This window comes from Modestobacter sp. VKM Ac-2984 (assembly GCF_026967985.1).
Taxonomy (GTDB): domain Bacteria; phylum Actinomycetota; class Actinomycetes; order Mycobacteriales; family Geodermatophilaceae; genus Modestobacter.
In genome coordinates, this window is record NZ_JAPVBJ010000007.1 from 225976 (window position 1) to 282256 (window position 56281).

The 56281-nt window shown below is 74.4% G+C and carries 50 protein-coding genes and 2 tRNA genes (1 of these 52 cut by a window edge); 39 read left to right on the forward strand and 13 right to left on the reverse strand.

Annotation, left to right across the window (positions count from 1 at the left end; all coding sequences use genetic code 11):
• The 8 genes from O2W16_RS15750 to O2W16_RS15785 form a co-directional block, all read left to right on the forward strand.
• Positions 1-906: the end of a sodium-translocating pyrophosphatase gene (locus O2W16_RS15750; RefSeq protein WP_269159758.1), read on the forward strand. It extends 1356 nt beyond the left edge of the window; the window shows 906 of its 2262 coding nt (coding positions 1357-2262); the start codon falls outside the window, past its left edge; its stop codon occupies positions 904-906.
• A gap of 118 nt (positions 907-1024) precedes the next feature.
• A complete protein-coding gene (locus O2W16_RS15755; RefSeq protein WP_269159759.1) occupies positions 1025-1360 on the forward strand; it encodes a hypothetical protein in 336 nt (111 codons plus the stop codon).
• On the forward strand, positions 1357-2886 hold the full coding sequence (locus tag O2W16_RS15760; RefSeq protein WP_269159760.1) for an alpha/beta hydrolase: 1530 nt from the start codon (positions 1357-1359) through the stop codon (positions 2884-2886). The genes O2W16_RS15755 and O2W16_RS15760 overlap by 4 nt, the downstream gene beginning before the upstream one ends.
• 196 nt (positions 2887-3082) lie before the next feature.
• Complete coding sequence (gene topA / locus O2W16_RS15765; RefSeq protein ID WP_269159761.1) at positions 3083-5950, forward strand: type I DNA topoisomerase; 2868 nt, start codon at positions 3083-3085, stop codon at positions 5948-5950.
• Between the two features lie 32 nt (positions 5951-5982).
• On the forward strand, positions 5983-6726 hold the full coding sequence (locus O2W16_RS15770) for a class I SAM-dependent methyltransferase (protein ID WP_269159762.1): 744 nt from the start codon (positions 5983-5985) through the stop codon (positions 6724-6726).
• A gap of 293 nt (positions 6727-7019) precedes the next feature.
• Positions 7020-9239 (forward strand): dTMP kinase, encoded by a 2220-nt coding sequence (gene tmk / locus O2W16_RS15775; protein WP_269159763.1) that lies wholly within the window; start codon positions 7020-7022, stop codon positions 9237-9239.
• Between the two features lie 14 nt (positions 9240-9253).
• Complete coding sequence (locus O2W16_RS15780; protein WP_269159764.1) at positions 9254-10450, forward strand: DNA polymerase III subunit delta'; 1197 nt, start codon at positions 9254-9256, stop codon at positions 10448-10450.
• A gap of 82 nt (positions 10451-10532) precedes the next feature.
• Positions 10533-10605 (forward strand) — tRNA-Thr (locus O2W16_RS15785).
• 158 nt (positions 10606-10763) lie between these two features.
• On the opposite strand, the gene O2W16_RS15790 is transcribed toward O2W16_RS15785, so the two are convergent.
• Entirely contained in the window at positions 10764-11258 is a 495-nt protein-coding gene (locus tag O2W16_RS15790; protein WP_036334013.1) for an inorganic diphosphatase, read from the reverse strand.
• Positions 11259-11354: 96 nt separating this feature from the next.
• Here O2W16_RS15790 and dacB point away from each other — a divergent pair, with 96 nt between their 5' ends.
• The 10 genes from dacB (at position 11355) to O2W16_RS15840 (ending at position 21759) form a co-directional block, all read left to right on the forward strand.
• A complete protein-coding gene (dacB, locus tag O2W16_RS15795) occupies positions 11355-13778 on the forward strand; it encodes a D-alanyl-D-alanine carboxypeptidase/D-alanyl-D-alanine endopeptidase (RefSeq protein ID WP_269159765.1) in 2424 nt (807 codons plus the stop codon).
• A gap of 40 nt (positions 13779-13818) precedes the next feature.
• Positions 13819-14913 (forward strand): zinc-dependent metalloprotease, encoded by a 1095-nt coding sequence (locus tag O2W16_RS15800; RefSeq protein ID WP_269159766.1) that lies wholly within the window; start codon positions 13819-13821, stop codon positions 14911-14913.
• A 23-nt stretch (positions 14914-14936) separates the two neighbouring features.
• Positions 14937-15971, forward strand: coding sequence for a tRNA lysidine(34) synthetase TilS (tilS, locus tag O2W16_RS15805; protein ID WP_269159767.1), 1035 nt, complete (start codon positions 14937-14939; stop codon positions 15969-15971).
• A complete protein-coding gene (gene hpt / locus O2W16_RS15810; RefSeq protein ID WP_331253759.1) occupies positions 15968-16558 on the forward strand; it encodes a hypoxanthine phosphoribosyltransferase in 591 nt (196 codons plus the stop codon). Before tilS ends, hpt begins: the two co-directional genes overlap by 4 nt.
• Before the next feature lie 231 nt (positions 16559-16789).
• On the forward strand, positions 16790-18790 hold the full coding sequence (gene ftsH / locus O2W16_RS15815; RefSeq protein WP_269159768.1) for an ATP-dependent zinc metalloprotease FtsH: 2001 nt from the start codon (positions 16790-16792) through the stop codon (positions 18788-18790).
• Between the two features lie 65 nt (positions 18791-18855).
• Positions 18856-19527 carry a GTP cyclohydrolase I FolE gene (gene folE / locus O2W16_RS15820; RefSeq protein ID WP_269159769.1) on the forward strand — a complete coding sequence of 224 codons (672 nt, stop codon included), beginning with the start codon at positions 18856-18858 and terminating at the stop codon, positions 19525-19527.
• Positions 19528-19534: 7 nt separating this feature from the next.
• On the forward strand, positions 19535-20395 hold the full coding sequence (gene folP, locus O2W16_RS15825; RefSeq protein WP_269159770.1) for a dihydropteroate synthase: 861 nt from the start codon (positions 19535-19537) through the stop codon (positions 20393-20395).
• Entirely contained in the window at positions 20388-20759 is a 372-nt protein-coding gene (folB, locus tag O2W16_RS15830; RefSeq protein ID WP_269159771.1) for a dihydroneopterin aldolase, read from the forward strand. The genes folP and folB overlap by 8 nt, the downstream gene beginning before the upstream one ends.
• Positions 20759-21262 (forward strand): 2-amino-4-hydroxy-6-hydroxymethyldihydropteridine diphosphokinase, encoded by a 504-nt coding sequence (gene folK, locus O2W16_RS15835; RefSeq protein WP_269159772.1) that lies wholly within the window; start codon positions 20759-20761, stop codon positions 21260-21262. Before folB ends, folK begins: the two co-directional genes overlap by 1 nt.
• On the forward strand, positions 21259-21759 hold the full coding sequence (locus O2W16_RS15840; RefSeq protein WP_269159773.1) for a DUF3180 domain-containing protein: 501 nt from the start codon (positions 21259-21261) through the stop codon (positions 21757-21759). The genes folK and O2W16_RS15840 overlap by 4 nt, the downstream gene beginning before the upstream one ends.
• Positions 21760-21809: 50 nt before the next feature.
• Here O2W16_RS15840 and O2W16_RS15845 read toward each other — a convergent pair whose 3' ends face one another.
• From O2W16_RS15845 to O2W16_RS15860, 4 genes are all read right to left on the reverse strand, one after another.
• Positions 21810-22769 carry a glycine betaine ABC transporter substrate-binding protein gene (locus O2W16_RS15845; RefSeq protein WP_269159774.1) on the reverse strand — a complete coding sequence of 320 codons (960 nt, stop codon included), beginning with the start codon at positions 22767-22769 and terminating at the stop codon, positions 21810-21812.
• An 86-nt stretch (positions 22770-22855) separates the two neighbouring features.
• The gene (locus tag O2W16_RS15850; protein ID WP_269159775.1) at positions 22856-23698 is read right to left on the reverse strand and encodes an ABC transporter permease; all 843 of its coding nucleotides are present in this window, start codon (positions 23696-23698) and stop codon (positions 22856-22858) included.
• A complete protein-coding gene (locus O2W16_RS15855; RefSeq protein ID WP_269159776.1) occupies positions 23695-24387 on the reverse strand; it encodes an ABC transporter permease in 693 nt (230 codons plus the stop codon). The genes O2W16_RS15850 and O2W16_RS15855 overlap by 4 nt, the downstream gene beginning before the upstream one ends.
• Positions 24384-25520, reverse strand: coding sequence for an ATP-binding cassette domain-containing protein (locus tag O2W16_RS15860; RefSeq protein ID WP_269159777.1), 1137 nt, complete (start codon positions 25518-25520; stop codon positions 24384-24386). Before O2W16_RS15860 ends, O2W16_RS15855 begins: the two co-directional genes overlap by 4 nt.
• 360 nt (positions 25521-25880) lie before the next feature.
• On the opposite strand from O2W16_RS15860, the gene O2W16_RS15865 reads away from it, so the two are divergent.
• On the forward strand, positions 25881-27680 hold the full coding sequence (locus O2W16_RS15865) for a DUF6779 domain-containing protein (RefSeq protein ID WP_269159778.1): 1800 nt from the start codon (positions 25881-25883) through the stop codon (positions 27678-27680).
• Positions 27681-27713: 33 nt separating this feature from the next.
• Here the strand turns inward: O2W16_RS15865 and O2W16_RS15870 are convergent, their stop codons facing one another.
• Positions 27714-28466 (reverse strand): SDR family oxidoreductase, encoded by a 753-nt coding sequence (locus O2W16_RS15870; RefSeq protein ID WP_269159779.1) that lies wholly within the window; start codon positions 28464-28466, stop codon positions 27714-27716.
• 307 nt (positions 28467-28773) lie between these two features.
• On the opposite strand from O2W16_RS15870, the gene O2W16_RS15875 reads away from it, so the two are divergent.
• The 9 genes from O2W16_RS15875 to O2W16_RS15915 all read left to right on the forward strand — a co-directional run bounded on the left by O2W16_RS15875 (position 28774) and on the right by O2W16_RS15915 (position 39332).
• Positions 28774-29730 carry a Rossmann-like and DUF2520 domain-containing protein gene (locus tag O2W16_RS15875; protein WP_269159780.1) on the forward strand — a complete coding sequence of 319 codons (957 nt, stop codon included), beginning with the start codon at positions 28774-28776 and terminating at the stop codon, positions 29728-29730.
• Complete coding sequence (gene panC, locus O2W16_RS15880; protein WP_269159781.1) at positions 29727-30581, forward strand: pantoate--beta-alanine ligase; 855 nt, start codon at positions 29727-29729, stop codon at positions 30579-30581. The genes O2W16_RS15875 and panC overlap by 4 nt, the downstream gene beginning before the upstream one ends.
• An 11-nt stretch (positions 30582-30592) precedes the next feature.
• Positions 30593-31006, forward strand: coding sequence for an aspartate 1-decarboxylase (gene panD, locus O2W16_RS15885; RefSeq protein ID WP_269159782.1), 414 nt, complete (start codon positions 30593-30595; stop codon positions 31004-31006).
• A gap of 14 nt (positions 31007-31020) precedes the next feature.
• On the forward strand, positions 31021-32688 hold the full coding sequence (locus tag O2W16_RS15890; RefSeq protein WP_269159783.1) for an L-aspartate oxidase: 1668 nt from the start codon (positions 31021-31023) through the stop codon (positions 32686-32688).
• A gap of 14 nt (positions 32689-32702) precedes the next feature.
• Positions 32703-33653 (forward strand): carboxylating nicotinate-nucleotide diphosphorylase, encoded by a 951-nt coding sequence (gene nadC, locus O2W16_RS15895; protein WP_269159784.1) that lies wholly within the window; start codon positions 32703-32705, stop codon positions 33651-33653.
• Position 33654: 1 nt separating this feature from the next.
• Positions 33655-34479 carry a type III pantothenate kinase gene (locus tag O2W16_RS15900; RefSeq protein ID WP_269159785.1) on the forward strand — a complete coding sequence of 275 codons (825 nt, stop codon included), beginning with the start codon at positions 33655-33657 and terminating at the stop codon, positions 34477-34479.
• Between the two features lie 9 nt (positions 34480-34488).
• Positions 34489-35994, forward strand: coding sequence for a lysine--tRNA ligase (gene lysS / locus O2W16_RS15905; RefSeq protein WP_269159786.1), 1506 nt, complete (start codon positions 34489-34491; stop codon positions 35992-35994).
• A gap of 140 nt (positions 35995-36134) precedes the next feature.
• On the forward strand, positions 36135-36488 hold the full coding sequence (locus tag O2W16_RS15910; protein WP_269159787.1) for a histone-like nucleoid-structuring protein Lsr2: 354 nt from the start codon (positions 36135-36137) through the stop codon (positions 36486-36488).
• Between the two features lie 300 nt (positions 36489-36788).
• Complete coding sequence (locus O2W16_RS15915) at positions 36789-39332, forward strand: ATP-dependent Clp protease ATP-binding subunit (RefSeq protein ID WP_269159788.1); 2544 nt, start codon at positions 36789-36791, stop codon at positions 39330-39332.
• A 184-nt stretch (positions 39333-39516) separates the two neighbouring features.
• Here the strand turns inward: O2W16_RS15915 and O2W16_RS15920 are convergent, their stop codons facing one another.
• Positions 39517-40431, reverse strand: coding sequence for an A/G-specific adenine glycosylase (locus tag O2W16_RS15920; RefSeq protein WP_269159789.1), 915 nt, complete (start codon positions 40429-40431; stop codon positions 39517-39519).
• Between the two features lie 184 nt (positions 40432-40615).
• On the opposite strand from O2W16_RS15920, the gene O2W16_RS15925 reads away from it, so the two are divergent.
• A complete protein-coding gene (locus O2W16_RS15925; RefSeq protein ID WP_269159790.1) occupies positions 40616-41332 on the forward strand; it encodes a MucR family transcriptional regulator in 717 nt (238 codons plus the stop codon).
• A gap of 171 nt (positions 41333-41503) precedes the next feature.
• Here the strand turns inward: O2W16_RS15925 and disA are convergent, their stop codons facing one another.
• From disA to O2W16_RS15940, 3 genes are all read right to left on the reverse strand, one after another.
• Positions 41504-42586, reverse strand: coding sequence for a DNA integrity scanning diadenylate cyclase DisA (disA, locus tag O2W16_RS15930; protein ID WP_269159791.1), 1083 nt, complete (start codon positions 42584-42586; stop codon positions 41504-41506).
• A 127-nt stretch (positions 42587-42713) separates the two neighbouring features.
• The gene (radA, locus tag O2W16_RS15935) at positions 42714-44081 is read right to left on the reverse strand and encodes a DNA repair protein RadA (RefSeq protein WP_269159792.1); all 1368 of its coding nucleotides are present in this window, start codon (positions 44079-44081) and stop codon (positions 42714-42716) included.
• Between the two features lie 47 nt (positions 44082-44128).
• A complete protein-coding gene (locus O2W16_RS15940; protein WP_269159793.1) occupies positions 44129-44785 on the reverse strand; it encodes a copper chaperone PCu(A)C in 657 nt (218 codons plus the stop codon).
• 102 nt (positions 44786-44887) lie between these two features.
• Here O2W16_RS15940 and O2W16_RS15945 point away from each other — a divergent pair, with 102 nt between their 5' ends.
• Complete coding sequence (locus O2W16_RS15945; protein WP_269159794.1) at positions 44888-46453, forward strand: cryptochrome/photolyase family protein; 1566 nt, start codon at positions 44888-44890, stop codon at positions 46451-46453.
• A 46-nt stretch (positions 46454-46499) separates the two neighbouring features.
• On the opposite strand, the gene O2W16_RS15950 is transcribed toward O2W16_RS15945, so the two are convergent.
• On the reverse strand, positions 46500-47360 hold the full coding sequence (locus O2W16_RS15950) for a UbiA family prenyltransferase (protein ID WP_269159795.1): 861 nt from the start codon (positions 47358-47360) through the stop codon (positions 46500-46502).
• 130 nt (positions 47361-47490) lie between these two features.
• Here O2W16_RS15950 and O2W16_RS15955 point away from each other — a divergent pair, with 130 nt between their 5' ends.
• From O2W16_RS15955 to O2W16_RS15980, 6 genes are read left to right on the forward strand one after another with little or no spacing between them, the layout of a single operon-like run.
• Positions 47491-47973: a CarD family transcriptional regulator gene (locus tag O2W16_RS15955; RefSeq protein ID WP_166753741.1), complete on the forward strand. Its 483-nt coding sequence runs from the start codon at positions 47491-47493 to the stop codon at positions 47971-47973.
• A gap of 38 nt (positions 47974-48011) precedes the next feature.
• Entirely contained in the window at positions 48012-48698 is a 687-nt protein-coding gene (ispD, locus tag O2W16_RS15960; RefSeq protein WP_269159796.1) for a 2-C-methyl-D-erythritol 4-phosphate cytidylyltransferase, read from the forward strand.
• Positions 48695-49204, forward strand: a complete 510-nt coding sequence (gene ispF / locus O2W16_RS15965) for a 2-C-methyl-D-erythritol 2,4-cyclodiphosphate synthase (protein ID WP_269159797.1) — start codon at positions 48695-48697, stop codon at positions 49202-49204. Before ispD ends, ispF begins: the two co-directional genes overlap by 4 nt.
• On the forward strand, positions 49201-50601 hold the full coding sequence (gene cysS / locus O2W16_RS15970) for a cysteine--tRNA ligase (RefSeq protein WP_269159798.1): 1401 nt from the start codon (positions 49201-49203) through the stop codon (positions 50599-50601). Before ispF ends, cysS begins: the two co-directional genes overlap by 4 nt.
• Positions 50601-51563 (forward strand): 23S rRNA (guanosine(2251)-2'-O)-methyltransferase RlmB, encoded by a 963-nt coding sequence (gene rlmB, locus O2W16_RS15975; protein ID WP_269159799.1) that lies wholly within the window; start codon positions 50601-50603, stop codon positions 51561-51563. The genes cysS and rlmB overlap by 1 nt, the downstream gene beginning before the upstream one ends.
• Positions 51560-51976 (forward strand): cupin domain-containing protein, encoded by a 417-nt coding sequence (locus O2W16_RS15980; protein WP_269159800.1) that lies wholly within the window; start codon positions 51560-51562, stop codon positions 51974-51976. Before rlmB ends, O2W16_RS15980 begins: the two co-directional genes overlap by 4 nt.
• Before the next feature lie 9 nt (positions 51977-51985).
• Here O2W16_RS15980 and O2W16_RS15985 read toward each other — a convergent pair whose 3' ends face one another.
• Together O2W16_RS15985 and O2W16_RS15990 are read right to left on the reverse strand one after the other, a co-directional pair.
• The gene (locus O2W16_RS15985) at positions 51986-53266 is read right to left on the reverse strand and encodes a DUF445 domain-containing protein (protein ID WP_269159801.1); all 1281 of its coding nucleotides are present in this window, start codon (positions 53264-53266) and stop codon (positions 51986-51988) included.
• A gap of 153 nt (positions 53267-53419) precedes the next feature.
• Entirely contained in the window at positions 53420-54898 is a 1479-nt protein-coding gene (locus O2W16_RS15990; RefSeq protein WP_269159802.1) for a S1C family serine protease, read from the reverse strand.
• Between the two features lie 241 nt (positions 54899-55139).
• On the opposite strand from O2W16_RS15990, the gene O2W16_RS15995 reads away from it, so the two are divergent.
• From O2W16_RS15995 to O2W16_RS16005, 3 genes are all read left to right on the forward strand, one after another.
• Positions 55140-55787: a hypothetical protein gene (locus O2W16_RS15995; protein WP_269159803.1), complete on the forward strand. Its 648-nt coding sequence runs from the start codon at positions 55140-55142 to the stop codon at positions 55785-55787.
• 59 nt (positions 55788-55846) lie between these two features.
• Positions 55847-55921: transfer RNA gene (locus tag O2W16_RS16000), tRNA-Thr, on the forward strand.
• An 83-nt stretch (positions 55922-56004) separates the two neighbouring features.
• Positions 56005-56214, forward strand: coding sequence for a dodecin (locus O2W16_RS16005; protein ID WP_269159804.1), 210 nt, complete (start codon positions 56005-56007; stop codon positions 56212-56214).
• The last annotated feature ends 67 nt before the right edge of the window (positions 56215-56281 follow it).

A 56281-nucleotide genomic window follows, 5' to 3' on the forward strand; every position in this document is an offset into this window, starting at 1 on the left:
ATGTCCGGGGACATCGACGCCGAGGGCGCCCAGGTGCTCACCGACCTGGACGCGGTCGGCAACACCACCAAGGCGATCACCAAGGGCATCGCGATCGCCACCGCCGTGCTGGCGGCCACCGCCCTGTTCGGCTCCTACAACGCCAGCCTCATCGTGGCGCTGGACGAAGCCGGGTCCGGCCTCGGGAACGCACTCACCCTGGTCTCCCCGAACAACGTCGTCGGCGCCGTCGTCGGCGCCGCCGTCGTCTTCCTCTTCTCCGGGCTGGCGATCAACGCGGTGTCCCGTGCCGCCGGCCGGGTCGTGTTCGAGGTGCGCGAGCAGTTCCGCACGCACCCCGGGATCATGGACTACAGCGAGCGCCCCGACTACAGCCGCGTGGTCGACATCTGCACCCGGGACTCGCTGCGGGAACTGACCACCCCCGGCCTGCTCGCCGTCCTGGCGCCGGTCGCGGTCGGCTTCGGACTCGGGTTCGGCCCGCTGGCCGCCTACCTGGTCGGTGCGATCGCCACCGGCACCCTCATGGCGGTGTTCCTGGCCAACTCCGGCGGCGCCTGGGACAACGCCAAGAAGATGGTCGAGGACGGCGCGCACGGCGGGAAGGGCAGCCCGGCGCACGAGGCGACCATCATCGGCGACACCGTCGGCGACCCGTTCAAGGACACCGCCGGTCCGGCCATCAACCCGTTGCTGAAGGTGATGAACCTGGTCGCGCTGCTGATCGCCCCGGCCGTCGTCGGGCTGTCCGTGGGTGAGGACGCCAACACCGCGGCTCGGCTGGCGATCGCGATCGGCGCGACCCTGGTGATCGTGGTGGCCGTCGTGGTCAGCAAGCGGCGGTCCAGCGTCGTGGGCGGCGAGACCGACACCCCGGCCGAGGCGCTCGCCGAGAAGGCGTTCTGACCGGGTTGTGGAGAGCGGCACCGGGTGTGGACGACGCACCCCGGGAGGTGCGCCGAGCTCCCTAGCGTCCCTCCCGCCGGTCCCGTCCGGGGCCGTGGTCCGCCGCCGGGAGGCACGTGTGTCCGATCTGATCGACGTCCACCTCGACGCTCTCGGGGCACTGCTCGGTGAGCTGACCGCGCTCGGCGCAGAGCTCGGGGAGGAGGCGCGGCTGTGCGCCCCGGCGGAGCGGGCGCTGGGGACCGCGCTGGAGGGGGAGGTGGCGGAGTCGGCGGCTGCGACCGGGGCGGCGTGGACCGACCTGGTCACCACGCTGGCCGCACGCACCCTGGCCGTCGCCGCCACGCTGGCGACCGCGCTGGAGTCCTACCGGGCCGTCGACGTCGGCCTGGCCGGGCAGCTCGGTGGCGACGGCGGCGGTGCCGGCGGTGGCCGGGTCCGGGTGCCGCGGTGACGACGACGGCAGTCGTCGCCGGCTGGGACGTCCCGCAGCTGCGGGGAGCGGTGGTCACCCTCGGGGTGCTGACCGACCGGCTGGTGCCCTGGCGGAGCCGGCTGGACGAGCTGGGCCGTCAGCTCGGGGCCGCCGGGTCCTGGTCCGGTCCGGCCGGCACGGCGGCCGCTGCGGCGCTCGTCGAGCTCTCCACGATCACCTCCGGCGTCGGCGGGGCGCTGGCCGCCTCGCTGGCCGACCTGACCGGGCTGTCCGCCGCGGCGGACGAGGCGCAGGAGCTGGCCGCCGAGGCCCTCGCGGTCGCCGCGGCCGGCGGGTTCGCGCTGGACGGCGCCGGCCGGGCGGTCGGGGTCCCCGCCCCACCCCACCCGGCCATGGCACCGGACCAGCTGGCCGACGTGGAGGCCGCCCGGAGCGCCGCGGTGCTCGCCGAGGCCAGAGCCGAGGGGGCTCGTGTCGCGGCAGCTCGGGCGGGAGCGTGCGCCCGAGCCGCCGAGGAGCCGCTGCTCCGGCTCGGTGCGGTCGACGTCCCGGTGCCGGACCGCTTCGCCGACCTGGTGGACCGGTTGCCGCCGGCCCCGGCGCCGCAGGTCCCGGCCACCGCCGGCCCGCGGGGCGCCGCGGCCTGGTGGGCCGGTCTGACGGCGGCCGGGCAGCTGCAGGCGATCGACGGGCAGCCGAGGGCGGTCGGGGCCCTGGACGGTCTGCCCGCCTGGGCCCGCGACCGGGCGAACCGGGCCAACCTGGCCGCGGCGCTGCGGCACCTCCCGCCGGGGTCGGTCGGCCACGACACCGCCGGTGTGGTGCAGCGCACCCTGACCGAGCTGGTGGCCGCCGGCTCCGTGGCGCAGCTGCTGCAGTTCGACCCGGCGACCGGCCTGGTGGCCCTGTCCGTCGGCGACCTGGACACCGCTGCCGCCGTGGGTGTCCTGGTGCCTGGGGTCGAGACCACGGTCGTCGACGACCTGGCCGGGCTGGTCGGTGACGCCCGGGACGTCGCGGCGGCCGCTGCGGTGGCTGCCCCGGGGCTGGCCGTGGCCACGGTCGCCTGGCTGGGCTACCGGACACCCCGGTGGTTCACCTCGGTCTCCGAGCACGCCTCCCAGCGCGGGGGGCGCGACCTGGACCGTGCGCTGGACGGGCTGGCCGCCAGTCGTGCTGCCCGGGCCGCCGGGCCGGCGCCGCGGACGACCGTGCTGGCGCACAGCTACGGGACCGTCGTCACCGGGGAGGCCGCGCGAGCACCGGGCCTCCTGGCCACGGACGCCGTCGTCCTGCTGGGCAGCCCCGGCACGGGCACGGGGACGGCGGAGGGGCTGGAGGCGGCGGAGGTCTACGGCGCCTGGTCGGCGGCCGACCCGATCGCCTGGTCCGGCTGGTACGGAGCCGGCCCGTTCGACACGAGGTTCGGCGACGTCCCCCTGCCGACCGAGCCGACCCAGTGGCACACCCAGTACTACGACCGGGACCGCCCGACCCTGGCCGCCGTCGGCGCGGTCGTGGCCGGCCCGTGGGCGCCGCGATGACCTGCGGTCCGGTGCCGGGAACAGTGAGCGACGTCATCCGTTGGAGGTGGACCAGCCGGGGCGTCCCGGTTCACCGCTGGGCCTCCCGGTCCGGTGGTGGCCTACCGTGGCCTCGCCGAACGGGTACAGCCCGCTCTGCCCCGTGCGCCACCGGGTCCTCCCCGGCGATTGCACCAGCACCCTCGACAGGAGCACCGTGCCGCCCACCAAGACCACGAAGTCAGCCACCAGCACCGGCGACCGCGCGCCGCGCAAGCGTGCCGTCGCGGCCGGAGGCAAGCCCCTGGTCATCGTGGAGTCGCCGACCAAGGCGAACAAGATCGCGGGGTACCTCGGCAGTGACTACGTCGTCGAGGCCAGCGTCGGGCACATCCGTGACCTGCCGCGCAACGCCGCCGACGTGCCCGCCGCGCACAAGGGCGAGTCCTGGGCCCGGCTCGGTGTCGACGTCGACCACGGCTTCGCCCCGCTCTACGTGGTCAGCCCGGACCGGCGGCAGCAGGTGACCCGGTTGAAGCAGTTGGTCAAGGAAGCCAGCGAGATCTACCTCGCCACCGATGAGGACCGCGAGGGCGAGGCCATCGCCTGGCACCTGATCGACACGCTCAAGCCGACCGTGCCCATCCGCCGGATGGTGTTCCACGAGATCACCCGCGAGGCGATCGCCCGCGCCGTGGCGAACCCGCGGGAGCTGGACACCGCGCTGGTCGACGCCCAGGAGACCCGCCGCATCCTCGACCGGCTCTACGGCTACGAGGTCTCCCCGGTGCTGTGGAAGAAGGTGCTCCCCAAGCTGTCGGCCGGCCGGGTGCAGTCGGTCGCCACCCGCATCGTCGTGGAGCGCGAGCGGGCCCGGATGCGGTTCACCGCCGCGGACTACTGGAGCCTCGACGGCGTCTTCGAGGTCGCCGAGCAGCGCACCGCGACCGACGCGGGGGAGCCGACGACCCTGCGGGCCCGGCTGGTGACCGTGGACGACAGCCGGGTCGCCACCGGCCGTGACTTCGACGCCGACACCGGCACCGTGACCAGCGACGTCGTCCACCTGGACGAGGCCGGTGCCCGCGGCCTGGCGGCACGCCTGGAGGGCCGGCCGGTCTCGGTCAGCCGGGTCGACGAGCGGGACTACACCCGCAAGCCCTACGCCCCCTTCATCACCTCCAGCCTGCAGATGGAGGCCGGCCGGAAGCTCGGCTGGTCCTCCGCCCAGGTCATGCGGGTGGCCCAGCGGCTGTACGAGAACGGCCACATCACCTACATGCGGACCGACTCGACCAACCTGTCGAACGAGGCGATCACCGCCGCCCGCCGGCAGGCCGCCGAGCTGTACGGCGACGCCTACGTGCCGGCGGAGCCGCGCCGGTACGACAAGAAGGCCAAGGGCGCCCAGGAGGCGCACGAGGCGATCCGCCCGGCGGGTGACTCCTTCCGCACCCCCGGGCAGCTGGCCGGCCAGCTCGCCCGCGACGAGTTCCGGCTCTACGAGCTGATCTGGCAGCGCACCATCGCCTCCCAGATGGCCAACGCCGTCGGCAAGACGCTGAGCATCCGGCTCGTCGGCAGCTCCAGCACCGGCGAGGTCGTGGAGTTCACAGCCTCCGGGCGGACCATCACCTTCCCGGGCTTCCTGCGGGCCTACGTCGAGGGCAAGGACGAGGGCTCGGGCAACGACGACGCCGAGGCCGACGACAGCGAGCGCCGGCTGCCCCGGGTGGAGCAGGGGCAGCGGCTGGACACCCGTGAGCTGGACCCCAAGGGGCACACCACCAGCCCGCCGGCGCGCTACACCGAGCCGAGCCTCACCGCCCGGCTCCAGGAGCTGGAGATCGGCCGGCCCTCGACGTACGCGTCGATCATGCAGACGATCCAGGACCGCGGGTACGTCTGGAAGAAGGGCTCGGCGCTCGTGCCGTCCTTCGTCGCCTTCGCCGTGGTGAACCTGCTCGAACAGCACTTCGCCCAGCTGGTCGACTACGACTTCACCGCGTCGCTGGAACGCGAGCTCGACGAGATCGCCGCCGGGCAGCTGGGCCGGGTCGACTGGCTCACCGAGTTCTACTTCGGTGGCGAGGGCCGGCACGCCGGTGGCATCGGTGCGTCCGGTGGGCTGAAGTCCGTCGTCGGCCAGCGGCTGGAGGAGATCGACGCACGCGGCGTCAACTCCATCCCGTTGCGGGCGCTGGCGCCCGGCGGTGAGCCGGTGGTCGTGCGGGTCGGCCGGTACGGCCCCTACCTGCAGGCCGGCGGTGAGGACGGCGCGCGGGTGAGCCTCCCCGAGGACGTCGCGCCCGACGAGCTGACGACCGAGCGGGTCACCGAGCTGCTCAACGCCCCCTCCTCGGACCGGGAGCTGGGCACCGACCCGGAGTCCGGCTTCCCGGTGGCGGTGAAGGCGGGCCGCTACGGCCCCTACGTCACCACGGTCGTGCCCGAGGGCAGCAAGGAGGCCTCGCGGACCGCCAGCCTGTTCAAGACGATGACGCCGGAGACGGTCACCCTGGAGCAGGCGCTGCAGCTGCTCACCCTGCCGCGCACCATCGGCAAGGACGCCGAGGGCGCGGAGATCCAGGCGCTCAACGGCCGGTACGGGCCCTACATCAAGAAGGGCACCGACTCGCGCTCGCTGGAGAGCGAGGACGCGCTCTTCACGATCACCCTCGACGAGGCGCTGGCGATCTTCGCGCAGCCCAAGCAGCGGGGCCGGGCCGCGGCCAAGGCGCCGCTCAAGGAGCTGGGTGCGGACCCGGTCAGCCAGGGGCAGGTCACCGTGCGCGAGGGCCGCTTCGGCCCCTACGTCACCGACGGGGAGGTCAACGCCAGCCTGCGCAAGGGCGACGAGGTCGAGACGATCACCCTGGAGCGGGCGGCCGAGCTGCTCGCCGACCGCCGTGAGCGTGCGCCGGTGAAGAAGAAGGCGGCCAAGAAGACCGCTGCCAAGAAGGCACCGGCGAAGAAGGCCACCGCCAAGAAGGCCACCGCGAAGAAGACGACGGCGAAGAAGACGGCCGCCGAGCCAGCGCAGGCGGCCACGGAGGTCGAGGAGCGGGTCCCGGCCGGCAGCTGACGTACCGCCGGGCGGACGGGTCGGAGGGGCGGGTGGAGGGCTGGGAAGAGCGGCGGACGTCGTTCGGTGCGGTCGCGGCCGACTACGCCGCCCTCCGGCCCACCTACCCGCCCGACGTGGTCGGGTTCCTGCTCGGCGACGCCCCGCGCCGGGTGCTGGACCTGGGGGCCGGGACCGGCCTGCTCACCGACCGTCTGGTGGCCGCCGGGCACGAGGTGGTCGCCGTCGACCTGTCCGGGGAGATGCTGGCGCAGCTGCGTGAGCGGCTGCCCCGGGTGCGGGTGGCCACCGGGGGAGCGGAGTCGGTCCCGTTGCCCGACGCCCACGTGGACGCGGTCGTCGCCGGGCAGGCCGCGCACTGGTTCGACGTCGTCCCCGCGACCGCCGAACTGCGCCGGGTGCTCCGGCCGGGTGGGGTGGTCGGCCTGGTCTGGAACACCCGGGACGAGCGGGTGCGGTGGGTGCGCGCCCTCGGTGAGCTGCTCGCCGACGAGGCCCGAGACCACGAGGCCGACCAGACGGTGGTGGCCCGGTTCGCTGCCGAGCTGCCCGCCGAGGTGGCGGTGGCCGACTCCGCCGTCGCGCAGCGGGTGACCCCCGAGCAGGTCGTCGCCGGCATCGGCACCCGCAGCTACGTGGCGATGATGGACGATGCCCGGCGGGCGGAGTTCCTCGGTCAGGTGCGGGAGCTGCTGGCCACCCACCCCGACACCCGGGGAGCCGCGCAGCTCGAGCTGCCGTACACCACCCGGGCGTACCGACTCACCCCCCGCTGATTTCGGCCGCCGGCCCGGTCGGGCGCCTGGCCCGGAGGAGTGGAAATCGACCGGACTCGTCGGTCCCGACCGGTACGGTGACCGAGCCGAGGCCACGACACGGCCACGTCCCGCGGCGCTCCGGTGCCGCCACACCCCGGGGGTCTTCGATCAGCTCCGACCCGACGGACCGCCCGTCCCCGGGCGGCTCGTCCGCTGCGACGCCGGCGGCCGACGGGAGCCGCACGCCGTCCGGCGCCGCGCCCGGCTCGGGTGGCATCGATGACGGCGGTCCCGGAAGGGCACCGGCTGCAGTGCCCCCGGACGGGCTCCCGGCGGCCGGCGCACCCACCCCGGACAGCGCCGGCCTGCCGCTGCTCGAGCCGCAGGACGACGCGCCGGGTGACGACCGGTCCGGTGCGGACGACGAGGAGCACCTCGGCGCCGGAGCGGTCGGTCAGGTCGCGAAGATCCGCGCGGTGCTACGGGTGCGCGACTTCCGCAAGCTGTGGCTGTCCATGTCGCTGTCCAGCTTCGGCGACTGGCTCGGGCTGCTGGCGATCACCGCGACCGCCACCACGCTGGTCGACGGCTACATGGCCAGCAACCTGGCCCTCAGCGGCGTCCTGCTCTTCCGGCTGCTGCCGGCGCTGGTGCTCGGGCCGCTGGCCGGGGTCTTCGCCGACCGGTTCGACCGACGCAAGACGATGGTGCTCACCGACCTCTTCCGGTTCGGCCTCTTCGCCTCCATCCCGCTGGTCGACAACCTGATCTGGCTGTTCATCGCGCAGTTCCTCATCGAGGTGGTCAGCCTCTTCTGGACCCCGGCCAAGGACGCCGCCGTCCCGAACATGCTCCGCAAGGACCAGTTGGAGCCGGCCAACCAGCTGTCCCTGATCACCACCTACGGGATCACCCCGGTGCTCGCCGGTGGCGTCTACGCGGTGCTCAACACCTCCGGGGGCCGGCTGAGCCAGCTGCTCCCCGGGCTCGACCAGATCGCCCTCGCGCTCTACCTGAACGCGCTGACCTTCCTGGTCGCGGCCGTCGTCATCTGGAACCTGCCCTCGATCAGCGGTCGCCGGGCCGCCCGGCCCGAGGCGCCGCAGGAGAGCTTCCTCGGCTCGCTCAAGGCGGGCTTCTCCTTCGCCGGGCACACCCGTCTGGTCCGCGGGCTGATCCTCGGGATCACCGGGGCCTTCGCCGCTGCCGGCGCGATCATCGCGACCGGGCAGTTCTACGTGAACGACCTCGGTGGGGGGCAGGCGGCCTACGGGCTGCTGTTCGGGGCGGTCTTCGTCGGCCTCGGCCTGGGCATCGGCCTGGGCCCCAGCATCGCCCACGACCTGGCCCGCGAGCGCATCTTCGGGGTGGCCATCGTCGGCGCCGGGGTCGCCGTGCTGTTCATGTCGTGGATCGCCACGTTGTGGGTGGCGCTGCTGCTGGTCGTGCTGATGGGCTTCTTCGCCGGCATCGCCTACCTGGCCGGCTTCACCCTGCTCGGCACGGAGGTCGACGACGCGATCCGCGGCCGCACGTTCGCCATCGTCCAGTCCCTCGTCCGCGCCTCGCTCATCCTCTCCCTCGCGACGGTGCCGATCGGCGTGGGCGTGATCGGCCAGAACCAGGTCGACGTCGGCGTCCTGACGCTGGCGGTCACCGGGGAGCGGGTCATGCTGTTCGTCGCCGGCCTGCTGGCCGTCGGCGTCGGCGTGGTCGCCTACCGGCAGATGGACGACGGCCGCCCGGTGCCGCTGCTGGCCGACGTCGTCACCGCGCTGCGCCGGGACACCACCGCGCGGCGACGGCTGGCCGGAGGCGGGGTGTTCATCGCCTTCGAGGGCGGCGAGGGGGCGGGCAAGTCGACGCAGGTGCGCCGCCTGCAGGAGTGGCTGACCGGGGAGGGGCTGGTCGCCCGGACCACCCGCGAACCGGGCGGGACGGCGCTGGGCGGGAAGGTCCGGACGCTGCTGCTGGACCCGGCCAGCGCCGGGCTGTCGCCGCGGGCCGAGGCGCTCATGTACGCCGCCGACCGCGCGCAGCACGTGCACGACGTCCTCCGTCCGGCACTGGACGCCGGAGAGGTGGTGATCACCGACCGGTTCGTGGACAGCTCGCTGGCCTACCAGGGCGCCGGCCGCACGATCCCGATGGACGACGTCCGCTCGATCTCCCGCTGGGCCACCCAGGGGCTGCGTCCGGACCTCACCCTGCTCCTGGACCTGCCGCCCGAGGTCGGCCTGGCCCGGGCCCGGGGGCGGGCCGCGGCAGACCGGCTGGAGTCGGAGTCGCTGGACTTCCACCAGCGGGTCCGCCGGACGTTCCTCGCCCTGGCCGAGGCCGAGCCCGACCGCTACCTGGTGCTCGACGCCCGCCGGTCGCCGGAGGAGATCGCCGCCGCCATCCGCACTCGGGTGAGCGTGCTGCTGGAGGGCCTGCCGCTGCAGCAGCTCCCGGCCGACGTGTCGGTGCCGCACAGCCGCCGCGGCAGCGACCACGTCCAGACGGGGCCGACGCCTCAGTTGCACCCATGAGCCAGAGTGGAGCCGTGACGACGGCGACCGCCCTGCCCGCCCCTGGCGTGTGGGCCGACGTGGTGGGGCAGCCGGCCGTGGTGGCCGAGCTGCAGGCCGCGGTGGCCCAGCCGGCGGCGATGACGCACGCCTGGCTGTTCACCGGGCCGCCCGGCTCCGGCCGGTCGGTGGCCGCCCGCGCCTTCGCTGCCGCGCTGCAGTGCCCGGCCGGTGGGGACGGCACCTGCCACGCCTGCCGGACCGTGCTGGCCGGCAGCCACGCCGACGTGCACCGGGTGGTGCCCGAGGGGCTGTCCATCGGGGTCGCCGAGGTGCGGCAGATCGTCCGCACCGCGGGCCGCGCGCCCTCGCAGGGGCGCTGGCAGATCGTGGTCGTCGAGGACGCCGACCGGATGACCGAGCAGGCCTCCAACACGGTGCTCAAGATGCTGGAGGAGCCGCCGCCGCGGACGGTCTTCCTGCTCTGCGCGCCCTCGCTGCACCCCGACGACGTGCCGGTCACCATCCGCTCCCGCTGCCGGGTGGTGGCCCTGCGCACCCCGCGGATCGAGGCGGTCACCGAGGTGCTGGTCCGCCGGGACGGCATCGACCCGGCGCTGGCCGCCTGGTCCGCGGCGGCCGCCGGCGGGCACGTCGGCCGGGCCCGGCACCTCGCCCGGGACGAGTCGGCCCGGCTGGCCCGCAAGGCGGTGCTGGACATCCCGCTGTCGCTGGTCTCGCTGGCGGCCTGCCTGCACGCCGCCGACGACCTGGTCGGGACGGCCAAGGACGAGTCGGACAAGACCGTCGCCGAGGTCGACGCGGTCGAGACCGACGCCGTCAAGGCCAGCCTGGGTGTGGGCGCGCGCGGGCCGGGGGTCGCCGCCGCCAGTCGCGGGGCCGGTCAGCTCAAGGAGCTGGAGACGCGGCAGAAGCGGCGGGCCACCCGGATCGGCCGGGACTCCCTGGACCGGGCGCTGGTCGACCTGGCGGCGCTCTACCGGGACGCGCTGGTGATCAGCTCGATGGGCGGCCCGGCCGGGGAGCTGACGCTGCCGCTCGCCCACCCCGACCGTCGGGCGGACGCCGTCGAGCTGGCCCGCCGGATCGGCGCCGAGGGCGCGCTGCGCCGGATCGACGCCGTGTTGGCCGCGCGCACCGCACTGGAGCAGAACGTGAAGCCGCAGATCGCCGTGGAGGCGCTGACGGTCGCCCTGCGGCTGCCGGCCTGAGCCGCTTCCTCGAGCGCGTCGCCACACCGCGGGGGCGTCGCAGGACGGGCGCGGCGGTGCCGTAAGCTCACTCGCGCAGTCCGCCGCCTTAGCTCAGTCGGTAGAGCATCTCACTCGTAATGAGAAGGTCGTCGGTTCGATTCCGACAGGCGGCTCTCCTTCCTCCGTCTCCCCGCCTCGGTCGGCGCACGTGTCGTGCGCCGCTGCGGGACACCACCGTCACCCGCCGTCCGGCGGATGTGGAACGGCGGCGCACCCGGGTGGGTGCGCCGCCGTCTGGTCGGTGCGTGTTCGGCGAGGTCCGCCGCTGGGGTCAGTGCTGCCGGGGGGTGTCGATGGCGCGCTGCCGGGAGGCCTCGATCTCGGCCTCGGCCTCGGCGCGCCCGACCCACTCGGCGCCCTCGACCGACTTGCCCGGCTCGAGGTCCTTGTAGGTCTCGAAGAAGTGCTGGATCTCCAGCCGGTCGAACTCCGAGACGTCGTTGATGTCCTGCAGGTGGGCCATCCGGGGGTCGGTCGCCGGGACGGTGAGGACCTTGTCGTCCCCGCCGGCCTCGTCGGTCATCCGGAACATGCCGATGGCCCGGCAGGTGATGAGGCACCCGGGGAACGTCGGCTCCTCGAGCAGGACCAGGGCATCGAGTGGGTCACCGTCCATTCCGAGCGTCTCCTCGATGTACCCGTAGTCGGCGGGGTACCGGGTCGAGGTGAACAGCATCCGGTCCAGGCGGATGCGTCCGGTGGCGTGGTCCAGCTCGTACTTGTTCCGCTGGCCCTTGGGGATCTCTACCGTCACGTCGAACTGCACGCCGATAGTGTGGCGTACGACCATCCGTCCCGTCGGCGGAGGTCACTCCAGGGGGTGGGGGAGATCTCGTCGAGTCCGGGTCCGGAGCAGCCGGGGGTGCCTGAGGGCAGCCCCGAGGTGTCGCCCTCGGCGGCTGACGGCGGCGACGGGACGACGCCCGATCCGTCCGCCCTGGCCGACGCAGCGCCCGCCCCGCGCACCCCGGACGACCCCGCAGGTGTGGCCGCGGGATCCACGGGGCCGGTGGGGGAGCCGAGCGCGGAACCGGCCGAGCAGGAACACCAGGAGGCCACGGCCCCGGTCGAGCAGGCCGCCGAGCCGTCGGCGCCGGAGGGGGTCATCGAGGAGCCGCTCCCGGAGACGACCGGCGGGGCAGCCGAGGCGCGCCGCGCCGCCGCGGAGCAGGCAGCCGCCGACCTGGCTGCGGTGAAGAGGTGGGCGGCCGAGCGGGCTGCCGCCGAACGGGCAGCGGCCGAGGAGGCCGAGCGGGCTGCGGCCGCCCAGGCCGAGCTCGACGAGGCCGACGTCGAGCGTGCCCGGGCCGAGCAGGCTGCCGCCGACCTCGCCGCGGTCCGGGAGTGGGCGGCCCAGCAGGCCGCCGCGGCGCGGGCCGCCGAGGAACAGGCGGCCGCCGAACGGGCCGCGGCCGATCAGGCAGAGGCGGCCCGCGTCGAGGCCGAGCGCGCGGCGGTCGCGCGGGCGGAGGCCGACCGCGTGGCGACCGAGCAGGTCGAGGCGGACCGACTGGCGACAGAACGAGCGGCCGCGGACGAGGCCGACGGGCAGCGGGCCGCCGCCGCCGCGGCGATGGCCGCCGAGCGCGCAGCCATCGAGCAGGAGACGGCCGAGCGGGCCGCGACCGCGCGCGCCGCCGCCGAACGTGCCGCGGCCGAGGATGCCGAAGCCGAGCGCAGGGCGGTGGCCGAACGGACTGCGGCAGCCGAGCGCGCAGCAGCCGACCGCGCGGCAGCCGAACGCGCCGACCGGGCACGGGCGCAGGCCGAGCGGGTGGCGAGTCGCCAGGCGGTCGCGGAACACGCTGCCCCTGCCCCTGCCCCTGCCCCTGCCCCTGCCCCTGCCCCTGCCGCGGCGAGTGCGACCGCGGCCACCTCCGGCTCGCGGCGGGCGGGCTCCAGCACCGGGGGCGGCGGCCGGCGGACGAAGGTCCTGGTCGCCGCCGTCCTCGCCCTCGTCCTGGTCGCGGCCGGGGTGGTGCTGGCCCTGGACCTGACCGGCGGCGACTCCGCCGTGGCCGTGGACGCCGAGCAGGTGCCCGACGCCGTCCTGCCCGACCTCACGGAGCCCGGCCCGGTGCTCACCCCGCTCTCCGCCGAGGCGCCGGTGCCCGACCCGGCGGCGCTCGCGGCCGTGCTGAACCCGTTGCTCGCCTCCCCGGCGTTCGGCAGCGGCCTGTCCGCGCAGGTCGTCGACGTGGCCACCGGGCAGGTGCTCTTCGAGCAGGACGCGGCCGACCCCGGCACGCCGGCCTCCACCGCGAAGCTGCTCACCGCCCTCGCCGCGCTCACCACCCTGGAGCCCGCCGGCACCCTGACCACGACCGTGGTGGCCGGCAGCGCCCCGGGGGAGGTCGTCCTGGTCGGCGGGGGCGACCCGACCCTGTCGACGACCGCACCGTCGGTCGACTACCCGGGCGCGGCCACCGTCGCCGACCTGGCCGCCCAGGTCCAGCAGGCGCTCGGTGGTCAGCCGGTGACCAGCGTCGTCGTCGACAACTCGTTGTTCAGCGGCCCGCTCACCGCCCAGGGCTGGGGTGCTGATGACGCACCCTCGACCTACGCCGCCCCGGTGACCGCCACCGCCGTCGACGGCGCCCGGCAGGTCCCCGGCCGCACCCCCCGCAGTGGGTCGCCGGGCACCGACGCCGGTGCCGCCCTGGCCGCGGCGCTGGGCGCCCCGGACGCAGCCGTCAGTCTGGGTGCCGCACCGGCCGGCGCACGCACGCTGGGCAGCGTCGAGTCAGCGCCGGTCGCCCGGCTGGTCGAGCAGTCGCTCACCGCGTCGGACAACCTGCTGGCCGAGTCGCTGGCCCGGCACGTGGCCATCGCCCGGGGGCTGCCGGCCACCTTCGAGGGGGCCGCGCAGGCGATCGGTGCCGCGCTGACCGACGCCGGGCTGGACACCACCGGGCTGGCCCTGTCCGACGCCAGCGGCCTGTCCCGCGACGACCGGGTGCCCGCCCAGCTCCTGGTCGACGTCGTCCAGGTCGCCGCCGACGGCAGCGTCCCCGACGCCGACGTGCTGCTCTCCGGCCTCCCGGTCGCCGGGTACGACGGCACCCTGATCGACCGGGCCGCCGACGGCCCGGGCAGCCCCGGCGCGGTGCGGGCCAAGACCGGCACGCTGCTGGGCGTCAACGACCTGGCGGGCACGGTGCAGACCGCCGACGGCCGGCTGCTGGCCTTCGCCGTCCTGGCCGACGGCGCCACCGGGAGCCTGGAGGCGACCGAGACCGCGCTGGACGTCGTGGCGGCCGCGCTGGCCGGCTGCGGCTGCCGCTGACGGCGGCCGGCCGCAGGGTGCCGCCGGGTACGGTGAGGCGATGAGCCGCTCCTCGTCCCTGGTCGACTGGGACCTCGCCGGCCGCACCGCCCGTCGCCTGGTCGGGGCCGGCCCGGAGACCTCCCGGGAGGAGGCCGCGGCCGTCGTCGCGGAGCTGCACCGCGCGGCCGCGACCGCCGTCGCGCACGTCGAGGCGCTCACCGGGCTGCGCCCCGTCCCCGGCGGCCCGGAGCCCACCGTGGCGGTCGTCGACCGGCCCGGCTGGATCGACTCGAACACCACGGGCATGGCCGCCCTGCTCGACCCGCTGGCCGACGGGCTGCAGGCGGCGTCGGGCTCGACGCCGGGGCCGCTGGCCACCGCGATCGGCTCCCGGGCGACCGGAGTGCAGGCCGGTGGCGTGCTGGCCTTCCTCTGCACCCGCGTGCTGGGCCAGTACGAGGTCTTCGGCAGCGGCGGCCGCCTGCTGCTGGTGGCGCCCAACATCGTCGAGACCGAGCGCCGGCTCGGCGTCGACCCCACGGACTTCCGGCTGTGGGTCTGTCTGCACGAGGTCACCCACCAGCTGCAGTTCACCGCCGTGCCGTGGCTCCGCGGCCACCTGGAGGCGCAGATCGCGTCCTTCGCCGAGGCGACGGACCTGACCCCGGACGTGCTGCGCGAGCGGCTCACCGACGTGCTGCGCAGCCTCACCGACGTCGTCCGCGGCCCCGGTGCAGACGACGACGCGCCGCAGGGGCTGATGGCGCTCATCCGGGACCCCGAGCAGCGCGCCGTGCTGGACCGGGTCACCGCGGTGATGAGCCTGCTCGAGGGGCACGCCGAGTACGTGATGGACGGCGTCGGGCCGGACGTCGTCCCGTCCGTGCGCACCCTGCGCAAGCGCTTCGCCCAGCGCCGCAAGGGCCGCGGCCCCATCGACCGGGTGCTCCGCCGCCTGCTCGGCCTGGAGCAGAAGATGCAGCAGTACGCCGATGGCCGGGTGTTCGTGGCCGGGGTCGTCGAGCTGGTCGGCATGGACGGGTTCAACCAGGTCTGGGCCGGCCCGGAGAACCTGCCGTACAAGGACGAGCTGACCGAGCCCGCGCGCTGGGTGAAGCGGGTGCTGGAGACCCGGCCGGCCTTCCCGGCCTGAGCCGGCGCGCCCCGACACCCCCGATGGTCGGACCCGACCCCGCCGTCGCGGCGCTGCGCAGCGCGGTGCGCCCGGGGCTGCGGGCGGGCACGGGCCCGGTGCTCGCCGCCTGCAGCGGGGGAGCGGACTCCGTGGCGCTGGCCGCCGCGCTGGCCTTCGAGGCGCCCCGCGCCGGCCGCCCGGTCGGCGGGGTCACCGTGGACCACGGGCTGCAGCCAGGGTCGGCCGAGCAGGCCGACCGCACCGCCGGCCTGCTCCGCGCCCTCGGGCTCTCCCCGGTGCTGGTGCTGCGGGTCGACGTCGGTGCCGAGGGCGGGCCCGAGGGCGCGGCCCGGGCGGCCCGCGCGGCGGCGCTGGCCGGGGCGGCGGACGAGCACGGGGCGGCGGTCGCGCTGGGCCACACCCTGGACGACCAGGCCGAGACCGTCCTGCTCGGGCTGGCCCGCGGCTCCGGACCGCGCTCGGTCGCCGGCATGGTCGAGCACCGCCTGCCGTTCTGGCGCCCGCTGCTCGACGTCCGGCGGGCGACCACCCGGGCCGCCTGCGCGGCGCAGCAGCTGCCGGTGTGGGACGACCCCTGGAACAGCGACCCCGCCTACACCCGCGTCCGCCTGCGCGCCGAGGTGCTGCCGCTGCTGGAGGAGGTGCTCGGCGGGGGTGTCGCGGCTGCCCTCGGCCGGACCGCGGCGATGGTGCGGGAGGACCTGGACACCCTGGACGCGCTGGCCGAGGTCGAGCTGGCGGCGCTGGCCGGCCCGGACGGCGACCTGCCCGCCGCCCCGCTGGCCGAGCTGCCCCCGGCCCTGCGACGCCGGGTGCTGCGCGGCTGGCTCCGTCGCGCCCGGGTGCCCGACCTGCAGGGCGTGCACCTGTCGGCGGTCGACGCGCTCCTCACCCGGTGGAGGGGTCAGGGGCGGGTGGACCTCCCCGGTGGTGCGGGAGTGCTCCGTGCGTCTGGCAGGCTGACCGTGCAGCCCGGCGGTCCCCCCGGTCGCGGGACCGGTCCGCGCCCGGCTGCACCAGATGTCGTCCCCCCAGAGGAGCCCAGACCGTCGTGAGCGAGCCCGCCATCCCCGCAGCCGGCCCGTTGGGCCCGGACCACGGCTACGGCCCGGACATCGACCACGTGCTGCTGTCCGAGGAGCAGATCCAGGGCAAGATCGCGGAGCTGGCCGCGCAGATCGCCCACGACTACGCCGGCCGCGAGGTGCTGCTGGTCGGCGTCCTCAAGGGCGCGGTGCTGTTCATGTCCGACTTCGCCCGGGCGCTGCAGCTGCCGACCCAGATGGAGTTCATGGCGGTCTCCTCCTACGGCAGCGCCACCAGCTCCTCCGGCGTGGTGCGGATCCTGAAGGACCTGGACCGAGACATCGCCGACAAGCACGTGCTGGTGCTCGAGGACATCATCGACTCCGGGCTCACCCTGTCCTGGCTGCTGAAGAACCTGGGCAGCCGGCGACCGGCGTCCCTGGAGGTCTGCACGCTGCTGCGCAAGCCGGACGCGGTGAAGGTCGACGTCCCGGTGCGCTACATCGGCTTCGACATCCCGAACGAGTTCGTCGTCGGCTACGGGCTGGACTACGCCGAGCGGTACCGCGACCTGCCCTACATCGCCACGCTCAAGCCCGAGGTCTACTCGAGCTGACGGCGGGCCCGCTGCCCCCACCGCACGCGGCCCCGCGGCGGGGCCCGGCAGCGGGCCGCATCCAGCTCCCCGTCAGCTCGCGACCAGCAGGGACACAGGTCCTGCGGTGTACCTTTGTCCCAACGACGTCGCCCCGCGGCGGGGCGTCCCCCAGGGTCGCGGGCGGCGTCCAGCGACGATCAGGAGGGTCGACGGGCAAGCCGGGTCCACCCCGGCGCCCGGCCACGGTGTATGGAACGAAAGAAGATCTTCCGGAGCGTCTGGTTCTGGATCGCCATCGTCGTCCTGCTGGCCTTCGTCGGCTCCAGCTTCTTCCGCGGTGACCCCGAGTACCAGGAGGTCTCGACCTCCACGGCGCTCGCGCAGTTCGCCGAGGACAACGTCGACTCGGCCACCATCAACGACCGCGAGCAGACGGTCGACCTCGACCTGATCGAGCCGGTGGAGGGCAGTGACCAGGTCACCGCGTTCTACCCGGTCGGCGCCGAGGAGGACGTCTTCGACCTGGTCAGCGGCCTGGGCGAGGGTGAGGGCGTCGACTTCGACACCAACGTCTCCCAGGACAACCTGCTGGTCAGCATCCTGGTCAGCTTCCTGCCCTTCGTGCTCCTCCTGCTGCTGCTCTTCTGGCTGTTCAGCTCCATGCAGGGTGGCGGCCGGGGCGTGATGGCCTTCGGGAAGTCCAAGGCCAAGATCGTCAGCAAGGACACCCCGAAGACGACGTTCGGTGACGTGGCGGGCGCCGACGAGGCGATCCAGGAGCTCCACGAGATCAAGGACTTCCTGCAGAACCCGGTCAAGTACCAGGCGATCGGCGCGAAGATCCCCAAGGGCGTGCTGCTGTTCGGCCCGCCCGGCACCGGCAAGACGCTGCTGGCCCGTGCCGTCGCCGGTGAGGCAGGAGTGCCGTTCTACTCGATCTCCGGCTCCGACTTCGTGGAGATGTTCGTCGGTGTGGGTGCCAGCCGGGTCCGCGACCTGTTCACCCAGGCCAAGGAGAACGCCCCGGCGATCATCTTCATCGACGAGATCGACGCCGTCGGCCGGCAGCGCGGCGCCGGCATGGGCGGCGGGCACGACGAGCGCGAGCAGACGCTCAACCAGATGCTCGTCGAGATGGACGGCTTCGACGTCAAGGGCGGCGTCATCATGATCGCCGCGACCAACCGGCCCGACGTCCTGGACCCCGCGCTGCTGCGCCCGGGCCGGTTCGACCGGCAGATCCCGGTCGACCGACCCGACCTGCTGGGCCGGACGGCGGTGCTCAAGGTGCACGCCACCGGCAAGCCGCTGGCCGATGACGTCGACCTGGAGACGGTGGCCCGGCGCACGCCCGGCTTCACCGGCGCCGACCTGGCCAACGTGCTCAACGAGGCCGCGCTGCTCACCGCCCGCCAGGACGAAACGGTCATCACCGACGCCACCCTCGAGGAGGCGATCGACCGGGTGCTGGCCGGCCCGGAGCGCAAGACCCGGGCGATGAGCGAGAAGGAGAAGAAGGTCACCGCGTACCACGAGGGCGGTCACGCCCTGGTGGCGCACGCGCTCCCGAACACCGACCCGGTGCACAAGGTGACGATCCTGCCGCGCGGCCGCTCGCTGGGGCACACGCTCGTGCTGCCCACCGAGGACCGGTACACCCAGACACGTTCGGAGATGATCGACACCCTCGCCTACGCACTGGGCGGACGGGCGGCCGAGGAGCTGGTCTTCCACGAGCCGACCACCGGCGCCGGCAACGACATCGAGAAGGCCACCTCGCTGGCCAAGTCGATGGTGACCCAGTACGGGATGAGCGCGAAGCTCGGTGCCGTCAAGTACGGCAGCACCGACTCCGAGCCGTTCCTCGGCCGGGACATGGGCTCGCGGTCGGACTACTCCGACGCCGTCGCCGCCGACATCGACGGCGAGGTGCGCGCGCTGATCGAGGCCGCGCACGACGAGGCCTGGGAGATCCTGGTCGAGTACCGGGACGTCCTGGACCGGCTGGTGCTGGAGCTCCTGGAGCGGGAGACCCTCTCCCGGGAGGACATGGACCGGATCTGCACCGGGGTGGTCAAGCGCCCGTCGATGGCGCCGTACAACGGCTTCGGCAAGCGCACCCCCTCGGAGCGTCCGCCGGTGCTGACCCCGGCGGAGGTGGCCGCCGCGAACGGTGGGTCGCACGCGTCGACCAACGGCGAGCCGAAGCTGCCGGTCGGCGACGTCGGCGCCCCGGTCCAGGGCCGGTGAGCGACGCGGTCGGGGGCGTGGCCCCCGGCGGCGTGGCACCGAACGGAGCCGCAGCCGGTGGCGCGGTGCCCCCCGGGGACGACGGGCACGGCATCGTCCAGCGTGCACCGGTGGACGGCGTCGGCCTGGACCCCCGGACCGGCGACCCGGTGGCCGACCTGCCCGACGGGCGGGTCGACACGGCCCGGATCGAGGCCGCCGTCCGAGAGATCCTGATCGCGATCGGGGAGGACCCGGACCGGTCCGGTCTGGTGGACACGCCGGCGCGGGTGGCGCGGGCCTACGGAGAGACGTTCGCCGGCCTGGCCCAGGACCCCTTCGACGTCCTGGCGACGACGTTCGACGAGGACCACGACGAGCTCGTGCTGGTCAAGGACATCCCGATGTACTCGACCTGCGAGCACCACCTGGTGCCGTTCCACGGGCGGGCGCACGTCGGCTACATCCCCGGCAGCGACGGACGGGTCACCGGGCTGTCCAAGCTCGCCCGGCTGGTCGAGGTGTACGCCCGGCGGCCGCAGGTGCAGGAGCGGATGACCCGGCAGATCGCCGACTCGCTGTTCGAGGTGCTCAAGCCCCAGGGCGTGATCGTGGTCGTGGAGGCCGAGCACCTCTGCATGGCGATGCGCGGCGTTCGCAAGCCCGGCTCGTCCACGATCACCTCTGCGGTCCGCGGCATCTTCCGGGAGAACCCGGCGACCCGCAGCGAGGCGATGAGCCTCATCCTGCAGCGGTGACCGCGCAGTGAGCGCCGTGCTCCTGCCCCGCCCGGGCCGGTGCCTGGTGATGGGCGTCCTGAACGTCACGCCGGACTCCTTCTCCGACGGCGGGTGCTACGCCGACGCCGGCGCCGCGATCGCCCACGGGCTCCAGATGCACGCCGCCGGCGCGGACTACGTCGACGTCGGTGGGGAGTCGACCCGGCCGGGCGCCGACCGGGTCGACGCGGCCGAGGAGTGCCGGCGGGTCGTGCCGGTGGTCCGGGAGCTGGCCGCCGCGGGCGTGCGGGTCAGCGTGGACACCACCCGCGCCGAGGTCGCCGTCGCCGCCCTGGCGGCCGGCGCGGTGCTGGTCAACGACGTCAGCGGCGGTCTGGCCGACGAGGGCATGGCCCGGTTGGTGGCCGAGGCCGGGGTGCCCTGGGTGCTGATGCACTGGCGCGGGCACAGCCGGGAGATGTACGCGGCGGCGCGCTACGGCGACGTGGTCACCGAGGTCGGCGCGGAGCTGACCGCCCGGGTCGAGGACGTCGTCGCCGCCGGCGTCGACCCCGCCCAGCTGGTGCTGGACCCGGGGCTGGGGTTCGCCAAGAACGCCGAGCACAACTGGGCGTTGCTGGCGGGGCTGGACCGGCTGGTCGCGCTCGGGCTGCCGGTGCTGGTCGGGGCCTCGCGCAAGACGTTCCTGGGCCGGCTGCTGGCCGGTCCCGGAGGCGAGCTCCGTCCGGTCGAGGGCCGGGAGGCGGCGACCGTGGCGATCTCGGTGCTGGCCGCGCAGGCCGGTGCCTGGGGTGTGCGGGTGCACGACCCCGTGCAGTCGCTGGACGCGATCGCCACCCTGGCCGCCGTGCGGGCGGCCCCCAGCACAGGAGGAACCCGTGGCTGACCGGACGCCGGACCGCATCACGGTGCACGGCCTGACCGGGCACGGCTTCCACGGCGTGTACCCGGCCGAGCGGGAGAACGGCCAGACCTTCCGGGTCGACGCGGTGCTCGAGCTGGACACCGCCCCGGCGGCCGCGGACGACGACCTGACCAAGACCGTCCACTACGGCGAGCTGGCCCAGCAGTTGCACGCCGTGCTGGTCGGCGAGCCGGTGGACCTGCTGGAGACGCTGGCCCAGCGGCTGGCCGACGTGTGCCTGGCGTACCCGGTGGTGGACGCGGTGGAGATCACCGTGCACAAGCCGGAGGTCGACCTGGGCGTGCCGGCCCACGACGTCACGGTCGCGATCCGGCGCGCGCGCTGATGAGCCGGGCCGTCCTCTCCCTCGGCGGGAACCTCGGCGACCGGGCCGGCACCCTGCGGCAGGCACTGGTCACGCTGAAGGAGCACGGCCTGGTGGCCCGGTCGACGCTGTACGAGACGCCCCCGTGGGGGCCGGTCGAGCAGCCGCCCTACCTGAACGCGGTCGCCGTCGTCCGGGGTGAGCGGGACGCCGCCGGCTGGCTCGCCCTCGCCCACCAGCTCGAGCAGGCTGCCGGTCGCACCCGGGACGTCCGCTGGGGAGCCCGCACCCTGGACGTCGACGTCGTCACCGTCACCGCGGACGACGGGACGCCGGTGGTCTCGGCCGACCCGGCGCTGACCCTGCCGCACCCCCGGGCCGCGGAGCGGGCGTTCGTGCTCGTCCCGTGGCTGGCGCTGGACCCCGCGGCGACCCTGCCCGGGCACGGTCGGGTGGCCGACCTGGTGGCGGCGCTCGCGGCCGACGAGGTGGCCGCGGTCGTCCGCTGGGAGCAGCTGGCGTGACCTCCGTCCGCCGCCGGGACCTGGTGGCCCTCGCGGTCGGCCTGGCGTTGGCCAGCTGGCTGTTGGTCCGCGCCGGTTACGGCTCGCTGCCGCAGCTGCAGTGGTGGCTGCCGGTGCCGCTGGGCGTGCTCGCGGTCGCCGAGCTGCTCGGCGCCCGGGCGCTGGCGGCCCGGCTGTCCGCGCAGCGGGACCGCCGCCCGTCGCCGGGCCGGACACCGGGCGCCACCCGGCCGGTCGAGCCGATGCTGGTGGCCCGGGTGGCGGTGCTCGCCCAGGCCAGCGCCTACGTCGGCGCAGTGCTCACCGGCTGCTGGGCGGGGCTGCTGCTGCACACGGTGCCGCAGCTGGGCCGGCTGTCCGCGGCCACCGCCGACACCGTCACCGGCATCCTCGGCGTCGTCTTCGCCGCCGGGCTCACCGGTGCGGCGCTGTGGCTGGAGCACGTCTGCAAGATCCCGCCCGACGAGGACGACGCCGCCCCCACCGCCCGCGCCTGAGGCGGTCCGGACGGGCGGGAGGTCTCCCGCCCGTCCGGACCGCCGGCGGGTCAGGGCTGCTCGGCCAGGTCGGCGATCGAGGTGAGGCCGTACTCCTCGGCGGTCTCCCTGGTCACGACGATGGCGTCCTTGTCCTGGGCCTCCGACTGCTCGAGCACGGTCAGGTTCTCCGGCAGGGCCTCGGGGAGGGCGGCGTAGACCTCCTCGGAGCTGACCGCGGTCGCCTCCTCGTCGAAGTACTCCAGCAGCACGCCGGTGTACTCCGGGATCAGGTCGATCGACCCGTCCTGCAGGGCGGGCATGTAGACCTCCCGGCTGCCGATGTTGAGCTGGGTCTCGACCGTCGCGCCCTGGGCCTGCAGCGCCTGCGCGTAGATGTTGGCCAGGGTGATGTTCTCCGGGAAGTTGGCCGACCCGATGGTGAGGTCCGTCCCGGCGGCCTGGGTGCCCGTCGCGTCCAGCCCCTGCTCGGCCAGCCACTGCCCGGCGACCGCGGCCGGGTCCTGCCGGTCGATGATCACCTGCTCGTTGAGCGCGATGAGGTCCTCGGTGGTGAGCTCCGCGGACACCGCGTTCAGCACGGCGGTGACGCCCTCGGTGGCCTCCTCGGTGCTGATCAGCGGGACCACGTTCTGCGCGGCGAACAGGTTCTCCGGGTCCTCGAGGACCACCCAGTCGTTGGCCGCGATGTTCGGGTCGGTGGTGAAGACGTCGGCTGCGTCGATCTGGCCGTTGGCCAGCGCGTTGATGGTGAGGGGGCCGCCGGCGTCCAGGCTGCGGAACTCACCGAAGGTCACTCCGTAGACCTCCTCCAGGCCGGGGACGCCGTCGGGCCGGGTCTGGAACTCCGGCGGCCCCCCGAGGACCAGGTCGGCGGCGATGGTGTCGCCGCCCCCGGCGGGGGTGCTGGCGCTCCCTCCCGCGCTGCTGCTGCCGGACTCTCCGCACGCGGTCAGCGCGGTGAGCAGGGCGGTCCCGCCGGTCAGCGCCGTGGCGATCCTGCGGTTCATGGGGTCTCTCCTGGGGTCAGCCGCGGCGCGGCGCGCCGGGTCACTGGGTGCCGGGTGGCGGGTGCCACCCGCGGAACGGGACCGGGTCACCCCGAGGGGTGGTCGCCGGAGGGGGTCAGGGCAGCAGCCGGGGTGGTCGCCTGCCGTGTGGACCGGCCACCGTCGGGCCCGCCCCTCGGTGGCTGGGGACGCACCACGGTCACCGCCGCGCTGCGGCTGTCGCGGGTCGAGCGGCGGGAGAACCGGCCCGAGACGCCGCGTGAGACGGTGGCGCGCTGCAGCAGCGAGAGCGCCAGGTCGACCAGCAGGGCCAGCGCAGCGACCAGGACGGCGCCGCCGGCCATCTGACCGAAGTCCCGGCTGGCCAGCCCGTCGTACACGTAGCGGCCCAGGCCGCCGAGCCCGACGTAGGCGGCGATCGTCGCGGTGGCGATGACCTGCAGCGCGGCGCTCCGCAGGCCGGAGAACACCAACGGGAGCGCGTTGGGCAGCTCCACGCGGAACAGCACCTGCGGGCCGGTCATCCCCATGCCGCGGGCCGCATCGCGGACGGCCGGTGACACGTTGCGCACCCCGGCGTAGGTGTTGGCCAGGATCGCCGGCAGGGCCAGCAGGACCAGGGCGATCTCCGTGGGCACCAGGTAGACGGCGTTCCCGCGGCCGCTGATCAGCGGCGACACCATGACGTACAGGAGGATCAGCAGGCCGACCGTCGGCAGCGCCCGCAGCCCGTTGGCCACGGAGACCAGCCAGGACGCCCGGCCGGTGTGGCCGAGGACGAGCCCCAGCGGGAAGGCGATCACCGCGGCGATCGACAGGGCGATCGCGGTGTACGCCAGGTGCGCGGAGGCCTGCTCGACGATGCCGGGTGTGACCCGGGTGCCGGTCCAGTTCTGCGGGTCGTTGAGCCACAGGAGCATGTCGTTCATCGGGCCGCCGACACCCGCTGCCACGGGGTGAGGAGGCGAGCGCCGAGGACGATCAACCGGTCGAGCAGCAGCGCCAGCGCGACGGACAGCGCGATGCCGAGCACGATCGGCGGGTAGTAGGGGCCGGTCACCGACAGCTGGAACCCCGTGATGAACAGCTGGCCGAGCTGGGGGATCCCGATGGTCGCCGCGATGGCGACCAGGCTGACGTTGGCCACCATGGCCACGCGCAGGCCGGCGGCGATGACCGGGATCGCCAGCGGGAGCTCCACCGTCCGCAGCCGCTGGAGGCGGGTGAAGCCCATCGCGGTGGCCGCCTGCACAGCGTCTTCGGGGACGGCGGCCAGGCCGTCGGCGACCACCCGCACCAGCAGCGCGACGGTGTAGATCGTCAGTGCGACGACCACGTTCACCGGGTCGAGGATCTGCGTGCCCAGCAAGGTCGGCATGACGACGAACAAGGCCAGGGAGGGGATGGTGTACAGCAGGCCGGACACCGAGACGACCGGCGGGTAGGCCCATCGGTACCGGCGGGCCAGCCAGCCGATCGGGAAGGCCACCAGCAGGCCGATGACCACTGGGAGGACCGAGAGCCAGGTGTGCGCCCACAACAGGTCCAGCACGTCGGCGCGGTGGTCGGCGAAGTAGCCGAACAGGTCCCAGGGCGCCGAGCCGTTGTCCGGGCTCACGGCCTGACCTGGCCCGAGGGGTCCGCGGTCGCGGCGTGCAGGTGCTCCAGCACGGTGCCGGCACGGACCGAGCCGACGAGCCGTCCGCTCTCGTCGACCACCACACCACGACCGCTGGGCGAGGAGAGTGCGGCGTCCAGGGCCTCGCGCAGGGTGCCGCCGATCGGGGACAGGGTGCCGCCCAGGTTGAGCAGGCCGGGGGTGACGGTGTCGCCCGGAGCGGGGCCTGGACCACCGTCGGGATGGGCCCGGAGGTGCAGCCAGCCCTGCGGGAGCTCCCCGTCGTCCACCACGAGCACCCAGTCGTCGACGGCGACGTCGTGCGCCCGGGCCACCGGTGAGCCGAGGGTCACGGTCGGCTCGGTCGCCACGGCCACCTCGGCGGAGATGAAGCCCAGCGCCCGGTAACCGCGGTCACGACCGACGAAGCCGGCCACGAAGGGGTCGGCAGGGGTGGCCAGCAGGTCTGCGGGGGTGGCCACCTGGGCCAGTCGCCCGCCCACGGCGAGGACGGCGACGCGGTCGCCGAGCCTGATCGCCTCGTCGATGTCGTGGGTGACGAACAGGATCGTCTTGCCCAGCTCACCCTGCAGCCTCAGGAACTCCTGCTGCAGCTGGTCGCGGACCACGGGGTCGACGGCGCTGAACGGCTCGTCCATCAGCATGACCGGCGGGTCGGACGCCAGTGCCCGGGCGACGCCCACCCGCTGCTGCTGACCGCCGGAGAGCTGGGCGGGATAGCGGTCGGCGAAGGAGGCCGGCAGTCCGACCAGCTCCATCAGCTCGATCGCCCGGTGGCGCGCCTGCCGACGGCCGGTCCCGGTGAGCATCGGGACGGTGGCCACGTTGTCCACGACGGTGCGGTGCGGGAACAGCCCGGCGTGCTGGATCACGTACCCGATGCCCCGACGGAGGTCGGTGGCGGACACCGAGGTGACGTCGCGGTCGTCGATCGTGATCGTGCCGGAGGTCGGCTCGACCATCCGGTTGACCATGCGCAGGCTGGTGGTCTTGCCGCAGCCGGATGGTCCGACGAGCACGGTGATCTGGCCCGAGGGTGCGGTCAGGCTCAGTTCGTCGACCGCGACGGTCCCGTCGGGGTATGCCTTCGACACCGCGTCGAAACGGATCATCGGGGTCCTCCCTGCGGCTGGAGTGCACTGGGCCGGAGTCGACGGTGGTGGGTGGGCGGTGCGCTGCTGTGGGCGTCCGTCGTCCGCACGGAGATGGGTGTGGCCACCGGCACTCCTCGATCGACTGGCAGTTGCGGCACGTTCGACCGGTGCTGCCCCGAGGGGGTCCGCAGCGTGGGCACCATCGAAACACATCGCGTCGTGCACGATCGATCCCTCGGCGCCGACGTGCTCGTCCTGGGCCGGTGGTCCTTGCCCTGCGGCCGGTGGTCCTAGCCCCGCCGACCTCGCGGAGGGACACCCGGCGTGTACGGAGCGGAGTTGACCCGTGTCGGCGACAGTCGGCCGTAGGCTGCTGGCATGGGAGGTCGCCGCGACGACGGAGTCCCCGCCCGCAGCCCCCTCCCGCCCGTACCGCCCCGCCCGGCCGCCGTCCCGGTGACGCCGTCGGCCGTCGAGCCGGGGTCTGCGGCTCAGCGGGTGTGGTCGGGCATCGCCCTGCTGCTCGCCGTACCGGCCACGGCCGGGGCCTTCCTCACCGAGGACCCCCTGTACCTGCGGATCGCGCTGCTCGCCGTCTGCTGGGCCTTCGTGATCGCCGCGTTCCTGGCCGGCAGCCGGCGTGCCGACCGGATCGCCGCGACCGCCCGGGAGGCCGAGCTCCGGCACGCCTACGACCTGGAGCTGGCGCGTGAGGTCGCCGCCCGGCACGAGCACGCGGCCGAGCTGGAGAACCGGCTGCGGCGCGAGGCGGAGCAGGCCATGAGCGGAGAGCTCGGGCGGCTGCGCACCGAACTGGCCGGGCTGACGGAGCTGCGCGGCGAGCTGGGCGGGCTGGAGCAGCTGCGCACCGAACTGGCCGGGCTGGGCGAGCTGCGCAGCGACCTCGGCCGGATGCGCAGCGAGCTGACCGAGCAGCTGTCCGGTGAGCTGCTGATCGAGCGCATGGTGATGCGCGCGCAGTCCGTCCGCGGACCGGCGCAGACCGCCGACGCCGGTCGCACGGTGGAGGGGGCGCCGCCGGGGTGGGAGACCTCCGTGTGGACGTCCTCCCCGGCCGGCCCGGAGGCACCCGGTCGGTCCGGCCGGGCCCTCCCGGTGACGGTCGCCGAGGACCGTGCGTTCGGACTGCCCGAGGCGTCGCGGGACCGGCACCGGCCGCTCTCGCCGCTGGAGTGGCTGGTCGAGGAGGCCGTGCTCGAGCCGTGGGTCGAGCCGAGCCCGAAGTCGCCGCTGGCCTGGCTGGGGGAGAAGGCCCTCCTCGATGCGGCCGGCCGGCCGGCCGCTGAGGTGTCGGTGGTGCCGATGCCGTCCCGGCCGCCACTGCCCGAGCCCGCCCTGCGCGTGACGGAGCCCGAGCCCGCCCTGCCCGAGCCCGAGCCAGCCCTGCGCGTGCCCGAGCCGGCTGTACCCGAGTCCGAGTCCGAGCCCGCCCTGCGCGTGCCCGAGCCCGTCCTGCCCGAGCCCGCCCTGCGCGTGCCCGAGCCGGCGCTCCGCGTGTCCGACCTCGTGGCCGCCATGTCGGACTCCGTCGAGCCGCCCCGGCGTCGGCACCGCCGAGCCGCAGACCCCGACGAGGAGGGCGGCGTCACCCCCGCGACCGGCCGCCGGCGCAGCCATGCAGCGCCGGAGGAGCAGGTCGCGGCGAGCACCAGCTGGTCGGACTGGGCGGCTGTGTCCGCCGTCCCCAGGTCGGGCGCGCCGGCAGCGGCGGTCCCGTCGTGGGCCTCGCCCGCCGAACCGCCTGCCACCGCAACGCCGTCCGAGAGCCGGCCGTCCGAGAGCCGGCCGTCCGAGAGCCGGCCGTCCGCGGAGGACCCGTCCGACGGGTCGCCGGCCTGGGCGTCGTACGAGACGCCGTCCTGGGAACGGCCCTCGTGGGAGCCGCCGGCCGAGCCGGCCCCGACGGGCACACCGCTCGCAGTGGAGTCGCCGTCCTGGGAGTCGACTCCGTGGTCGCCCGCCCCCGTCACCCCGGTGGCCGCGGAACCGGCGCCCCGGGCGACGGCTCCGGCGCAGGGGCACGCCCGGCTGGAGCAGATCCTGGCCGAGAGCGGGGTCGCCGCGCCCAGCGGCGGCCGGTCTCGCCGCCGCCGCTACCGCGAGGAGGGCGAGGACGCCGGCGACGACGTCCTCGCCCGGGTGCTCGGCCGCAGCTGAACGGCCTCGCCCCCGCGACTCAGGGGACCTGCGTCAGATCGGGCCGCGGGACAGTGCGCCGCCGTCGAGGACCAGCGTCTGGCCGGTGACCCAGCCGGCCTGGTCGCTCAGCAGGTAGGCGGCTGCCTCGCCGATGTCCTCGGGCACGCCGAGCCGGCCGACCGGGTACTGGCCGCCCAGCTCGTCCTCGCGGCCGGTGAACAGGGCCTCGGCGAACCGGGTCTTCACCACGGCCGGGGCGACGGCGTTGACCCGCACCTTGGGGCCGAGCTCCACGGCCAGCTGCGTGGTCAGGTTGATCAGCGCGGCCTTGCTGACGCCGTAGGCCGCGATCCCCTCACTGGACTTCAGCCCGGCGACCGACGCCACGATCAGCACCGAGCCGCCGTGCTCGGACATCCACGCCTTCCAGGCCTCCTGGACCAGGCCCAGGCTGGAGACGACGTTGGTGTCCAGGATCTTGCGGAAGGCGTCCAGCGGGGCGTCCATCAGCGGGCCGAAGACCGGGTTGATGCCGACGTTGCCCACCAGCACGTCCAGGCTGCCGAAGGTGTCGATCGCGGTGCGGACGGCCTCGGCGCGGTGCTCGGGGTCGCCGGCGTTGCCGGCCACGGCGACCGCCTTCTCCGGGCCGCCGAGCGCCTCGACCGCCTCGGCGAGCGCGTCGGGCTTGCGCGCGGTGACCACCACCCGGGCGCCTCGCTCCACCAGGCTCTGGGCGATCGCCAGGCCGATGCCCCGGCTCGCGCCCGTGACCAGTGCCGTGCGTCCCTCGAAGCTGCTCACCGTGCTCCTCCTGCTCACCAGAGCCGGCTCCGCTGCCGGCCGACCCCACCCAATCACGGGCGGATCCGGCGCTGGCGACGACCCGGGTGAGTCAGGACACACCCCGGTGGCGTTGCCCGGGGCGGCCACGGGTAACAGACTCGCCATCGGCGGTACACCCGCGTGACACGTCCTCCGGGGCGGTTGCAGCAGGTGCTCTGCCGGGACCGACCGCTCTACCGCTCCACCACACACGGCCCACGACGACGTGGGACGACGCGACCTGAGTCCGGTACCCGCGAGGGACTGGAACGAGAGGTGCACCGGGATGCCCGACCGTCCCCGCGCGCTGCCTGCGCGCCCTGTTGTCCTTCCTGCGGGCCTGCCCGCGGCGACCGAGGCCCCCGCCCGTCTGCGGGTCGGGATCGTCGGCGCCGGCCGAGTCGGTGCCGTGCTCGGCGCGGCGCTCGCCGCCGCCGGCCACGAGGTGGTCGCCGCCTCCGGGGTGTCCGCCGCCTCCGCCGAACGCGCGGCCCGGCTGCTGCCCGGCGTCCCGCTGCTGCCCGCCGACGAGGTCCTCGCCGCCAGTGACCTGGTGGTCCTCGCCGTGCCCGACGACACCCTCGCCGGCCTGGTCGCCGGCCTCGCCGAGACCGGCGCCTGGCGGCGCGGCCAGCTGCTCTTCCACACCTCCGGCGCGCACGGCCTGGCCGTCCTGCTGCCGGCCGAGCGCAGCGGTCTCCTGACGCTGGCGCTGCACCCGGCGATGACCTTCTCCGGCGCGCCCGAGGACGCCGCCCGGCTGGTGGCCGCGCCGTTCGGGGTCACCAGCCGTCCCGAGCACCGCCCGGTCGCGGAGACCCTGGTGCTGGAGATGGGCGGCGAGCCCTTCTGGATCGACGAGGCCGACCGCGGGCTCTACCACGCGGCGCTGGTCACCGGCGCGAACCACCTGGTCACGCTGGTCGCCGAGGCCGCCGACCTGCTCCGGGCCGCCGGTGTCCAGGAGCCGGCCCGGGTGCTCACGCCGTTGCTGACCGCTGCGCTGGACAACGGGCTGCGCCGCGGCGACCGCGGGCTCACCGGCCCGGTCAGCCGCGGCGACGTCGGCACCGTGGCCGCGCACCTGGACACGCTGAGCGAGCGCGCGCCCGCCGCGGTCGACGCCTACGTGGCCCTGGCCCGGCGCACCACCGAGCGCGCGCTGGCCGCCGGCCGGCTCAAGCGGCACGAGGGCGCTCCGCTGCTGGAGCTGCTCGACTCCGCCGAGGAGGCGGCGCGATGAGCCTGTCCGTCCGGTCGCCGGTGGTCGCGGAGACGACCGCGGAGCTGCGCCGGCTGCGGGCCGACCTGCCCGCACCGGTCGTGCTGGTGCCCACCATGGGCGCGCTGCACGAGGGGCACCGCGCGCTGGTCCGCGCCGCCCGGGAGCTCGGCGGCAGCGTCGTCGTCTCGGTGTTCGTCAACCCGACCCAGTTCGGCCCCGGCGAGGACTTCGACCGCTACCCGCGGACCTGGGACGCCGACCTGGCCGCGCTGGCCGAGGAGGGCGCCGACCTGGTGTTCCACCCGCCGGTCGACGAGGTGTACCCACCCGGCGCGCGGGGGGTCACCGTGCACCCCGGGCCGCTGGGGGAGGTGCTGGAGGGCGCCGTCCGCCCCGGGCACTTCGCCGGCGTGCTGACCGTGGTCGCGAAGCTCTTCGGCCTGGTCCGCCCGGACGTCGCCGTCTTCGGCGAGAAGGACTACCAGCAGCTGACGCTGATCCGGGCGATGGCCCGCGAGCTGGCGCTGGGGGTGCAGGTGGTCGGCGTGCCGACGGTCCGGGAGGACGACGGCATGGCGTTGTCCTCCCGCAACCGGTTCCTCTCGCCGGAACAGCGCAGGGCCGCTGCCGCGTTGTCCTCAGCACTGCGTGCCGGTGCCCAGGCGGGGCCGCAGGGCACCGACGCCGTCCTGACCGCGGCCCGCGCGGTCCTCGCCGACGCCCCCGACCTGCTCCAGGACTACCTGGAACTGACCGATCCAGATCTCGGACCGGCACCCGCCGCCGGACCCGCCCGGCTGCTGGTCGCCGCCCGCGCCGGCAGCACCCGACTTATCGACAACGCCGCTGTGGAACTGGGGAACCGCTGATGATGCGCACCATGCTCAAGAGCAAGATCCACCGGGCCACGGTGACCCAGGCCGACCTGCACTACGTCGGGTCGGTCACCGTCGACGAGGACCTGATGGACGCCGCCGACCTGCTGGCCGGTGAGCAGGTGGCGATCGTCGACGTCACCAACGGCGCCCGGCTGGAGACCTACGTCATCCCCGGCGAGCGCGGCACCGGCGTGCTGGGCATCAACGGTGCCGCGGCGCACCTGGTGCACCCCGGCGACCTGGTGATCCTGATCAGCTACGGCCTGATGGACGAGTCCGAGGCCAAGTCCTACCTGCCCTCGGTCGTGCACGTCGACGCCGACAACCGCGTCGTCGAGCTGGGCGCCGACCCCTCCGCCCCGGTGCCGGGAGCGCCGGACCAGCAGCGCAGCGACCTCGGCGTCCCGGTCCGGTGAGCCTCTCCGCAGAAATGGCCATTTCTGCGGACCTGGGCCCGGGACTGCCGCTGCGGCTGCGGGCCCCAGCCCCGGGCTGGGAGCTGACCGCTGACGTCTGCGTGGTGGGCTCCGGGGTCGCCGGGCTCTGCGTGGCCCTGCACGCCCGTGCGGCGGGGCTGTCGGTCGCGGTCGTGACCAAGGTCGAGGTGGACGACGGCTCGACGCGCTGGGCGCAGGGCGGGATCGCCGCGGTCCTGGACCCGGCCGACACCCCGGCCGCCCACGCCCGGGACACCGAGGTGGCCGGGGTCGGGCTCTGCGACGCCGACGCCGTCCAGGCGCTGGTCACCGAGGGGCCCGAGCGGCTGCACCAGCTGATCAGCTGGGGGGCTGCGTTCGACCGGGGCCCGACCGGGCGGCTGCTGCTGACCCGGGAGGGCGGCCACTCCACCGACCGGATCGTGCACGCCGGCGGGGACGCCACCGGGGCGGAGGTCCAGCGGGCGCTGCGCGACGCCGTGGCCGCCGACCCCGGGGTGACGCTGGTCGAGCACGCGATGGTGCTGGACCTGCTGCGGGACGCCGACGGCCGCGCCGCCGGGGTGACCCTGCACGTGCTCGGCGAGGGCAGCGCCGACGGGGTGGGTGCGGTGCGGGCACGCGCCGTGGTGCTCGCCACCGGCGGGATGGGCCAGGTGTACGCCGCCACCACCAACCCGGCCGTCTCCACCGGCGACGGCGTCGCCCTGGGGCTGCGGGCCGGGGCGGTCGCGACCGACCTGGAGTTCGTCCAGTTCCACCCCACCGCCCTCTACCTGGGCCCGGACGCCCGCGGGCAGCAGCCGCTGGTCTCCGAGGCGCTGCGGGGGGAGGGTGCGGTGCTGCGCGACGACGCGGGCGAGCGGTTCATGCCCGCTGTCCACCCGCTCGCCGAGCTGGCCCCGCGGGACGTGGTGGCCAAGGCGATCACCCGGGTGCAGCTGCGCGACGGCGTCGATCACGTCTGGCTCGACGCCCGCGGGCTCCCCGGGCTCGCCGAGCGGTTCCCGACCATCGTGGCCCGCTGCCGGGAGGCCGGCATCGACCCGGTGACCGAGCTGGTGCCGGTCACGCCGGCCGCGCACTACGCCTCCGGCGGGCTGGCCACCGACCTGACCGGGCGCACCACCGTGCCCGGCCTCTACGCCTGCGGCGAGGTCGCCTGCACGGGCGTGCACGGGGCCAACCGGCTGGCGTCGAACTCCCTCCTGGAGGGGCTGGTCTTCGCCGGGCGGATCGGCGAGGCGCTGGCCCGGGACCTGCCGGTGCCCGCCGCGTCGGCACCGGAGGACGCCCGCCCCGCCGGGCTGGTCGACGTGGCCGCCCGCGCGCCGCTGACCACGACGATGTCGGCCCGGGTCGGTGCGCTGCGCAGCGGTCCGGGGCTGGCCGAGGCCGCCGAGCAGCTCACGACGCTGGGGGAGTGGACCACCGCCGTCCCCGGGGTGCCCGGCTGGGAGACCACCGACCTGCTGACCGTCGCCACCGCGATCACCGCCGCGGCCGCCGCGCGCGAGGAGACCCGCGGCTGCCACTGGCGGGAGGACCACCCCGAGGCCGTCGAGGAGTGGCGGGCACACCTGGACGTGCAGCTCGCCGACGACGGGAGGGTCCGGCTGACCCGCCGCCCGGTGGGCACGTCCGTGGCGGTGGACTGGTGAGCGAGCATGGCGCTGTGACCACCCCGGCTGCCCGCGCCCTGCCCGCCGACCCCACCGATCTGACCGGCACCGGCCTGAGCGCGGCCTGGGTCGCCGAGCTCGTCGAGCGCACGCTGACCGAGGACCTGACCGGCGGCGCCCCGCTGCCCAGCGCCCCCGACGTCGCCGTCGGCTACGACGTGACCAGCGCCGCGACCGTCCCCGGCGCCCAGTTCGGGACGGCGGACCTCGTGGCCCGGGCCGATGGCGTGGTCGCCGGGCTGCCGCTGGCGGCCCGGGTGTTCACCCGGCTGGCCCCCGGCGCCACGCTGACCGCGGGTGCGGCCGACGGCGACCGGGTGCGCCGCGGCGACGTCCTGCTCACCGTCCGCGGCCCGGTGCGGGCGCTGCTGGCCGCCGAGCGCAGCGCGCTGAACATCGCCAGCCGGGCCAGCGGCATCGCCACCGCCACCCGGGCCTGGGTCGACGCCGTCGCCGGTACCGGCGCGGTCGTGCTGGACACCCGCAAGACCACCCCCGGGCTGCGCCCGCTGGAGAAGTACGCGGTGCGCTGCGGCGGCGGGTCGAACAAGCGGATGGGCCTCTACGACGTGGCGATGATCAAGGACAACCACGTCGCCGCGGCCGGGTCGGTGGCCGCCGCGGTGGCGCTGGTCCGGGAGCGCGCTCCTCGGGTCGTCGTGCAGGTCGAGTGCGACACGCTCGACCAGGTCGGCGAGGCGCTGGACGCGGGTGCGGACTTCCTGCTGCTGGACAACATGACCCCCGACCAGCTCCGGCAGGCCGTCGCCCTGGTCGGTGACCTGGACGTCGACCTGGAGGCCACCGGCGGGCTCACCCTCGACATCGCCCGGGAGGTGGCCGACACGGGCATCGACTTCCTCTCCGTCGGTGCGCTCACCCACTCCTCGCCGATCCTCGACCTCGCCCTCGACCTCCGAGCCCCCGAGCTCCGGGCGGGCTGACGTGCTGCTCACCGTGGACGTCGGCAACAGCCAGACGGTGCTGGCGACCTTCGACGGCGCCCGGCGGCTGGACTGCTGGCGGGTGACGACCCAGCCCCGGGCCACCGCCGACGAGCTGCACATGCTGTGGCGCGGGCTGCTGCGGGACACCGCGGTCACCGGGGTCGCCGTCTGCTCCACCGTGCCGGCGCTGCTCCCGGCGCTGCGGCAGCTGCTGGACCGGCTGGCCGTCCCGGTCACCCTGATCGGGCCGGGGGTGCGCACCGGGGTGCCGCTGCACGTGGACAACCCGCGGGAGGTGGGCGCCGACCGGGTGGTCACCGCGCTGGCCGCCCACGAGCTGTACGGCCGGCGCCCCGACGGCACCGGCCGGCCGGTGGTGGTGGTGGACTTCGGCACCTCCACCACCGTCGACGCGGTCGGCCCGGACGGGCAGTTCCTCGGCGGTGCGCTCGCCCCCGGCGTCGAGGTGAGCCTGGACGCGCTGGCCGCCCGCGCCGCGCAGCTGCGCTCGGTGGAGCTCACCGTCCCCACCCAGGCGATCGGCAAGAACACCGTCGCCGCCCTGCAGTCCGGGATGGTCCTCGGCTTCGCCGGTCTGGTCGACGGTCTGGTCGCCCGGATCGCCGCCGAACTGGTCGCGCAGTTCGGGGCCGCACCGGTGGTGGTGGCCACCGGTGGACTGCACCCGCTGCTCGTCGACAGCTGCCGGTCGATCGGGGAGCGTGAGCCCGATCTCACCGTGCACGGCCTGCGGCTGGCGTTCGAGCGGCACCAGTCCTCCGGCGGGTCCGGCGGTGGCGGGACGTCGTCCGGGCGCCCGTAGGCTCTGCCCGTGAGTGAGGAAACCCCCGGCCCACCCGAGGACGAACTGCCCGAGCAGCTGCGGGTGCGGCGGGCCAAGCTGGACCGGCTGCGCGAGGCCGGCGTCGACCCCTACCCGGTCACCGTGGCCCGCACGACCACGCTGGCCGAGGTGCGTGCGACGCACCCCGATCTGGAGCCGGACACGATGACCGGGGAGCAGGTCGGCGTCACCGGGCGGGTCATCTTCTCCCGCAACACCGGGAAGCTGTGCTTCGCGACGCTGCGCGAGGGCGACACCGAGCTGCAGGTCATGCTCTCCCGCGACCGGGTCGGCGAGGAGCCGCTCGCCGCGTGGAAGTCCGACGTCGACCTCGGTGACCACGTCCTGGTCACCGGTGAGGTCGGGACGTCGCGGCGCGGGGAGCTCTCGGTCTTCGCCGACTCCTGGCAGCTGGCCGCCAAGGCGCTGCGGCCGCTGCCGGTGGCGCACAAGCCGATGAGCGAGGAGCTGCGGGTCCGCCGCCGCTACGTGGACCTGATCGTCCGCGACGAGGCGCGTCGCACGGTGCACCAGAGGTCCACCGTGATGAGCACGCTGCGCTCCGGTCTGACGGCCCGTCGGTTCCTCGAGGTCGAGACGCCGATGCTGCAGACGGTGCACGGCGGCGCCGCTGCCCGGCCGTTCCGCACGCACATGAACGCCTTCGACCTGGACCTCTACCTGCGCATCGCCCCCGAGTTGTTCCTGAAGCGCTGCATCGTCGGCGGACTGGACCGGGTCTTCGAGATCAACAGGAACTTCCGCAACGAGGGTGCCGACTCCTCGCACTCCCCGGAGTTCGCGATGCTCGAGGCCTACGCCGCGTACTGGGATTACCAGGAAATGGCCCGGATGACGCAGGAACTGGTCCAGGAGTGCAGCACGGCGCTGTTCGGTGACCACATCGCCCGGCACCACGACGGCACGGAACTCGACCTCTCCGGCGACTGGCCGCAACTGTCGCTCTACACCGCGGTCTCCGACGCCGTCGGTGCGGAGATCACCCCGGAGACGACGGTTCAGCAGTTGCGCACGATCGCCGAACGGCACGACGTCGGCGTCGACCCGGCCTGGCTGCCCGGAAAGGTGGTCGAAGAGCTCTTCGAGGCACTGGTGCAGGACGGGCTGCAGTCTCCGACGTTCGTCATCGACTACCCGGTGGACACCTCACCGCTGACCCGCGCCCACCGCTCGGAACCGGGCAAGGCCGAGAAGTGGGACCTCTACATCGGCGGGATCGAGCAGGGCACCGCTTACTCCGAGCTGGTGGACCCGGTCGTCCAGCGGGAACGGTTCACCGCGCAGGCGCTGCTGGCCGCCGCCGGGGACCCGGAGGCAATGGCGTTGGACGAGGACTTCCTGGAGGCCCTGGAGTACGGGATGCCGCCGACGGGCGGTCTCGGGTTCGGCATGGACAGGCTCATGATGACGCTCACCGGATTGGGGATCAGGGAGACGATCCTGTTCCCTTTGGTGCGCCCTCTCCATCAATGACTCACCTGTCCGGGGGCATTCGTCGTGAAATTGCCCCGAAATTGGCGTGAATGCCGCAGTTCGTGGTGCAATGGGCTCGTCGATCACGGGGGAGCACTGACGACAGTCCACGGCCCCGCAGCAACAGGAGTGAACAGACAATGGCACGTAAGGTCCAGGTGATCCTGAGCGACGACCTCGACGACAGCATCTCCGCTGACGAGACGGTCACGTTCTCCCTCGACGGGACGACGTACGAGATCGACCTGTCGGACAAGAACGCTGCAGAGATGCGCGACGTGTTCGGCAAGTACGTGACGGCGGCCCGCAAGGTGAGCAGCCGTGGCACCCGGGCGTCAGGCGCCGGTCGGTCGCGGGCCACCGGTGGCGGCGGCCGGATGGACCGCGAGCAGGCCGGCGCGATCCGCGACTGGGCCCGCAGCAACGGCCACCAGGTCAGCGACCGCGGCCGCATCCCGGCCAGCGTGGTCGAGGCCTTCGAGGCAGCGCACTGACGTAGGACCCTCTCCTGCACTGCAGGAGGGCCACCACGACGGCCCGGCACCTCATCGAGGTGCCGGGCCGTCGTGCGTCCGCTCATGGCGTAACCGTGGGGGAACACCGTTCCCGGGAGGACAGTTGTCTCCATCGAGCCCCCCGGACGGTTCGACGGCCTGTTCTCGACGCCGACCGGGTGGTGCGAACTACAGTGGAGCGACCGGTGCCCCAGCGCGCCGACGTACGTCGGGTGTCCACCGTCCCCTGCCAGGGACACGAGCACAGCAGGTCCAGCCGGTCAGAGGGAGATACAGCAGATGTTCGAACGGTTCACCGACCGAGCCCGTCGGGTGGTCGTCCTGGCCCAAGAAGAGGCCCGGATGCTCAACCACAACTACATCGGCACCGAGCACATCCTCCTGGGCCTGATCCACGAGGGTGAAGGCGTCGCTGCCAAGGCGCTGGAGTCCCTCGGCATCTCGCTGGAGGGCGTCCGTCAGCAGGTCGAGGAGATCATCGGGCAGGGCCAGCAGGCGCCGTCCGGTCACATCCCCTTCACCCCGCGGGCGAAGAAGGTGCTGGAGCTGTCGCTGCGCGAGGCGCTGCAGCTCGGCCACAACTACATCGGCACCGAGCACATCCTGCTGGGTCTGATCCGTGAGGGCGAGGGCGTCGCCGCCCAGGTCCTGGTGAAGCTCGGCGCGGACCTCAACCGCGTGCGCCAGCAGGTCATCCAGCTGCTCAGCGGCTACCAGGGCAAGGAGCCGGCTGCCGCCGGCGGGCCCGCCGAGGGCACCCCGTCGACCTCGCTGGTCCTGGACCAGTTCGGCCGTAACCTGACCCAGGCCGCCCGCGACGGCAAGCTCGACCCGGTCATCGGCCGGGCCAAGGAGATCGAGCGGGTCATGCAGGTGCTGTCCCGCCGCACCAAGAACAACCCGGTCCTGATCGGTGAGCCCGGCGTCGGCAAGACGGCGGCCGTCGAGGGCCTGGCCCAGGCGATCGTCAAGGGCGAGGTGCCCGAGACGCTGAAGGACAAGCAGCTCTACACCCTCGACCTCGGTGCCCTGGTGGCCGGTTCCCGCTACCGCGGTGACTTCGAGGAGCGGCTGAAGAAGGTCCTGAAGGAGATCCGCACCCGCGGGGACATCATCCTGTTCATCGACGAGATCCACACCCTCGTCGGGGCCGGTGCCGCCGAGGGCGCGATCGACGCCGCCAGCATCCTCAAGCCGATGCTGGCCCGTGGTGAGCTGCAGACCATCGGTGCCACCACGCTGGACGAGTACCGCAAGCACTTGGAGAAGGACGCCGCTCTCGAGCGCCGCTTCCAGCCCATCCAGGTCAGCGAGCCGACTCTCGCGCACACCATCGAGATCCTCAAGGGCCTGCGGGACCGCTACGAGGCCCACCACCGGATCAGCATCACCGACGGCGCGCTCGTGGCTGCCGCGACGCTGGCCGACCGGTACATCTCCGACCGCTTCCTCCCGGACAAGGCGATCGACCTGATCGACGAGGCCGGCGCCCGGATGCGGATCAAGCGGATGACCGCCCCGCCGGACCTGCGCGAGTTCGACGACCGGATCGCGGCCATCCGCCGCGAGAAGGAGTCGGCCATCGACGGGCAGGACTTCGAGAAGGCCGCGTCTCTCCGGGACAAGGAGAAGCAGCTGCTGGGCGAGAAGTCCGAGCGCGAGAAGCAGTGGAAGGCCGGTGACATGGACGTCGTCGCCGAGGTCGACGACGAGCAGATCGCCGAGGTCCTCGCCAACTGGACGGGCATCCCGGTCTTCAAGCTGACCGAGGAGGAGACCACCCGGCTGCTCCGCATGGAGGACGAGCTCCACAAGCGGATCATCGGCCAGGAAGAGGCCATCAAGAGCGTCAGCCAGGCGATCCGGCGCACGCGGGCGGGCCTCAAGGACCCCCGTCGTCCCGGTGGCTCGTTCATCTTTGCCGGCCCCTCGGGTGTCGGTAAGACCGAGCTGGCCAAGGCCCTGGCGCAGTTCCTCTTCGGTGAGGACGACGCCCTCATCCAGATCGACATGGGCGAGTTCCACGACAAGTTCACCGTGTCGCGGCTCGTCGGTGCCCCTCCCGGCTACGTCGGTTACGACGAGGGCGGCCAGCTGACCGAGAAGGTGCGGCGCAAGCCGTTCTCGGTGGTCCTCTTCGACGAGATCGAGAAGGCGCATGCCGATGTCTTCAACACGCTGCTGCAGGTGCTGGAGGACGGCCGGCTCACCGACGGTCAGGGCCGGATCGTGGACTTCAAGAATACGATCCTGATCCTGACCACGAACCTCGGGACGCGGGACATCTCCAAGGCCGTCGGCCTCGGCTTCCAGGCCGGGAACGACAGCACCAGCAACTACGAGCGGATGAAGCTCAAGGTCAACGAGGAGCTCAAGCAGCACTTCCGGCCGGAGTTCCTCAACCGCATCGACGACATCGTGGTGTTCCACCAGCTGACCGAGGACGAGATCGTCCACATCGTGGACCTCATGCTCGCCCGGCTGGAGACGCAGCTGTCGAACAAGGACATGTCGCTGGAGGTCACCCCGGCGGCGAAGAAGCTGCTCGCCGCGCGTGGCTTCGACCCGGTGCTGGGTGCCCGGCCGCTGCGCCGCACGATCCAGCGCGAGATCGAGGACACGCTGTCGGAGAAGATCCTCTACGGCGAGATCGCCTCCGGGCAGATCATCGTGGTGGACGTCGAGGAGGACGCGGACCCGACGGCTTCGCGGTTCACCTTCCGCGGTGAGGCCAAGCCGATCGACCTGCCCGACACCCCGCCGGTGGCGCTCTCGGGCGCCGACGGCGAGGGCGAGGGCCCGGCGGCCACGCCGGCCGAGTGATCGACGACCTCGTCCTCTGACGAGACACGAGGGCCGCCTTCCGCATCTGCGGAGGGCGGCCCTTCGTCGTCTCGGCTGCCCGGCCGGCCGGCGTCCACCGCCGGTCAGGGCCGTGTGGTGACCCACCCGGTGTGCCGCCGCCCCCCGGGGCGCCCACGGGTGAGCTGGGACGGCGGGGGACGCCTCAGCCGGGGAGGCAGAAGCGGCCGTCCGGGGCCTGCTCGACCAGCCCGTCCACGAGCAGGGAGTCCAGGCACCGCGAGCGCTGGACGGCGTCGTCCCACACCGGCGTCAGCGTCTCGGCCGCCACCGGCTCCGGGGCGGCCCGCAGCACGTCGAGCAGCCGGCCGCGTACCTGACGGTCGGTGCCGGCGAACTTCTGCACCCGACGGGCCGGGCCGTCGTGCGCCGGTGACCCGGCGAGCCGCCAGGCACACCGGTCCCGCACCGGGCAGGCGCTGCAGCGGGGGGTGCCGGCGACGCAGACGAGGGCACCCAGCTCCATGATCGCCACCGAGAACCGCACGGCGCGGGCGTCGTCGACCGGCGCCAGCGCGGCGATGTCGGTCAGGTCCGACGCCCGGGCCGGCGCCGCCTCGGCGCGGCCGTGCACCAGCCGGGCGACGACCCGCCGCACGTTGGTGTCGACGACGGGCTGCCGGCTGCCGTGGCCGAAGCAGGCGACCGCCCGGGCGGTGTAGGTGCCGATGCCCGGCAGGGCCTCCAGCTCGGTGACGTCGGCGGGCACCGCGCCGCCGTGGCGTTCGGTGATCGCGACGGCGGCCTCCCGCAGCCGCAGCGCCCGCCGCGGGTAGCCGAGCTTGCCCCAGGCCCGGATCACCTCGGCCGGGCTGGCGGCCGCCAGGTCCGCCGCGGCAGGCCAGCGCGCCAGCCACTCGCGCCAGACCGGCTCCACCCGGCGCACCGGTGTCTGCTGGAGCATCACCTCGCTGACCAGCACCGCCCACGGGTCGGTGCCGGGAGTGCGCCACGGGAGGTCCCGGGCGGCGCCGGCGTACCAGTCGACGAGGACGTCACCGACGGCGTCTCCGGCGGGTGCGGGGTCCTGGCGCGCGGCGTCGGTCGAGGTGGTGCTCACGGGGATCCAGTCTGCCTCGGCCCACGCGCGCCCCGTCGCAGGAGTGTCACGGAAACCGGTTCGACACTCTCGGTCACCACCCGCCGGGGCGGTGGCAGCCTGCGACCACTCCGGGGCGATGGGCCTCGTCAGGTCAGGGCGTGGCGCGCGGTCGGCGTCCAGTCGGCCGGTTAGCGTCGCCGACGTGCTGCACCCGGTCGGCCCGTTGCCCGCTGTCGTCTACTGGCGACGGCGCCTGCTGGTCCTCGGCTGCGCGGTGGGCGTCCTCGGTGGCGGCGGGTGGCTCGGGGTCGCGGCGGCCACCGGGTCGCCGGACGAGGACGTCGTCCGCACCACCGCCGGACAGGAGCCTGCGCCCGCGCCGGCGCTGGACCAGATCGTGCCGTCGCTGGCGGCGATCCAGCTCCCGACCGCCCCGACCGCCCCGCCCGCGGCCGACCCCGCCGAGGAGCCGGAGGCCGACCAGCCGCAGGTCGACGAGCCGCCGACCGAACCGGCCGCCGTGGACGGCGGGCCCTGTAGCAACGACATGATCGGCGTGGAGGTGCGGCCGACCCCGGCCAGCAGCCCGGTCGGCAGCAAGCCGACGTTCGACCTGGTGGTCACGAACGTCTCGCCGGTCTCCTGTGTGCGGTCGCTGGACAAGGGGCTGCAGGAGATCGTGATGGTCGACGCGGCCGGCACCCGGGTCTGGGGGAGCAACGACTGCTTCCCGGAGGAGACGACGGACCCGCGGACGCTGCAGCCGGGGGAGTCCGTGGTGTTCCCGGTGGTGTGGGGTGGGCTGAGCAGCACCCCGGGGTGCACCGCGGAGCGCGTGCCACCGCCACCGGGGGACTACGGGCTGCGCGGTCGGTTGGACACGGCGACCAGCCCCGACGCCACCTTCACCCTGACCTGAGCAAGGACCCCGTCCTCCTCATTCCTCGCAAGCTCGGAACGAGCCTCGGGACGGAGCCTGAGCCCGTGCGGCCGCGCTGGAGGGGCCCGATGCGAGCGTGCGAGCGTTGGCAGAAGGCCCCCGTCCTCCTCATCCCTCGCGAGCTCGGGACGAGCCTCGGGACGGGGCCGATCAGCTGTAGCGGTCCAGGATGGACGTCTCGGCGAGCCGGGACAGCCCCTCGCGGATGCCGCGCGCCCGGGCCTCGCCGACCCCCTCGACGGCCAGGAGGTCCTCGATGGTCGCCGCGAGCAGCTTCTGCAGCCCACCGAAGTGCGCGACCAGCCGGTCGATGATGCCTGCCGGCAGCCGGGGGACCCGGGCCAGCAGCCGGTAGCCGCGCGGGCTGACCGGGGAGTCCAGGGCGTCCGGGGAGGTCGGCAGGCCGTAGCAGCGGGAGACGGCCGAGAGGTCGAGCAGCTCGGTGGCCGACAGCGCGCGCAGGTCGGCGAGCACCTCCTCGCCAGAGCGGTTCCGGCGGCTGTTGGGGAGGTAGTCGCGGACCAGCAGGCCGCGGTCCTCCTCGACCCCGGCGAGCATCTCGTCCAGCTGCAGGGCGAGCAGCCGGCCGTCGGTGCCCAGCTCGACGACGAAGCCCTCGATCTCGTCGGCGATCCGGCGGACCATCTCCAGCCGCTGGCTCACGCTCATCGCGTCACGGACCGTGACGAGGTCCTCGATCTCCAACGCGGAGAGCGTGCTGGCGACCTCGTCGAGCCGGAGCTTGTAGCGCTCCAGGGCCGCCAGGGCCTGGTTGGCCCGCGCGAGGATGGTCGTGGGGTGTTCGAGGGTGTACCGGCGGCCGGCCACGTACACCGAGATGATGTGCATCGACTGGCTCACGGAGATGACCGGGAACCCGGTCTGCAGTGCGACGCGCTCGGCGGTGCGGTGCCGGGTGCCGGACTCCTCGGTGGGGATCGTCGGGTCGGGCATCAGGTGCACCCCGGCCCGGACGATCCGGGTGCCGTCGTAGGAGACGATCACCGCGCCGTCCATCTTGGCCAGCTCCCGCAGCCGGGTCGCCGACAGCGCGACGTCCAGGGCGAACCCGCCGGTGCAGAGGGACTCCACGACGCGGTCGTAGCCCAGGACGATCAGTGCTCCGGTGCGGCCGGCCAGGATCCGCTCCAGACCGTCCCGAAGGGCGGTTCCGGGGGCGATCCGGCCGAGCAGTTCCCGCAACGCGGCCTCGGGGTCCACAGCGGGGGACACGGGAACTCCTGACGGTCGGGCGATACAGCGGCCGATTCTACGGGTCGGAGGGAGGGGAGCGGTCACCACGGGTCCCCCGTCAGGGCGTTCGCCCTGGTGGCGGTCGCACTGTGTCACCACAGCCGGGTCACCACAGCCGGGCGAAGGCGCCTCCCAGGTCGGGCACCTCGATCAGCCGGATCCCCTTCGGTGCGGGGCCGGAGTCCTCGGGCACGAGCGCGGCGGTGTACCCCTGGCGGGCAGCCTCGGCCAGCCGCCGCCCGGTGCCCCCCACCCGTCGGATCTCCCCGGACAGCCCGACCTCGCCGATCGCGACCAGGCCGGCGGGCAGCGGCCGGTCCTTCGAGGCCGAGGCGATCGCCAGGGCCAGCGCCAGGTCGGCGGCGGGCTCGGCGATCCGGACGCCGCCGACGGAGGCGGCGAAGACGTCGGCGTCGGCAAGCCGGACCCCACCGCGGCGCTCGACCACGGCGTTGATCATGGCGACCCGCTGGGAGTCCAGCCCGCTGACCGCGCGGCGCGGCGAGCCGCCCCCGCCGGCGGTCGCCACGAGGGCCTGCACCTCGGCGAGCAGCGGCCGGCTGCCCTCCATCGTCACCGTCACGCAGCTGCCCGGCACCGGCGCGGACCGGCGGGAGACGAACAGGTGCGAGGGATCGGGGACGCCGACGACGCCGCCGTCGCCGATCTCGAAGCAGCCGATCTCGTCGGCCGGGCCGAAGCGGTTCTTGGTGGCCCGGACCAGGCGCAGTGTCGAGTGGCGCTCGCCGTCGAAGGAGATCACCACGTCGACCAGGTGCTCCAGCGCCCGCGGCCCGGCGATCGCGCCGTCCTTGGTGACGTGGCCGACCAGGATGGTGGTCATGTTCCGGTTCCTGGCCACCGCGCTGAGGGCGCTGGCCACGGCGCGCACCTGGGTGGCCCCGCCGTCGGTGCCGTCGACGGCGGGTGACCGGACGGTCTGCACGCTGTCGAGCACGAGCAGGGTGGGGGACACGTCCTCCACGTGGGCGAGCACCGCGGACAGCTCGGTCTCGGCGGCGAGGTAGAGCTGGTCGTGCAGGGCGCCGATCCGCTCGGCCCGCAGCCGGACCTGTGCCGCGGACTCCTCGCCGGAGACGACCAGCGTCGGGCCGTTGGCCGCGGCCACCCGGTGGGCGACCTCCAGGAGCAGGGTGGACTTGCCGACGCCGGGCTCGCCGGCCACGAGCAGCACGGCGCCCGGCACCAGGCCGCCGCCGAGGACCCGGTCGAACTCGGTGATCCCGGTGGGTACGGCCCGGGCGCCGGCGAGCTGCACCTGGCCGATCGGGAGCGCCTTGGCGCTGACCGGGCCGGCGGAGACGGCGCGCAACGGCGAGCCGATGGCGCCAACCTCCTGCACGCTGCCCCAGGCCTGGCACTCCGGGCAGCGCCCGACCCACTTCGCGGAGGTGTAGCCGCACTCGGTGCAACGGTGGGCGGGGCGGGTGGACTTCACACCGGATGCTGGCACGCCGTCATGGTGACGGCGGGGTACGACAGTCCGGGTCGAGGTGTGGCTCAGCCCTCGCCGTCGGCCGACTCGTCCTCGCCCGCCTCGTCCCCGGGGAGCTGCTCTTCGCCGCCCTCTTCGCCGCCCTCTCCGCCGTGGCCGCCCTCTTCGCCGTGGAAGTCGAAGCCCTCACCGCGGGGCAGGTCACGGGTGGGCACGCCGACGGGCACCGGGATGGTGACCTCCCCGGCCTCCTCGAACGTGAAGGTGACGTCGATGGACTCCCCGGCGCCGATCGTCTCGGCGAGGTCCACCAGCGCGACCGTGGGGCCGTTGCCGCTGCTCAGGTAGAGGACGCCGTTGGGCGGGATCGTGAGGTCCAGGTCCTCCGACGCGCTGCCGTCGGCCGCCAGCTCGGCGGCGTCGGGGTCGACGACCTCGACGCTGTCGAACGCATCGCCCTCGATCGACACGAGGGTGTCCCCCTCGAGGCCCGTGCTGGAGACGGCGCCGACCAGCCGGGCGTCGCTCCCGCTGGCGTACTGCCCGCCCGTCGGGTACGGCAGGGTCAGGGCCCGCAGCTGCAGGTCCTCCAGGTCGGCCTGGTTGCCCACGTTCGGCTCCTGGGTCGAGGTCTGCGTGACCTGCCCGGCGCTGCAGGCGGTGAGCGCGATCGGGGTGAGCAGCAGGACACCCATCACGGCAGCGCGCGGTGCGCGGTTCACAGCGTCGACCTCCAGAGACGTGCCGGCCACCGAGGACGCCGGTGGCACGAGTCGCAGTGAGCCTAACGGTCGGCCGATGATGTGCGCTGGGAGGTGAGGGCCGTGGCGGCACGTGCTGGGGACGACCTGCCGGGGGCCGGCGACCCCGCGCTCGCCGACTTCCCAGCTCAGGACCCCGGCAGTCGCCGCTGGTGCTTCGCCGACCAGCTCGGGCCGCACTTCCTCGACGCGCCGGACCAGCCCGTGCTGCTGGTCGAGTCGCGCAGCGTCTTCCGCCGCCGCCGGTTCCACCGGCAGAAGGCGCACCTGCTGCTGTCCGCCCTCCGGCACCGTGCGGCCGAGCTCGGCGGGCAGGCCGTCTTCCTGCAGACCGACACCTACACCGAGGCGCTGGACCAGGTCCAGGGGCGCCTGTCGGTGTGCGCGCCGACCACCTGGCCGGCGCGCGACCTCGTGTTGCGCCGTCCCGAGGTGACCGTGCTCGAGGCCCGCGGCTTCGTGACCCGGCAGGCGGACTTCCGACGCTGGGCGGCGGGCCGTTCGCGGCAGCGCCTGCTGATGGACGACTTCTACCGCGTGGCCCGGCGGGTGCACGACGTCCTGATGGACGGCGCGGAGCCGGTCGGTGGCACCTGGAACCTCGACCACGAGAACCGCGAGCCGGCGCCGGCTGACGGGCGGGTGGGCGTCCCGCCCCCGTGGCTGCCCGTCGAGGACGAGATCGACGAGCAGGTGCGCGCCGACCTGGACCGTTGGGCGGCCGACGGCGACGTGGCGTTCGTCGGGGACGACGGCCCGCGGCTGTTCCCGGTCACGCACGCCGAGACCGAGGAGCGGCTCGCGGACTTCCTCACCCACCGGCTGCGCGCCTTCGGTCCGCACGAGGACGCGATGCTGGCCGGGGACCCGTGGCTGGCGCACTCGATGCTGTCGGCGTCGCTGAACCTCGGGCTGGTCGACCCCTCGGACGTCGTCGCCCGGGCCGACCGGGCGTACCGGGACTCGGTGGCGGCCGGTGACCCGTTGCCGCTGAACTCGGTCGAGGGGTTCGTCCGGCAGGTGATGGGCTGGCGGGACTGGATCTGGCACCTGTACTGGCAGCTGGGGCGGGACTACCGGCACGGCAACGCGCTGGCCGCGCACGAGGAGGTGCCGCCCTGGCTGGCTGAGCTGGAGGCCGAGGCGGTGGGGGCCAACTGCCTGTCCTCCGTGCTCGCCGACGTGCGGGGCCGCGGCTGGGTGCACCACATCCCGCGGCTGATGGTGCTGGGCAACTACGCGCTCCAGCGCGGGATCGAGCCACTGGCGATGACCGACTGGTTCCACCGGGTCTTCGTCGACGGCTACGACTGGGTGATGGTCGCCAACGTCGTCGGGATGAGCCAGCACGCCGACGGCGGTGTGCTGGCGACCAAGCCCTACGCCGCGGGTGGCGCCTACATCCACCGGATGAGCGACTACTGCGGTGGCTGCCGGTACGACCCGAAGAAGCGGCTGGGCCCCACGGCGTGCCCGTTCACCGCCGGCTACTGGGCCTTCCTGGAGCGCAACCGGGAGCGGCTGGCCGACAACCGGCGGATGCGCCAGCCACTGGCCGGGCTGGGGCGGCTCACGGACCTCGAGGCCGTCGTCGAGCAGGAACGCGACCGGGGCACCGACCCCCGCTGACGGCGGCCCTCCGGCCGCGGCCGGCCAGGGGCGGGAGGGGGCGTCCTCAGGTGATCGCCGCACCGCCGGCCAGCAGCAGGGCGACGTCCAGCACGGTCAGCAGCAGCACCGCCGGGAAGGCGAGCCGGCGGCCGCGCCGACTGCCGGCGAGCGCGGCGACGACCACGGTCGGGGCGGCGAACGCGCAGGCCAGCAGGCCGAGCAGGCCGGGTGGGCCGGGTGGCCCGAGCACGAGCAGCAGGGTGGCGGCACCGAGCAGGACGGCGCCGGTGACCGCGGAGGGCACCGCGCCGACCCGATGGGGCAGCCCGCGGACCCCCGTGGCGAGGTCGTCTTCGACGTCGGGCGCGACGTTGGCGACGTGCGCCGCACCGCCGAGCGCGGCCCCGGCCGCGATCAGCCACCACGGTGCACCGGGGCTGCCCGGCGCCGCGGCGACCACGCCGGCGGGGAGTGCGCCGAAGCCGGTCAGGTAGGGGAGCGGGGACAGCGCGGTGCGCTTGAGGCCGGCGTCGTAGGCCAGCCCGCTGGCGACCAGCACGAGCAGCAGCAGACCCGGCACGAGGCCGAGGGCCAGGGACGTGCCGACCGCGACGACGACGGCGACGGCCGTCGCCCGGCCGAGCAGCGTCGGGCTGACCACCCCCTGGACGACGGGCTTGTCGGTCCGGCCGACCGCCCGGTCGCGGTCGGCGTCCAGCCAGTCGTTGCACCACCCGATCGATGCCTGCCCGGCCAGCACCGCGACCCCGACCAGCGCGGTCCGCCCGGCCGGGACGCCGGCGGTGACGGCGAGCAGGACGGCGACGGTGGTGACCGCCAGGGTCGGCTCCAGGTGGGTCGCGCGGGCCATCGCCGCGGCGGTCGCGAAGGGGCCGGAGCGGTGTCCGACGCCGTCGGACTGCACACCGACCACCCCCCTGTCAACCCCATGTCGGGCTCGATCACGCCGCTGACCTGCACTTTTGTCGGACTCTGCCGAGCCGAGGGGCATTCTTCCGTGCTAACCTGGGGTGAGCGAAAGGGGTCACATACACATGGGCTTCACTGTTGGCGAGACCGTTGTCTACCCGCACCACGGCGCGGCGCTCATCGAGGCGATCGAGCAGCGCACCATCAAGGGCGTCGAGAAGTCGTACCTCGTGCTCAAGGTCGCCCAGGGCGACCTGACCGTCCGCGTGCCGGCCGACAACGCCGAGATCGTGGGCGTCCGCGACGTCGTCGGCCAGGACGGCCTGAACAAGGTCTTCGAGGTGCTGCGCGCGCCGCACACCGAGGAGCCGACCAACTGGTCGCGGCGCTACAAGGCCAACCTCGAGAAGCTGGCCTCGGGCGACGTGAACAAGGTCGCCGAGGTCGTGCGCGACCTCTGGCGTCGTGACAAGGACCGTGGCCTGTCCGCCGGCGAGAAGCGCATGCTCTCGAAGGCACGGCAGATCCTGGTCAGCGAGCTCGCGCTCGCCGAGGGCACCAACGAGGACAAGGCCGAGGTCCTCCTCGACGAGGTCCTGGCTTCCTGACCGCCCAGCTCCACCCCAGAGACACCCAGACCACTCCCGTGCACGCTGTCGGCATCGTCGCAGCGGCCGGGAGTGGTCTGCGTCTGGGGGCAGAACTGCCCAAGGCCCTGGTGCCCCTCGGTGGCCGGCCGCTGGTCTGCTGGGCGGTCGAGTCGCTGCGTGCCGGCGGGGTCGAGCAGGTGGTGGTCGCCGTCCCGGCGTCGCAGCAGGCGGCCTTCACCGCCGTGCTCCCCGGTGACGTGCACGTCGTCGTCGGCGGGGACACGCGCACGGCGTCGGTCCGTGCGGCCCTCGCCACCGCCCGTGAGCACGCCTCGGACCAGGAGCGCACCGCGGTGCTGGTCCACGACGCGGCGCGGCCGCTGACCCCGCCCGACGTCGTCGCCCGGGTGCTGGCCGCCCTCGCCGGCGGCGCCCGCGCCGTCGTCCCGGTGCTGCCCGTCGTCGACACCACCGTGGTCGTCGACGCCGACGGCGTGGTGACCGCGGACGTCCCCCGCGCCCCGCTGCGCCGGGTGCAGACCCCGCAGGGCTTCGAACGGGCCACCCTGATGGCCGCCTACGCCCACGCGCACGGCACCGCGGCCGAGTTCACCGACGACGCCTCGGTGGTCCGGGCCGCCGGGATCCCGGTGCAGACCGTGGCCGGCGACGAGCGCGCCGCCAAGATCACCGTCGCGCACGACCTGCGGATGGCCGAGCTGCAGACCGAGCGGCCCCGATGAGCCCCGAACTGCCCCGCGTCGGCATCGGCACCGACGTCCACCCCATCGAGGCCGGCCGCCCGTGCTGGCTGGCCGGGCTGGAGTGGCCGGGCGTCGACGGCTGCGCCGGGCACTCCGACGGCGACGTCGTCGCCCACGCCGTGACCGACGCCGTGCTGTCGGCCGCGGGCCTCGGCGACATCGGTGGGCTGCTGGGCACCGACGACCCCCGCTGGGCCGGCGCCCGTGGCGCCGCCGTGCTGGAGCACGTCCGCGAGGTGCTCACCGCGGCCGGCTGGCAGGTCGGCAACGTCTCGGTGCAGATGATCGGCACAACCCCCAAGGTCGGTCCCCGCCGGGCAGAGGCGGAGGCGGTGCTGTCGGCGGCCCTCGGTGCGCCGGTCAGCGTCACCGCCACCACGACCGACGGGCTGGGGCTCACCGGGCGCGGCGAGGGCCGGGCGGCGGTGGCCACGGCGCTGGTGGTCCGGAGCACGTCCGCCGCGCCCGTAGGATCGACCCGGTGAGCCTCCGCCTGTACGACACGGCCGCCCGTGCCGTGCGCGACTTCACGCCCCTGCGTGCAGGACAGGTCTCCATGTACGTCTGCGGGCTGACCGTGCAGGGCCCGCCGCACATCGGCCACGTCCGGTTCGCGATCGCCTTCGACGTGCTGCGCCGCTGGCTGCTGCACCAGGGCGACGAGGTGATCTACGTCCGCAACGTCACCGACGTCGACGACAAGATCCTCACCAAGGCCGCAGCCGCCGGCGTCCCCTGGTGGGCCTGGGCGTACGAGAACGAACGCGCCGCCACCCGCGCGTACGAGGTGCTGGGCACGCTGCCGCCCACCTACGAGCCGCGGGCCACCGGCCACGTGCCGGAGATGGTGGAGCTGATCGAGCGGCTGATCGCCGGCGGGCACGCCTACGACGTCGACGGCGACGTCTACTTCGACGTCCGGTCCTTCCCCGGGTACGGCGAGCTGACCGGCCAGAAGCTGGGCGACCTGCAGCCGGCGGCGGACACCGAGACCGACGAGCGCAAGCGCGACCCCCGGGACTTCGCGCTGTGGAAGTCCGCCAAGGACGGCGACCCCGCCACCGCGTCCTGGCCCACCCCGTGGGGGCGCGGGCGCCCCGGCTGGCACCTGGAGTGCTCGGCGATGGCCGAGAAGTACCTGGGTGCCGAGTTCGACGTCCACGGAGGTGGGCTCGACCTCCGCTTCCCGCACCACGAGAACGAGCGGGCCCAGTCGCAGGCCGCCGGTGACGGGTTCGCCCGGTACTGGCTGCACAACGGCTGGGTCACCATGGGCGGCGAGAAGATGAGCAAGTCCCTGGGCAACACCGCCCTGGTCGACGAGGTCGTCCAGCGCGTGCGCCCGGTGGAGCTGCGCTACTACCTGGCGGCCCCGCACTACCGCAGCACGATCGAGTTCACCGAGGCCGCGCTGGAGGAGGCCGGGGTCGCCTACCGGCGGCTGGAGTCCTTCGTCCGGCGTGCGGCCGAGGTGGTGGGCGCCGACGCCGGCAAGCCGGTGCTGCCCGCCGAGTTCACCGCCGCCCTGGACGACGACCTGAGCACGCCGGCCGCCGTCGCGGTGGTCCACGAGGTCGTCACCCAGGGCAACAGCGCGCTGGCCGCCGACGACCACGAGGCGCTCGCCGCCGCGCTGGGCGCGGTCCGGGAGATGCTCGGCGTGCTCGGCCTCGACCCGCTCGACCCGCAGTGGGCCGACGCCGGCGGCGACCGCCGCCTGGTGGAGGCCACCGACGGCCTGGTCGCGCTCGCGCTGGAGCAGCGCACCGCGGCCCGGGCCCGCAAGGACTACGCGTCAGCTGACGCGATCCGGAACCAGCTCGGCGCCCTGGGCGTGCAGGTCGAGGACACCCCCCAGGGCACACGATGGGAGCTGACCTGATGGCCGGCAACAGTCAACGCCGCGGCCGCTCGGCCGGCGCAGGCAAGAAGACCGCCACCGCTGGGACGGGTGGCAAGAACCGCCGCTCGCTCGCCGGCCGGGGCGCCACCCCGAAGGCCACGGAGCGGCCGCACCACCCGGCGTACAAGGCGGCGAAGGCCGCCGCGGCCCGTCAGGACAACCGGCAGCGGGTGCAGCGGCGCAACGCCGAGGCCCCCGAGCTGCTGCTGGGCCGCAACCCGGTGCTGGAGGCGCTGCGCGCCAACATCCCGGCGACGGCGCTCTACGTCGTCACCGGTGACACGAGCCGCGGCGGGACCGACGAGCGGATCGCCGAGTCCGTGCAGCTGGCTGCCGACCGTGGGCTGCCGCTGCTCGAGGTGGGCAAGGCCGAGTTCGACCGGATGAGCGACCACGCGCTGCACCAGGGCATCGGCCTGATGGTGCCGCCCTACGACTACGCGCACCCCGACGACCTGCTCGACATCGCCCGCAACTCCGGCCGCCCGCCGCTGATCGTGGCGCTGGACGGCGTCACCGACCCGCGCAACCTGGGCGCGGTCATCCGCTCGGCCGCGGCCTTCGACGCGCACGGTCTCGTCGTCCCCGAGCGCCGCGCGGTGGGCATGACCGGCTCGGCCTGGCGTACCAGCGCCGGCGCGGCGGCCCGGCTGCGGGTGGCCCGAGCCGTCAACCTGGGCCGCAGCCTGGCCTCCTACCAGGAGGCGGGCCTGCAGACCGTCGGCCTGGCTGCCGACGGCGACATGGACATCCACTCCTACGACGGCTTCGCCGACCCGATCGCTCTGGTCGTCGGGGCCGAGGGCGCCGGGCTGTCCCGACTGGTCCGCGAGCGTTGCGACGTCGTCCTGTCCATCCCGATCACCAAGGACACCGAGTCGCTGAACGTCAGCGTCGCGGCCGGGATCGCCCTCTACGCCGCGGCTTCCGCCCGCCGGTGACCGGACCGGCCGGGCCTGCTGCGCAGGACCGGCCGGCGACGGCGGTGCGGCTCGGGCTCGAGCCGCACCCGGAGGGCGGCTGGTACCGGCGCACCTGGACGTCCCCCGCCGTCGCCGGCGACCGGCCGGCGGCGACGGCGATCGTCTTCCTGCTGGCCGAGGGGGAGCACTCCGCCTGGCACCGGGTCGACGCCGACGAGCTCTGGCTGTGGCACGGGCCGGAAGAGCTCACGCTGCAGCTCTCCGACGCCCCGGACGCCGACGTCGCGACGGCGGTGACCCTGGGGCCGGAGCTGGTCCAGGTGCTGGTGCCTGCCGGGCGGTGGCAGTGCACCCTGCCGGTGAGCACCGAGGTGCTGGTCAGCTGCGTGGTGTCCCCGGGGTTCCGGTGGAGCGGCTTCCAGCTGGGGTGAGCGGCCGACTCAGCCCAGCAGCTGGGCGACGGTGTAGATGACCAGGCCGGCCAGGCCGCCCACGACCGTGCCGTTCACCCGGATCCACTGCAGGTCACGCCCGACCTGGAGCTCGATCCGCCGGCTGGTCTCCTCGGTGTCCCAGCGGGCCACCGTGGTGCCCACCAGGTCGGCGACGTCGCCGGAGAACCGCTCGACGGCGTACCCGGCAGCCCGCTGGGTCTGCCGCTGCACCAGTTCGCGGATGGTCGGGTCGCTCTGCAGCAGCTCCGCGCCGGACCGGATCAGCCCGACCACCCGCGCTCGCAGCTCGGAGTCCGGGTCGGCTGCGGCGGTGATGACGGCGTTCTTCGCGGTGGTCCACAGCGAGCCCGACCAGGTGCGCACGGCCGGGTGGTCCAGCAGCTCCTCCTTGAACCGCTCGACCCGGGCCGCGGCCTCGGGGTCGGTGCGCAGCGTGTGCACGTAGGCCCGCAGCCGCTTGTCGTAGCTGCGGCGCAGCTCGTGCCGGGAGTCCTCGCCCACCTCGGCGAGGAAGCCCTGGAGCAGGTCGAACACCCGGTCGAACACCCGGTCGTCGACCCAGTCGGGCACCCAGACGGGGGAGGCGTCGCCGAGCCGGGTGCGGAACACCAGCCGGTTGTCGGCCAGGAAGTTCGCCAGCCCGGTGAGCGCCGCGGAGAGCACCTCCTGGTGCCGGTCGCCGTCGATGACGAGCTCGATGCCCCGGGCCACGGCGGGGGCAGCGGGGGTCTCGCGGAGCTTCCGGTCGACCAGGGCGGCGACGGCGGGCTGCAGCTCGTCGTCCTTCAGCAGGTCGGTCAGTCCGCCGAGGGCGGCGCCGGCGTCGCCGGCGAGCCGCTCGGCGCGACCGGGGGAGGCCAGGAAGGCGCCCAGCCGGCCGGGGACGTCGACGGTGGCCAGCCGTTCGTCGACGACCGCCCGGGTCAGGAAGTTCTCCCGCACGAAGGTGCCCAGGCTCGTGCCGATCTGGTCCTTCTTGCGCGGGATGATCGCGGTGTGCGGGATCGGCAGCCGCAACGGGTGCCGGAACAGCGCGGTGACGGCGAACCAGTCGGCCAGCGCCCCGACCATCGACGCCTCCGCGGTGGCCCGCACGTACCCGACCCAGGTGCCGGTCTCCTCGCCCAGCAGCACGCAGACCAGGAAGACCAGGGCCGCGAGCAGGAACAGCCCGGTGGCCAGCCGCTTCATCTTCGCCAGGTCGCGGGCGCGCTGGGGGTCGTCGAGCGACTCCACCAGCGGGGTGGTCAGCTGGGGTCCCGGCACCCGTCCGAGCCTAGGCGTCGGGTCGGGGGAGCCCTCCTGCGGACGTGCGACGACCCCGGGGCCGAGGGGGGCTCGGCTCCGGGGTCGTCGGTCGGAGGAGGTGGCCCTCTGCCCCCGACCCGAGCTCGCGGGGGAGGGCAGAGAGGGCCGGCCTCAGTTCGAGGTCTCGTCCAGGGTGACGTCGACCTCGGAGCTGTCCCCGTCGCGGCGGACGGTCAGCGTGATCTCGTCGCCGGGCTGGGCGCTGCGGATCGCGGCGGTCAGCTCGGTGGAGGTCGTGATCGGCCGGTCGCCCACCGCGGTGATCACGTCGCCGGCCTGCAGGCCGGCCTCGTCGGCGGCAGAGCCGTCGGAGACCGTGGCCACCAGGGCGCCCTCGCCCACGGCGGAACCGGAGTCGGCCGCGGTGCGGGCGCTCACCCCGAGCAGGGCGTGCGTGGCCGAGCCGGTGTCGATGATCTGCTCGGCGATCCGCTGCGCGGTGTTCGACGGGATGGCGAAGCCGACGCCGATGTTCCCGCTGGTCGTCTCCTGACCGGGCAGGCCGGTGCTGGCGACCGAGGCGATCGCGGTGTTGATGCCGACGACCTCCCCGTCGGCGTTGACCAGCGCACCGCCGGAGTTGCCCGGGTTGATGGCCGCGTCGGTCTGCAGGGCGTCGATCACCGTGCTCTCGTCCTGCGTCGACCCGGCCTGCACGGCCCGGTTGGTGGCGCTGATGATCCCGTCGGTGACCGTGTTGGTCAGGCCCAGCGGCGCACCGATGGCGACCGCAAGGTCACCGACCTGGACCGCCTCGGAGTCGGCGAAGACCGCCGCGGTCAGCCCGGCGGCGTCCGACAGCTTGACCACGGCGAGGTCGTTGCTCGGGTCGGTGCCGACGACGGTGGCGTCGTAGACGGTCCCGGCGGAGGTGCGCACCTGCACGGTCACGTCGTCGGTGCCGTTGTTCAGGCTGACCACGTGGTTGTTGGTGAGCACGTAGCCGTCCTCGGACAGGACGACGCCGGAGCCCGACCCCGAGCCCGCGGCGGCGCTCACGTAGAGGGTGACGACGCTGGGGGCTGCCGCGGCGGCGGCGGCCGTCGTGCTGGTGGCCCGCTCGGCGTCCTCGATGACGACCGGCTGCGTGGTCGTCCCGCTGGCGCTGACCACGGTGTCCACGTCGCTCAGCGCGACCACGCCGGCGCCGGCGCCGCCACCGATCAGCGCACCGGCGACCAGACCGGCCACGCCCAGCCGCCAGCGCCCGGTCCGCCGCGCCGGCTGGAACGGCGCGGTCGCGGCCGGGAAGGGCTGCGGGCCGTAGACCGGCTGCGGGAAGGCCGGGGTCTGGAAGGCGGGGGGCACGGCACCGGCCGGCGCACCCGCCCCGGTGGCGCGCTGGTACCCGGGGGTGCCGTAGCCGGTCGGCGGCCACGGCTGGTGGGCCGTGGCCGGGCCGGGCACCGGCTGGGTGGCCGACGGCTGCTGCGCGGTCGGGAACTGCTCGGTCGGTGCGTTCATCGGCTGCTCGGAGCCGGTGGTCTGGGGGGCGGACGCCGGGCGGCTCTGCTGTGGCGCCCAGCCGGAACCGGCACTGCGGTCGGTGCCGTGGCCCGTCTCGTCGGCCGGACGGTTCTGCTCACTCACGGGAAGTCCCTCCTCACGGCAGGACCTCCCCGCCGCGCAGACTCCACTGTGCTCCCCCGGACTGGCTCGAGACTGGTGGCGAGCTGTGAGTTCCCTGGGTGCCGCAGATCCGTTCGGGCGGCGGGCGACCGCCGTCCGGACCGTGCGGTCGTCGCCTCGCCACCTCGGCAGGGGTGATCAAGCACGACACGGGGAAAGGGAGGGCCAGCTCTGCCCACCGCCTGCTCCCTGGAGGCCACCGGTGCCCCTCCGTGCCCTGCTCACCCGCTCCGCCCTGGGCCTGCTCGTGCTGTTCGGTGGAGCACTGGCGGCGATCGGCGGGGTGTCGCTCGGGCTGCCCGGCCTGATCGCCGTGGCGCTGGCCGCGGCCGTCGCGGCCTGCCTCGGTGCGGGCATCGCCCGGGACGCGGCAGTCCGGGACCCGGGGCAGGCGGCACTCGACGCCGCCTGGCGCAGCGCCGTGGCCACCGTGGCCGTGCTGCTCCTGCTCAGCGGCTGTGCCGTGGTGGCGGGCGGCGCCATCACGGTGCTGCTCGTGGCGATCGGGCTGCTGGCCGTGCTGGTCCGGTGGGCGGTGCGGTCGGTCCGGGCCGACCGGCGGGGCGCACCAGCTGTCGTGCTGCCACTGACCACGGACGACGGCTGGGTGCGGGCGCTGTCTGTGCCGGCGCTGGGCCGGGAGTGGGTGCGCACGTCGGCGGCGCTGGCCGAGACCCGCGAGCCGGTGGCCCGGCAGCAGCTGGTGCACCGCCGGCAGGAGGCCCTGGACGAGCTGGAGCGCCGCGACCCCGAGGGCTTCGCCCGCTGGCTCGCCGCCGGGGCGACCGTCGACAGCGACCCGGCGCAGTACGTCTCCGGTGACCCCACGGCCGGCTACGACGCAGCCTGACCCGACCGGCCGCCGGGTCTCCGGCGAACCCGTCCGGCCCCGGTAACCTCCTCCGGGTCGCCCCATTAGCTCAGTGGTAGAGCACCCGCCTTGTAAGCGGAAGGTCGTCCGTTCAATCCGGACATGGGGCTCCACCCCGCTCGCGGGTCACGTCCGGCCGTGCCAGGGTCGAGACCGAGCGCTGCCGCCCGGGCAGCCGGCGTCGAGGAGTCCCGTCGTGAGCGACCACGTGTACCGGCTGAGCGAGATCGTCGGCAGCTCCACCACCAGCGTGGACGACGCCATCCGCACGGCCGTGCGCAAGGCGTCGGAGACGGTGCGCAACATCGAGTGGTTCCAGACCCAGGAGATCCGCGGGCACGTCGTCGACGGCGAGGTCGCCCACTTCCAGGTGACGATGAAGATCGGCTTCCGCGTCGAGGACTGACTGTGAGCATGGCGGGGCCGGCTCGTAGCTGGTGAGCTGGCGCCGGCAGCGGTAGGTGTGACTCCAG

Bases quoted from the DNA above. Each gene is read 5' to 3' on its own strand.
- O2W16_RS15800 (WP_269159766.1), top strand. From the start codon at position 13,819: ATGAGCCGCTCCTCGTCCCTGGTCGACTGGGACCTCGCCGGCCGCACC.
- tilS (WP_269159767.1), top strand. From the start codon at position 14,937: ATGGTCGGACCCGACCCCGCCGTCGCGGCGCTGCGCAGCGCGGTGCGC.
- ftsH (WP_269159768.1), top strand. From the start codon at position 16,790: ATGGAACGAAAGAAGATCTTCCGGAGCGTCTGGTTCTGGATCGCCATC.
- folK (WP_269159772.1), top strand. From the start codon at position 20,759: ATGAGCCGGGCCGTCCTCTCCCTCGGCGGGAACCTCGGCGACCGGGCC.
- O2W16_RS15845 (WP_269159774.1), bottom strand. From the start codon at position 22,769: ATGAACCGCAGGATCGCCACGGCGCTGACCGGCGGGACCGCCCTGCTC.
- O2W16_RS15850 (WP_269159775.1), bottom strand. From the start codon at position 23,698: ATGAACGACATGCTCCTGTGGCTCAACGACCCGCAGAACTGGACCGGC.
- O2W16_RS15860 (WP_269159777.1), bottom strand. From the start codon at position 25,520: ATGATCCGTTTCGACGCGGTGTCGAAGGCATACCCCGACGGGACCGTC.
- O2W16_RS15865 (WP_269159778.1), top strand. From the start codon at position 25,881: ATGGGAGGTCGCCGCGACGACGGAGTCCCCGCCCGCAGCCCCCTCCCG.
- O2W16_RS15875 (WP_269159780.1), top strand. From the start codon at position 28,774: ATGCCCGACCGTCCCCGCGCGCTGCCTGCGCGCCCTGTTGTCCTTCCT.
- panC (WP_269159781.1), top strand. From the start codon at position 29,727: ATGAGCCTGTCCGTCCGGTCGCCGGTGGTCGCGGAGACGACCGCGGAG.
- panD (WP_269159782.1), top strand. From the start codon at position 30,593: ATGCTCAAGAGCAAGATCCACCGGGCCACGGTGACCCAGGCCGACCTG.
- O2W16_RS15890 (WP_269159783.1), top strand. From the start codon at position 31,021: ATGGCCATTTCTGCGGACCTGGGCCCGGGACTGCCGCTGCGGCTGCGG.
- O2W16_RS15910 (WP_269159787.1), top strand. From the start codon at position 36,135: ATGGCACGTAAGGTCCAGGTGATCCTGAGCGACGACCTCGACGACAGC.
- O2W16_RS15915 (WP_269159788.1), top strand. From the start codon at position 36,789: ATGTTCGAACGGTTCACCGACCGAGCCCGTCGGGTGGTCGTCCTGGCC.
- O2W16_RS15955 (WP_166753741.1), top strand. From the start codon at position 47,491: ATGGGCTTCACTGTTGGCGAGACCGTTGTCTACCCGCACCACGGCGCG.
- ispF (WP_269159797.1), top strand. From the start codon at position 48,695: ATGAGCCCCGAACTGCCCCGCGTCGGCATCGGCACCGACGTCCACCCC.
- rlmB (WP_269159799.1), top strand. From the start codon at position 50,601: ATGGCCGGCAACAGTCAACGCCGCGGCCGCTCGGCCGGCGCAGGCAAG.